General features: G+C 70.6%; 47 protein-coding genes and 2 pseudogenes (2 of these 49 running past the window's edge). 40 read left to right on the top strand and 9 right to left on the bottom strand.

The window, feature by feature from the left end; genetic code table 11:
* From DAI20_RS15305 to csrA, 4 genes are all read left to right on the top strand, one after another.
* On the top strand, positions 1-860 hold the 3' portion of the coding sequence (locus tag DAI20_RS15305) for an EscU/YscU/HrcU family type III secretion system export apparatus switch protein (protein ID WP_108252356.1). It extends 241 nt beyond the left edge of the window; 860 of the gene's 1,101 nt are visible here — the last part of the coding sequence; its start codon lies beyond the left edge, outside the window; it ends in the stop codon at positions 858-860.
* Between the two features lies 1 nt (position 861).
* Entirely contained in the window at positions 862-2,913 is a 2,052-nt protein-coding gene (locus DAI20_RS15300; protein ID WP_108252354.1) for a flagellar biosynthesis protein FlhA, read from the top strand.
* Positions 2,888-3,913 (top strand): serine/threonine-protein kinase, encoded by a 1,026-nt coding sequence (locus DAI20_RS15295; protein ID WP_159085083.1) that lies wholly within the window; start codon positions 2,888-2,890, stop codon positions 3,911-3,913. The genes DAI20_RS15300 and DAI20_RS15295 overlap by 26 nt, the downstream gene beginning before the upstream one ends.
* A gap of 146 nt (positions 3,914-4,059) precedes the next feature.
* Positions 4,060-4,323 (top strand): carbon storage regulator CsrA, encoded by a 264-nt coding sequence (gene csrA / locus DAI20_RS15290; protein WP_108252351.1) that lies wholly within the window; start codon positions 4,060-4,062, stop codon positions 4,321-4,323.
* Positions 4,324-4,709: 386 nt separating this feature from the next.
* Here the strand turns inward: csrA and DAI20_RS15285 are convergent.
* Positions 4,710-5,523, bottom strand: a pseudogene (locus tag DAI20_RS15285) (ParA family protein).
* A gap of 74 nt (positions 5,524-5,597) precedes the next feature.
* On the opposite strand from DAI20_RS15285, the gene DAI20_RS15280 reads away from it, so the two are divergent.
* The 3 genes from DAI20_RS15280 (at position 5,598) to DAI20_RS15270 (ending at position 10,229) form a co-directional block, all read left to right on the top strand.
* Positions 5,598-8,999 carry a pyruvate carboxylase gene (locus DAI20_RS15280; protein WP_108252349.1) on the top strand — a complete coding sequence of 1,134 codons (3,402 nt, stop codon included), beginning with the start codon at positions 5,598-5,600 and terminating at the stop codon, positions 8,997-8,999.
* A 147-nt stretch (positions 9,000-9,146) separates the two neighbouring features.
* The gene (def, locus tag DAI20_RS15275) at positions 9,147-9,638 is read left to right on the top strand and encodes a peptide deformylase (protein WP_108252346.1); all 492 of its coding nucleotides are present in this window, start codon (positions 9,147-9,149) and stop codon (positions 9,636-9,638) included.
* Positions 9,639-9,641: 3 nt separating this feature from the next.
* Positions 9,642-10,229, top strand: coding sequence for a GNAT family N-acetyltransferase (locus tag DAI20_RS15270; RefSeq protein ID WP_108252344.1), 588 nt, complete (start codon positions 9,642-9,644; stop codon positions 10,227-10,229).
* 114 nt (positions 10,230-10,343) lie between these two features.
* Here the strand turns inward: DAI20_RS15270 and DAI20_RS15265 are convergent.
* Together DAI20_RS15265 and DAI20_RS15260 are read right to left on the bottom strand one after the other, a co-directional pair.
* Positions 10,344-11,171: pseudogene (locus DAI20_RS15265) on the bottom strand (alpha/beta fold hydrolase).
* 118 nt (positions 11,172-11,289) lie between these two features.
* Positions 11,290-13,116: an AMP-dependent synthetase/ligase gene (locus DAI20_RS15260; RefSeq protein ID WP_108252342.1), complete on the bottom strand. Its 1,827-nt coding sequence runs from the start codon at positions 13,114-13,116 to the stop codon at positions 11,290-11,292.
* Positions 13,117-13,259: 143 nt separating this feature from the next.
* Between DAI20_RS15260 and DAI20_RS15255 the strand changes: the two genes are divergently transcribed.
* The 3 genes from DAI20_RS15255 (at position 13,260) to DAI20_RS15245 (ending at position 16,396) form a co-directional block, all read left to right on the top strand.
* Entirely contained in the window at positions 13,260-14,225 is a 966-nt protein-coding gene (locus DAI20_RS15255; protein ID WP_108252340.1) for an ROK family glucokinase, read from the top strand.
* Positions 14,226-14,258: 33 nt separating this feature from the next.
* Positions 14,259-14,948, top strand: a complete 690-nt coding sequence (locus tag DAI20_RS15250) for a lysophospholipid acyltransferase family protein (protein WP_108252338.1) — start codon at positions 14,259-14,261, stop codon at positions 14,946-14,948.
* A gap of 83 nt (positions 14,949-15,031) precedes the next feature.
* On the top strand, positions 15,032-16,396 hold the full coding sequence (locus DAI20_RS15245; protein ID WP_205781474.1) for a class II 3-deoxy-7-phosphoheptulonate synthase: 1,365 nt from the start codon (positions 15,032-15,034) through the stop codon (positions 16,394-16,396).
* Positions 16,397-16,696: 300 nt separating this feature from the next.
* On the opposite strand, the gene DAI20_RS15240 is transcribed toward DAI20_RS15245, so the two are convergent.
* The 3 genes from DAI20_RS15240 to DAI20_RS15230 all read right to left on the bottom strand — a co-directional run bounded on the left by DAI20_RS15240 (position 16,697) and on the right by DAI20_RS15230 (position 20,534).
* Complete coding sequence (locus tag DAI20_RS15240) at positions 16,697-16,876, bottom strand: hypothetical protein (RefSeq protein ID WP_108252334.1); 180 nt, start codon at positions 16,874-16,876, stop codon at positions 16,697-16,699.
* A gap of 271 nt (positions 16,877-17,147) precedes the next feature.
* Entirely contained in the window at positions 17,148-19,274 is a 2,127-nt protein-coding gene (pknB, locus tag DAI20_RS15235; protein WP_108252332.1) for a Stk1 family PASTA domain-containing Ser/Thr kinase, read from the bottom strand.
* Between the two features lie 84 nt (positions 19,275-19,358).
* Positions 19,359-20,534 (bottom strand): LysM peptidoglycan-binding domain-containing protein, encoded by a 1,176-nt coding sequence (locus DAI20_RS15230; protein ID WP_108252644.1) that lies wholly within the window; start codon positions 20,532-20,534, stop codon positions 19,359-19,361.
* Between the two features lie 309 nt (positions 20,535-20,843).
* Here DAI20_RS15230 and DAI20_RS15225 point away from each other — a divergent pair, with 309 nt between their 5' ends.
* The gene (locus DAI20_RS15225; RefSeq protein WP_108252330.1) at positions 20,844-21,188 is read left to right on the top strand and encodes an Rv2175c family DNA-binding protein; all 345 of its coding nucleotides are present in this window, start codon (positions 20,844-20,846) and stop codon (positions 21,186-21,188) included.
* Positions 21,189-21,221: 33 nt separating this feature from the next.
* Here the strand turns inward: DAI20_RS15225 and DAI20_RS15220 are convergent, their stop codons facing one another.
* Positions 21,222-22,322, bottom strand: a complete 1,101-nt coding sequence (locus DAI20_RS15220; protein ID WP_108252328.1) for a polyprenyl synthetase family protein — start codon at positions 22,320-22,322, stop codon at positions 21,222-21,224.
* A gap of 84 nt (positions 22,323-22,406) precedes the next feature.
* Here DAI20_RS15220 and DAI20_RS15215 point away from each other — a divergent pair, with 84 nt between their 5' ends.
* The 22 genes from DAI20_RS15215 to DAI20_RS15110 all read left to right on the top strand — a co-directional run bounded on the left by DAI20_RS15215 (position 22,407) and on the right by DAI20_RS15110 (position 48,831).
* A complete protein-coding gene (locus DAI20_RS15215; protein ID WP_108252326.1) occupies positions 22,407-22,802 on the top strand; it encodes an SCO2097 family morphological protein in 396 nt (131 codons plus the stop codon).
* A gap of 580 nt (positions 22,803-23,382) precedes the next feature.
* A complete protein-coding gene (gene mraZ, locus DAI20_RS15210) occupies positions 23,383-23,814 on the top strand; it encodes a division/cell wall cluster transcriptional repressor MraZ (protein WP_108252324.1) in 432 nt (143 codons plus the stop codon).
* Positions 23,815-23,915: 101 nt separating this feature from the next.
* Positions 23,916-24,872: a 16S rRNA (cytosine(1402)-N(4))-methyltransferase RsmH gene (rsmH, locus tag DAI20_RS15205; RefSeq protein WP_108252322.1), complete on the top strand. Its 957-nt coding sequence runs from the start codon at positions 23,916-23,918 to the stop codon at positions 24,870-24,872.
* Positions 24,869-25,513 (top strand): cell division protein FtsL, encoded by a 645-nt coding sequence (ftsL, locus tag DAI20_RS18600; RefSeq protein WP_159085081.1) that lies wholly within the window; start codon positions 24,869-24,871, stop codon positions 25,511-25,513. The genes rsmH and ftsL overlap by 4 nt, the downstream gene beginning before the upstream one ends.
* A gap of 94 nt (positions 25,514-25,607) precedes the next feature.
* On the top strand, positions 25,608-27,389 hold the full coding sequence (locus tag DAI20_RS15195) for a peptidoglycan D,D-transpeptidase FtsI family protein (RefSeq protein ID WP_108252320.1): 1,782 nt from the start codon (positions 25,608-25,610) through the stop codon (positions 27,387-27,389).
* Positions 27,390-27,409: 20 nt separating this feature from the next.
* Complete coding sequence (locus tag DAI20_RS15190) at positions 27,410-28,954, top strand: Mur ligase family protein (protein WP_108252318.1); 1,545 nt, start codon at positions 27,410-27,412, stop codon at positions 28,952-28,954.
* 4 nt (positions 28,955-28,958) lie between these two features.
* On the top strand, positions 28,959-30,368 hold the full coding sequence (locus DAI20_RS15185) for a UDP-N-acetylmuramoyl-tripeptide--D-alanyl-D-alanine ligase (RefSeq protein ID WP_108252316.1): 1,410 nt from the start codon (positions 28,959-28,961) through the stop codon (positions 30,366-30,368).
* Positions 30,362-31,462 (top strand): phospho-N-acetylmuramoyl-pentapeptide-transferase, encoded by a 1,101-nt coding sequence (gene mraY, locus DAI20_RS15180; protein WP_108252314.1) that lies wholly within the window; start codon positions 30,362-30,364, stop codon positions 31,460-31,462. Before DAI20_RS15185 ends, mraY begins: the two co-directional genes overlap by 7 nt.
* Positions 31,447-32,943 (top strand): UDP-N-acetylmuramoyl-L-alanine--D-glutamate ligase, encoded by a 1,497-nt coding sequence (gene murD / locus DAI20_RS15175; protein WP_108252312.1) that lies wholly within the window; start codon positions 31,447-31,449, stop codon positions 32,941-32,943. The genes mraY and murD overlap by 16 nt, the downstream gene beginning before the upstream one ends.
* A gap of 5 nt (positions 32,944-32,948) precedes the next feature.
* Positions 32,949-34,322, top strand: coding sequence for a putative lipid II flippase FtsW (gene ftsW / locus DAI20_RS15170; protein ID WP_108252310.1), 1,374 nt, complete (start codon positions 32,949-32,951; stop codon positions 34,320-34,322).
* Positions 34,319-35,422 carry an undecaprenyldiphospho-muramoylpentapeptide beta-N-acetylglucosaminyltransferase gene (murG, locus tag DAI20_RS15165; protein WP_108252308.1) on the top strand — a complete coding sequence of 368 codons (1,104 nt, stop codon included), beginning with the start codon at positions 34,319-34,321 and terminating at the stop codon, positions 35,420-35,422. Before ftsW ends, murG begins: the two co-directional genes overlap by 4 nt.
* An 83-nt stretch (positions 35,423-35,505) precedes the next feature.
* Positions 35,506-36,909, top strand: coding sequence for a UDP-N-acetylmuramate--L-alanine ligase (murC, locus tag DAI20_RS15160; RefSeq protein WP_108252641.1), 1,404 nt, complete (start codon positions 35,506-35,508; stop codon positions 36,907-36,909).
* Positions 36,910-37,046: 137 nt separating this feature from the next.
* On the top strand, positions 37,047-37,979 hold the full coding sequence (locus DAI20_RS15155; RefSeq protein ID WP_240606104.1) for a cell division protein FtsQ/DivIB: 933 nt from the start codon (positions 37,047-37,049) through the stop codon (positions 37,977-37,979).
* A 412-nt stretch (positions 37,980-38,391) separates the two neighbouring features.
* Positions 38,392-39,555 carry a cell division protein FtsZ gene (ftsZ, locus tag DAI20_RS15150; RefSeq protein ID WP_108252304.1) on the top strand — a complete coding sequence of 388 codons (1,164 nt, stop codon included), beginning with the start codon at positions 38,392-38,394 and terminating at the stop codon, positions 39,553-39,555.
* Complete coding sequence (locus DAI20_RS15145) at positions 39,552-40,256, top strand: YggS family pyridoxal phosphate-dependent enzyme (protein ID WP_240606103.1); 705 nt, start codon at positions 39,552-39,554, stop codon at positions 40,254-40,256. The genes ftsZ and DAI20_RS15145 overlap by 4 nt, the downstream gene beginning before the upstream one ends.
* Before the next feature lie 34 nt (positions 40,257-40,290).
* On the top strand, positions 40,291-40,791 hold the full coding sequence (locus tag DAI20_RS15140) for a cell division protein SepF (RefSeq protein WP_108252302.1): 501 nt from the start codon (positions 40,291-40,293) through the stop codon (positions 40,789-40,791).
* A 40-nt stretch (positions 40,792-40,831) separates the two neighbouring features.
* Positions 40,832-41,128 (top strand): YggT family protein, encoded by a 297-nt coding sequence (locus DAI20_RS15135; protein ID WP_108252300.1) that lies wholly within the window; start codon positions 40,832-40,834, stop codon positions 41,126-41,128.
* A 145-nt stretch (positions 41,129-41,273) separates the two neighbouring features.
* Positions 41,274-42,014, top strand: coding sequence for a DivIVA domain-containing protein (locus tag DAI20_RS15130; RefSeq protein WP_108252298.1), 741 nt, complete (start codon positions 41,274-41,276; stop codon positions 42,012-42,014).
* Complete coding sequence (lspA, locus tag DAI20_RS15125) at positions 42,001-42,681, top strand: signal peptidase II (RefSeq protein WP_240606102.1); 681 nt, start codon at positions 42,001-42,003, stop codon at positions 42,679-42,681. Before DAI20_RS15130 ends, lspA begins: the two co-directional genes overlap by 14 nt.
* Positions 42,682-42,687: 6 nt before the next feature.
* Positions 42,688-43,608, top strand: coding sequence for an RluA family pseudouridine synthase (locus DAI20_RS15120; RefSeq protein WP_108252296.1), 921 nt, complete (start codon positions 42,688-42,690; stop codon positions 43,606-43,608).
* Positions 43,609-43,724: 116 nt separating this feature from the next.
* Entirely contained in the window at positions 43,725-47,186 is a 3,462-nt protein-coding gene (gene dnaE / locus DAI20_RS15115) for a DNA polymerase III subunit alpha (RefSeq protein WP_108252634.1), read from the top strand.
* Between the two features lie 265 nt (positions 47,187-47,451).
* Entirely contained in the window at positions 47,452-48,831 is a 1,380-nt protein-coding gene (locus DAI20_RS15110) for an HNH endonuclease signature motif containing protein (RefSeq protein ID WP_159085080.1), read from the top strand.
* A gap of 216 nt (positions 48,832-49,047) precedes the next feature.
* Here the strand turns inward: DAI20_RS15110 and DAI20_RS15105 are convergent, their stop codons facing one another.
* A complete protein-coding gene (locus DAI20_RS15105; RefSeq protein WP_168927700.1) occupies positions 49,048-49,545 on the bottom strand; it encodes a flavin reductase family protein in 498 nt (165 codons plus the stop codon).
* Positions 49,546-49,831: 286 nt separating this feature from the next.
* On the opposite strand from DAI20_RS15105, the gene hisD reads away from it, so the two are divergent.
* The 3 genes from hisD (at position 49,832) to DAI20_RS15090 (ending at position 52,756) form a co-directional block, all read left to right on the top strand.
* Positions 49,832-51,142, top strand: coding sequence for a histidinol dehydrogenase (hisD, locus tag DAI20_RS15100; RefSeq protein WP_108252290.1), 1,311 nt, complete (start codon positions 49,832-49,834; stop codon positions 51,140-51,142).
* Positions 51,143-51,219: 77 nt separating this feature from the next.
* On the top strand, positions 51,220-51,690 hold the full coding sequence (nrdR, locus tag DAI20_RS15095) for a transcriptional regulator NrdR (protein ID WP_108252288.1): 471 nt from the start codon (positions 51,220-51,222) through the stop codon (positions 51,688-51,690).
* A 34-nt stretch (positions 51,691-51,724) separates the two neighbouring features.
* The gene (locus DAI20_RS15090) at positions 51,725-52,756 is read left to right on the top strand and encodes a quinone-dependent dihydroorotate dehydrogenase (RefSeq protein WP_108252286.1); all 1,032 of its coding nucleotides are present in this window, start codon (positions 51,725-51,727) and stop codon (positions 52,754-52,756) included.
* Between the two features lie 15 nt (positions 52,757-52,771).
* Here the strand turns inward: DAI20_RS15090 and DAI20_RS15085 are convergent, their stop codons facing one another.
* Complete coding sequence (locus DAI20_RS15085; RefSeq protein ID WP_108252284.1) at positions 52,772-53,350, bottom strand: DUF3043 domain-containing protein; 579 nt, start codon at positions 53,348-53,350, stop codon at positions 52,772-52,774.
* Between the two features lie 41 nt (positions 53,351-53,391).
* Here DAI20_RS15085 and DAI20_RS15080 point away from each other — a divergent pair, with 41 nt between their 5' ends.
* From DAI20_RS15080 to ctaD, 4 genes are all read left to right on the top strand, one after another.
* Entirely contained in the window at positions 53,392-54,825 is a 1,434-nt protein-coding gene (locus DAI20_RS15080; protein ID WP_108252282.1) for a dipeptidase, read from the top strand.
* Positions 54,826-55,014: 189 nt separating this feature from the next.
* On the top strand, positions 55,015-55,377 hold the full coding sequence (erpA, locus tag DAI20_RS15075; protein WP_108252280.1) for an iron-sulfur cluster insertion protein ErpA: 363 nt from the start codon (positions 55,015-55,017) through the stop codon (positions 55,375-55,377).
* A gap of 99 nt (positions 55,378-55,476) precedes the next feature.
* Positions 55,477-56,421, top strand: coding sequence for an aa3-type cytochrome oxidase subunit II (gene ctaC / locus DAI20_RS15070; RefSeq protein WP_205781462.1), 945 nt, complete (start codon positions 55,477-55,479; stop codon positions 56,419-56,421).
* A gap of 15 nt (positions 56,422-56,436) precedes the next feature.
* Positions 56,437-57,671: the 5' portion of an aa3-type cytochrome oxidase subunit I gene (gene ctaD / locus DAI20_RS15065; protein WP_108252276.1), read on the top strand. The gene runs 508 nt beyond the window's last position; 1,235 of the gene's 1,743 nt are visible here — the first part of the coding sequence; it begins with the start codon at positions 56,437-56,439; the stop codon falls past the right edge of the window.

The following is a 57,671-nucleotide window of genomic DNA, read 5'->3' as shown; positions in this document are numbered from 1 at the left end:
GCCTCGGCTCGCTCGCCGCGACCGTGATGCCGATGCTCGGCACCGTCGCCGTCGCCGTGCTCGCCACCGCGGCGGCTCAGGGCGGGGTGCACATGAAGCGCTTCACCGGCAACTACGAGCAGTTCAACGTGCTGACCGGCATGAAGCGCGTCTTCGGCACGCAGGCGCTCTGGCAGGGCGCGAAGTCCCTCGTCAAGACCGGCGTCGTCGCCCTCGTGCTCGTGACGGTCGTGCAGGGGCTGACCCCGGTGCTCATGTCCGCGGGCGGGCTCTCGGTCGCATCGCTGCTCGCCGCGGGCGGGGACGGTGTCGCCGCGCTGCTGCGCGCCGCCGTGGCCATGGGCCTCCTGCTCGCCGCCGTCGACGTCTTCGTGGTCATGCGCCGCAACCGCAAGCGCACCCGCATGACGAAGAAGGAGGTGCGGGACGAGAACAAGAACAGCGACGGTGACCCGCAGGTCAAGGCGCAGCGCAGGTCGCGCCAGATCGCCATGAGCCGCAACCGCATGATGGCCGCCGTGGCCACGGCGGACGTCGTGCTCGTGAACCCCACCCACTTCGCGGTCGCCCTGAAGTACGAGCCGGGGCTGTCCGCCCCGCGGGTCGTGGCGAAGGGCGCCGGCGTCATCGCCGCCCGCATCCGCGAGCAGGCCGAGACGGACCGGGTGCCGATGGTGCGCGACATCCCGCTCACCCGAGCCCTGCACGCCGCCTGCGACCTCGGCGAGGAGATCCCCGTCGACTACTACACGCCCGTCGCCCGAGTGCTGTCCTTCGTGATGTCGCTCAAGGCACGCGGTGCCACCTCGGGCGGCGTCCACACCATGAGTCAGCCCACCAAGAGCTCCGGAGCGAACTGACGTGAACCGCAACCTCTCGAAGATCGCCGTGCCCGTCGGCGTCGTCGGCATCGTCCTGCTGCTCGTCGTGCCCGTGCCGGCGTGGCTGCTCGACATCCTCATCATCCTGAACGTGCTGCTCGCGCTCACGATCCTGCTCACCACGATGTTCGTGCGGAAGCCGCTCGACTTCTCGGTGTTCCCGTCCCTGCTGCTCGTCGCGACGCTGTTCCGGCTCGGCCTGAACGTCGCCTCCACCCGGCTCGTGCTGGGCGACGGCTTCGCCGGGGCGGTCATCGAGGCCTTCGGGCACGTCGCCGTCGACGGATCCATCGTCATCGGCTCGGTGATCTTCCTGATCCTGGTCGTCATCCAGTTCGTCGTCGTCACCAAGGGCGCGGAGCGCGTCGCCGAGGTGGGCGCCCGCTTCACCCTCGACGCGATGCCGGGCAAGCAGATGGCGATCGACGCCGACCTCAACGCCGGCCTCATCACCGACACCCAGGCGCGCGAGCGCCGCGCCGAGGTCTCGGCCGAGGCGGACTTCTACGGCGCCATGGACGGCGCGTCGAAGTTCGTGAAGGGTGACGCGATCGCGGGCATCCTGATCATCATCATCAACCTGATCGGCGGCATCGCGATCGGCATGCTGCAGCGCGGCATGGAGATCGGCGACGCGCTCAACCACTACGGCATCCTCACCATCGGCGACGGCCTGGTCACCCAGATCCCCGCCCTGCTGATGGCCGTGTCCACGGGCATGATCGTCACCCGCGCCAACGCGGAGTCCGACATGGGCTCGACCGCGGCGACGCAGCTCACCCAGTCGCGCACCGCCCTCCTCATCGCGGGCGTCGCCGCCATCGCCATGGCGTTCATCCCCGGGATGCCGATCCTGCCGTTCGTCGCCGTCGGCGTCCTGCTGATCGTCATCGCGCAGCGCGTGAAGGCCAAGGAGAAGGCGGAGGCCGAGGCCGCCCGCGCCGCGGCGGAGGCCGAGGCGGTCGTCGCCCCGAGCGAGACCACCGAGGACCTGATCGAGCAGATGCGGGTGCACGCGCTCGAGATCCTGCTCGCGCCCGACCTGGTCGACATGGTGTCCGGCGCCTCCGACGACCTCCTCGGCCGCGTGCGCGCGCTGCGCCGCAAGGTCGCCATGGAGCTCGGCGTGGTCGTGCCGCCGGTGCGCACCCGGGACAGCGTCGAACTGCCGCCCTCGACCTACGCCATCCGCATCGCCGGGGTCGAGGCCGGCCGCGGCACCGCCCCGGGCGGACGGGTGCTCGCACTGGGCGACGCGCTCGATGCCCTGCCCGGCACCCCGACGGTCGAGCCCGTGTTCGGCCTCGCCGGCAAGTGGGTTCCCGCCGAGCTGCGGCACAGCGCCGAGCTCACCGGCGCCACGGTCATCGACCGCGTCTCGGTGCTCGTCACCCACCTCTCGTCCGTCATCGGCAACAACGCCGCGCGCCTGCTCAGCCGTGAGGACGTGCGCGTGCTCGCCGAGGGCGTGAAGCAGGTCAACCCGTCCGCCATCGAGGACCTCGTGCCCGGCATGCTCTCCCTCGCCGAGCTGCAGCGCGTGCTGCAGGGGCTCCTGGCGGAGCAGATCCCCATCAACGACCTCGGGCGCATCTGCGAGGCGCTCACGCTGCGGGCCAAGGTGTCGACCGACCCCGAGGGACTCATCGAGTCGGCACGCCAGGCGCTCGGGCCGGTGCTCGCCGCCCAGCACCTCGACGGCGACATCCTGCGCGTGATCATGATCGATCCCGCGCTCGAGCAGTCGATGCTGGAGGGCCTGCGGCCGAGCGAGCAGGGCACCCAGATCCTGCTCGACGCAACGCGGATCGAGGCCATCCTCGGCTCGCTGCGCACCGCCGTCGGCACCGTCGAGGCGAGCGGGCTCAGCGCGGTCCTGGTGTGCGCGCCCGCGCTGCGCCCGGCCATCCGCCGCCTCGTGTCGGCGCAGACCGGCGGCCTCCCCGTGCTGTCCTACCAGGAGGCCACGGCGTCCAACGTGAAGATCGAGACCGTGGGGGTGGTCCGTGCCCACGACACGATTGCGGCTTGAGGGTAAGTCGATCGAGGAGCTGAAGACGCGCGTGCTCGAGGAGCACGGGCCCGCCGCGCGGATCGTTGCCGCCGAGCGCATCACGGTCGGCGGGCTGGCCGGGTTCTTCGCCAAGCGGCACTTCGAGGTCAGCGTCGAGGTCGGCGCGCCGAGCACCACGGGATCCCGCGTCGTCATCGACGCCCCGGCCAGGGCGGGGATCGCCGCGCTGCTCGCGGACGCCGAGGAGCAGGAGGCGGCGCTGCAGCTGGGCTCTCCCCGCGGTGCTGCTGCGGGCGCGGGCGCGGGTGCTGCCGGCGCGAGGTCCGGTGCTGGCGCTGGCGGAGCCGCCTCGGTTCCCGGCGACGTCGGCCGGCCGGTCGCCCCGCCACTGCTCGGCGTGGACGACTCCGTGCCGTCGACGCGCACCCCGGCCTTTGCCGAGCTCCTGCAGGACCTCTCCTACAACGCGCCGTCGCCGGTCGCCCCCGAACCCCTCGTGTCGCCGTCCGCGCGGGTGCCCGCCGCCGACACCACGACCCTGCTGCCCGTGCCCGTGCCCGCCCCGCTCCGGCGCCCGGGCGACCTCGTGCTCGTGGTCGGGCTCTCAGCGGACGCCGTTGCGGTGGCGGGCGCGATGGCCGCGTCGGTGGGCTCCGCGTCCGTGTGCGCATCCGGGTCCGCGCCGGGAGCGACCCGGGTCGACGACCGCCGCGGCGCCCTCGCCGCCCGCGCCGGCGGTGTGGAGCGCGGCGAGACCGCCTTCGTGGCGTGCGGCTGGGGCGCAGACGCGCCGGCCATCCTCTCCGCGGTCCGCCCGGACCAGGTCTGGGTCGCGGTGGATGCCGGCCGCAAGCCGGAGGACACGGCCCGCTGGGTCGCCGCGGTCGCGTCAGCCGTGCCGATCGACGCCCTCGCCGCGGTCGGTTGGGAGGACACGGCCACACCGGAGACCGTCGAGGAGCTCGGTCTGCCGATCGGCTGGATCGACGACCGCCCGGCGACGAGCCGCGCCGCCTGAGCGCCTACGCCGCGCTGGGTGCCTGGTGAGCGGGACACACCGGCCGGTGTGCGTGCCAACCCTGTTGAGGCGCCGAGGAACCGGCGCCGCCTGTTCCGCGACGGGGTGCAGACCCGCGCCCGGTCCGGCTGCGATAGGCTGACCCGGTGCTGGTGCTGACACGCAAGGCGGGGGAGCGGGTGCTCATCGGTGACGACATCGTCATCACCGTGCTCGACGCGCGCGGAGACGGAATCCGGATCGGCATCGACGCGCCGCGCGGGGTCACCATCCAGCGGGAAGAGGTGGTCAAGGCCGTGACTGAGGCGAACGTCGAGGCGGCGTCCGCTTCCGCCGACGCCGAGGACCGCATCCGCGCCGCCCTCCTGGGCCGCCCGCAGGCGCCCCGGCCCGCCACCGACGCCTCCTGAGCGCCCCCCGGCTCCACCGGGCACCGTTCGTCATTCAGGAAGTTCGCGCGCTCTGTTCCTGGACGAGGAGATCGGTCGCCGGTCCCGTTCCTCATTCAAGAGGTCCACGCGCCCCGTTCCTGATTCAGGAGATCCACGCGGTCCCGTTCGCGATTCAGGAGATCCGTCGCGCTGTCCCGTTCGCAATTCAGGAGATCCGCCACGACACGCCGTTCGGGATGCCCGACACGCCGAGGAGCCCGCCGATTCTCCTGAATTGCGCACGGGGCGCCGAACGGATCTCCTGAATCGCGCACGCATGCAAAAACCGGCCCCGGAACACAGCCCCGGCACGCGGCACGCACCCCAGAACCGGCACCCCCGGCACCGCGGCCCGGGCACCTCCGCTACACGCGGGGAGCGGCGGCGTAGTCCCCGATCTTCGCGGCGCGCGTGATGCGCTCCAGCAGCGCGTCGAAGTGACCCGCCATCTCCTCGGCGCTCTCGCCGGGCCAGGCGTGCAGCGGCTTCGCGGCGCCCTGCGCCTGCTGCAGCGACGTGCGCTCCGGCAGCTGGGGGGGCGAGCACGAGCGAGCCGAACATGTCGCGCAACTCCTTGATCCGGAACTGGTGCTCGATCGACTGCTCCCGCACCCGGTTCACGACGATCCCGAACGGCTGCAGGCGCGGAGAGAGCCGGGTGCGGATCTCCTCGATCGCACGGAGCGCGCGGTCGGCCGCGGCGACGGAGAACAGGCCGGGCTCGGTGACCACGGCGACGCGGTCGCTCGCGGCCCACGCCGTGCGGGTGAGCGCGTTGAGCGACGGAGCGCAGTCGATGAGCACGAGGTCGTAGTCGCCCTCGACGTGGGCGAGGGCGGTCTCGAGCTTCCAGAGGTCCCGCGCGCTGGGGCGCGGGCCGTCGAAGTTGATCGCGGACGCGCTGCCGATGAGCACGTCGACGGTGCCGGGGCTGTCCCGGGTCCAGCCGCTCTGCGCGATGGCCTGGCGCACGATCTTCGCCTTGGGCGAGTTGAGCACGTCGGCGACGGTGAGCCGGCCGGTCACGTCGATGTCCATGCCGGTCGAGAGGTCGGACTGGGGGTCGAGGTCGACGACCAGCGTGCGCAGTCCCTTCGCGAACGCCGCGGACGCGAGCCCCAGGGTCACCGTTGTCTTGCCGACGCCGCCCTTGAGCGAGCTGACGCTGAGTACATGCACAGCCATACGTTACCTTCAGTAATCTAGGCACACCTAAACGCCCTGTTGACGGCGGTTCCGGTCGAAAGGCATGAATGTTCTCGAAAATCCTGGTCGCCAACCGCGGCGAAATCGCCATCCGGGCCTTCCGCGCCGCAGTAGAACTGGGGGCGAGGACGGTCGCCGTCTTCCCCTACGAGGACCGCAACTCCCTGCACCGCCTGAAGGCGGACGAGGCCTACCAGATCGGCGAGGAGGGGCACCCGGTCCGGGCGTACCTCGACGTGAACGAGATCATTCGCGTCGCCCTCGAGAGCGGCGCGGACGCGATCTACCCCGGCTACGGCTTCCTCTCGGAGAACCCTGAGCTCGCCGAGGCCGCAGCCCGGGCAGGTATCACCTTCATCGGCCCCGGCGCCGACGTGCTGCGCATGGCGGGCAACAAGGTCACCGCGAAGGAGCGCGCCATCGCGGCGGGCGTCCCGGTGCTCAAGTCCACGGAGCCCTCCCGCGACGTCGAGAAGCTGCTGGCCGAGGCCGAGGAGATCGGCTTCCCCATCTTCGCCAAGGCGGTCGCCGGCGGCGGCGGGCGCGGCATGCGCCGGGTCGAGAAGCCCGAGGACCTGCGCGACGCCCTCGTCGCGGCGATGCGCGAGGCGGACAGCGCCTTCGGCGACCCCACCATGTTCCTCGAGCAGGCCGTGCTGCGGCCCCGCCACATCGAGGTGCAGATCCTCGCGGACGCGACCGGCGAGACCGTGCACCTGTTCGAGCGCGACTGCTCGGTGCAGCGCCGCCACCAGAAGGTCGTGGAGATCGCCCCGGCCCCGAACCTCGACGAGAGCGTCCGCCAGGCGATGTACCGGGATGCGGTCGCCTTCGCCAAGAGCATCGGCTACGTGAATGCCGGCACCGTCGAGTTCCTGCTCGACACGGCGGGCGAGCGCGCCGGGCAGCACGTGTTCATCGAGATGAACCCGCGCATCCAGGTCGAGCACACCGTGACCGAGGAGGTCACCGACGTCGACCTCGTGCAGTCCCAGATGCGGATCGCGTCGGGGGAGACGCTCGAGCGTCTCGGCCTGCAGCAGGCCGACCTGCACCTGCGCGGCGCCGCCCTGCAGACCCGCATCACGACCGAGGACCCGGCGGCCAACTTCCGCCCGGACACCGGCAAGATCACGACCTACCGCTCGCCCGGCGGCGCCGGCATCCGCATCGACGGCGGAACCGTCGCGACGGGCGCGCAGATCAGCCCCCACTTCGACTCGATGCTCGCGAAGCTCACCTGCCGCGGGCGCGACTTCCCGGCCGCGGTCACCCGCGCCAAGCGCGCCCTGGCCGAGTTCCGCATCCGCGGCGTCTCCACGAACATCCCGTTCCTGCAGGCCGTGCTCGACGACCCCTCGTTCGCCAAGGGAGACCTCAGCACGTCCTTCATCGAGGAGCGGCCGAACCTGGTCCGCAGCAACATCTCGAAGGACCGCGGCACGAAGATCGTGAACTGGCTCGCCGACGTCACGGTGAACCAGCCGAACGGCGCCCGCCCCACGTCGTCCGTGCCGAAGGACAAGCTCCCCGCGCTCGACCTCGCTCAGCCCGCACCGGCCGGATCCCGCCAGCGGCTGCTCGAGCTCGGCCCGGCCGGCTTCGCGAAGGCCCTTCGCGAGCAGACGGCCCTCGCCGTCACGGAGACGACATTCCGCGACGCGCACCAGTCGCTGCTCGCGACCCGTGTCCGCACCAAGGACCTGCTCGCCGTCGCGCCCTACGTCGCGCGCAGCACGCCCGAGCTCCTGTCCGTCGAGGCCTGGGGCGGCGCCACCTACGACGTCGCCCTGCGCTTCCTCGGCGAGGACCCCTGGGAGCGCCTCGCGTCGCTGCGCGAGGCCCTGCCGAACATCGCGATCCAGATGCTGCTGCGCGGCCGCAACACGGTCGGCTACACGCCGTACCCAACAGAGGTCACGGACGCGTTCGTGCGCGAGGCCGCCTCGACCGGGGTGGACATCTTCCGCATCTTCGACGCTCTGAACGACGTCTCTCAGATGCGGCCGGCCATCGACTCCGTGCTCGCCACGGGAACCGCCGTGGCCGAGGTCGCCGTCTGCTACACCGGCGACCTGCTCAACCCGGCCGAGGACCTGTACACGCTGGACTACTACCTGCGGCTGGCGGACACCATCGTCGAGGCGGGTGCTCATGTGCTCGCCATCAAGGACATGGCCGGCCTGCTGCGGCCCGGCGCCGCGGAGAAGCTGGTCTCGGCGTTCCGCGAGCGCTTCGACGTGCCCGTGCACGTGCACACCCACGACACCGCGGGCGGCCAGCTCGCCACGCTGCTCGCGGCGAGCCGCGCCGGAGCGGATGCGGTGGACGTCGCGAGCGCGCCCATGGCCGGCACCACCAGCCAGCCCTCCTTCTCCGCCCTCGTCGCCGCGCTGGCCCACACCGAGCGCGACACCGGCATCTCCTTGCAGGCGGTGAGCGACCTCGAGCCGTACTGGGAGTCCGTGCGGCACGTGTACAAGCCGTTCGAGTCCGGCCTGCCCGGCCCCACCGGTCGCGTGTACAAGCACGAGATCCCGGGCGGCCAGCTCTCCAACCTCCGCCAGCAGGCGATCGCGCTCGGCCTCGCCGACGACTTCGAGCTGATCGAGGACATGTACGCCGCGGCGAACGAGATCCTCGGCCGCATCCCCAAGGTCACGCCGTCGTCGAAGGTCGTCGGCGACCTCGCCCTGCAGCTCGCGGCGGCCCGCGCCGACCCGAAGGACTTCGCGGAGAACCCGCAGAACTACGACATCCCGGACTCCGTGGTCGGCTTCATGGCCGGCGAGCTGGGCGACCTCCCCGGCGGCTGGCCGGAGCCGTTCCGCACGCGCGTGCTCGAGGGCCGCAACGTGCGCATCGCGGTGCAGGACATCACGGAGGAGGACCGCGAGGCCCTCGATGGTCCGAGCGCCGACGTGCGCCGCGGCACCCTCAACCGCCTGCTCTTCCCCCAGCCCACGAAGCAGTTCCAGGAGGTCCGCGAGCTGTTCGGCGACCTCTCGGTCGTGGACACGGTGGATTACCTCTACGGGCTGCAAGCCGGCCAGGAGCACGTCGTGCGCATGGCCAAGGGCGTCGAGATGTTCATCGCGCTCGAGGCCGTGGGTGAGGCGGACGAGCGCGGCATGCGCACCGTCATGACGAACGTGAACGGCCAGATCCGGCCCGTCTTCGTGCGCGACCGCGGCATCACGGTCGAGTCGAAGAGCGCCGAGAAGGCTGACCTCGGCAACCAGCGCCAGATCGCCGCCCCGTTCTCGGGAGTCGTCACCCTGAAGGTCGAGGTCGGGGACACCGTGACCGCGGGTCAGCCCGTCGCGTCGATCGAGGCGATGAAGATGGAGGCCGCGATCACGACCGCGGTCGCCGGACGCGTCGCCCGCCTCGCCGTGCCCACGACCCAGCAGGTGGACGCGGGCGACCTGCTCGTCGTCATCGAGTAGACCCGCGGCGCGACCGCGTCCCATTCGCCGAAAGGGCGGACGGGACCGGCATGGGCCGCTGCTCGCCCGAGCGAGTCCGCGAGATCGACCCGCGCGCCAGCGCTTCCATGCACCACGTACCGAGCACCGCACGAAGGAGCCACCGAAGTGACCGAACGGCAGATCCGACTTTTCGGGGACCCCGTGCTGAAGACCGTGTCCGCCCCGATCGAGAAGATCGACGACGGCATCCGCGGCCTCGTCGAGGACCTTCTCGACAGCGTGCGGCCTGAGGGCCGCGCCGGGGTCGCGGCGGCGCAGATCGGCGTGAACCTCCGCGCCTTCAGCTACAACGTCGGGGACGCCTTCGGCTACCTGCTCAACCCGGAGCTCGTCGAGCTGCGCGGGGAGCCCGAGCTCGTGGACGAGGGCTGCCTGTCCGTTCCCGGGCTGTGGTTCCCGACCCTGCGCCATCCCGAGGCGACCATCCGGGGCATCGACCTCGACGGCAACACGGTCGAGCTCACCGGCACCGGCGTGCTCGCCCAGGCCTTCCAGCACGAGACCGACCACCTGAACGGGATGCTCTACCTGGACCGCCTCGACCGGGAGCGCCGCCGCGAGGCGATGAAGCAGGTCCGCGAGAGCACCTGGTTCTGATCCGTGACCCCGGTCGACCTGGTGACGCCGCGACTGCTGCTCCGCGCACCGGGCGAGGCGCTCATCGACGCCATCGCCGAGGCCTGCACGGACCCGGCGATCGCCCGTTACACCACCGTCCCGTCCCCGTACCGGCGATCGGACGCGGAGGGATTCGTCCGCGACCACGTGCCGACGGTCTGGGATCGGGGCAGCGGCTGCGTGTGGGCCATCCGGGCCGCGTCGGAGCCGGATGCGCTGCTCGGCATGATCGGGCTCGAGAGCATCGCGGACGGCTCGGCCGAGCTCGGCTTCTGGCTCGCGGCCGCCGCCCGCGGGCGGGGCTACATCGATGAGGCGGTCGCCGCGGTGCTCGACTTCGGTTTCTCCGCAGACGGGCTGCAGCTGCAGCGCGTGCAGTGGCGGGCCGTCCCCGGCAACGTGCCGTCGGCCAGGGTCGCCCGGCGTGCGGGCTTCTCCTACGAGGGGCTGTCACGGCTGGGCGGCGTGCACCGTGGCACGCGCGTCGACCTCTGGGTCGCCGGCCTCCTCGCGACCGACCCCCGGGGACCGCGCGACGGGGGCTGGCCCTCGGACTCCTTCGACCCGTGACCCACCCCGGTCTGCCGAAGGGACGCAGTCCATGCACCCTCGACCCCGGTGGTGCCTAAGCCCGTCGAGGGACGCGCCCGGATCCTCCGACCCGGGCGCGTCCCACCGCTTCCGCTAGGAGCTCTGCAGCCACTCCAGCAGGTCGGCGTTGATGGTCTCCGCCTGCGTCGTCGGCATGCCGTGCGGGAAGCCCGGATACGTCTTCAAGGTCCCGTTCTGCAGGAGCTCCGCAGAGAGCGGGCCGGAGTCGGCGTAGGGCACGACCTGGTCGTCGTCGCCGTGCATCACCAGCGTGGGGACCGTGATCTTCTTGAGGTCCTCCGTGAAGTCGGTCTGCGAGAACGCCACCACGCCGTCGTAGTGGGCCTAGGCGCCGCCCATCATCCCCTGACGCCACCAGTTCTCGATGATCGCCTCGGACGACTCGACGCCCGGCCGGTTGAAACCGTAGAACGGGCCGGACGGCAGCGCGCGGTAGAACTCGGACCGGTTCGCGGCGAGCTGCGCCTGGATGTCGTCGAACACGCTCTTGGGCAGGCCACCGGGATTGCTCTCGGTCTGCACCATGATCGGCGGCACCGCGCTGATGAGCACCGCCCTCGCGACGCGCTCCTCACCGTGCTGCGCGAGGTAGTGCACGACCTCGCCGCCGCCCGTCGAGTGCCCGACGTGGATCGCGTCGTGGAGATCGAGGTGCTCGGTCAGCGCCGCGAGGTCCGCGGCGTAGTGGTCCATGTCGTGCCCGTCGCTCGTCTGGCTGGAGCGCCCGTGCCCGCGTCGGTCGTGCGCGATGACGCGGTATCCCTTGCTCAGGAAGAACAGCATCTGCGCGTCCCAGTCGTCCGCCGAGAGCGGCCACCCATGGCTGAAGACGATCGGCTGTCCCGAGCCCCAGTCCTTGAAGAAGATCTCCGTGCCGTCCTGCGTCGTAATGGTGCCCATAGTCCCTCACTGTTCGTCGTCGTGGGTGGTGCGATCGCCTGATTCTCCACCTGGAGAAGGAACGAGCGCACGCCTTTTTCGGCGAACCGTGGGCGAACGGGGCTAGAGAACCTCGGGGTTAGACAACCATCGAGGAGCCGGACGTCGCGGGCGCCGAGTCGTACAGGGCGTCGATGACGGGCGAGAAGTCCTTCAGGATGACGTTGCGCTTGATGGTGAGCTTGGGCGTCAGGTGCCCGCTCGCCTCGGTGAGCTCCGTCGGCAGGATCGTGAAGCGGCGGATCGACTCCGCGCGCGACACGAGCGCGTTCGCCGCGTCGATCGACCGCTGCACCTCGCCGCGCACCACCTCGTTCTCCGCGGCGGCGGCGAGCGTCATGTGCTCGTCGAGCCCGTTGTTCTTCAGCCAGACCGGCAGCATCTCGGGATCGAGCGTGACGAGGGCCGCGATGTACGGGCGACGGTCGCCGACGACGACCACCTGGCCGACGATCGGGTTCGCCCTGATGGGGTCCTCGAGCGGCGCGGGGGCGACGTTCTTGCCGCCCGCCGTGACGATGATCTCCTTCTTCCGCCCGGTGATGGCGAGGTAGCCGTCCTCGTCCATGGTTCCGATGTCGCCGGTGAGGAACCACTCGCCGTCCATGACCTCGGCGGTCGCGGACTCGTTGTTCCAGTAGCCGGCGAACACGTTGTTGCCCCGCACCTGGATCTCGCCGTCCTCAGCGATTCGCACCGAGACGCCGGGGAGCGCCGGGCCGGTTGTGCCGATCTTGAACTTCGACGGGCGGCCGACCGACACGGGCGCCGTCGTCTCCGTGAGCCCGTAGCCCTCGAGGATGGTGATGCCGAGGCTGCGGAAGAAGTGGCCCAGGCGGAGGCCGAGGGGAGCGGATCCGGATACCGCGAAGGAGACGTTGCCGCCCATCGCGGCGCGGAGCTTGCTGTAGACGAGCCGGTCGAACAGCGCGAACTGCAGCTTCAGCGCCAGCGGCACGGAACCGGCGTCGACCGCCTTGGAGTGCGCGATCGCGACGTCGGCCGCCCGGCGGAAGATCTTGCCCCTGCCCGCGGCCTCCGCCTTCTGCTCGGCCGAGTTGTAGACCTTCTCGAAGACGCGGGGCACGGCGAGCAGGAAGCTGGGCTTGAACGACCCGAGCGACGGCAGCAGCTGCTTCGTGTCCGGCTGGTGACCCACGCGCACGCCGCCGTGCACGCAGAGCACGGCGATGAAGCGGGCGAAGATGTGCGCCATCGGGATGAACAGCAGCGTCGACCCGCCGGGGCGCACGACCTCGTTGATGGCGACGGCGGCGTTCCTGCTCAGCTCGACAAAGTTCGAGTGGGTGAGGATGCAGCCCTTCGGCCGACCGGTCGTGCCCGAGGTGTAGATGAGGGTCGCGAGGTCAGAACCCTTCGCGATCGCCCGCCGGCGCTCGACCTCCTCGTCCGGCACGTCGACGCCCGCCGCGGCGAGCTTGTCGAGGTCGCCGAGGTCGATCTGCCAGACCTGGTTCACGAGCGGCAGGTCGGCCCGCACCTCGTCGAAGCGCAGGAAGTGGTCCGGGGTCTCGACGATGATCGCCACGGCGCCGGAGTCGGTGAGGTTCCACTGCACCTGGGTCGGCGACGACGTCTCGTAGATCGGCACGAGCACGGCCCCCGCGAACCAGGTGGCGAAGTCAATGAGGGTCCACTCGAAGCGGGTCTTGCACATGAGCCCGATCTTGTCGCCCGGCTCGATGCCGGAGGCGATGAGGCCCTTGGCGAGCGCGCGCACGCGGGTGAGGAAGTCGGCCGCCGTCACCTCCTGCCAGCCGCCGCCGGCGGTGGGCAGGGAGAACAGGGCGAGGTCGGGCGTCGTGGCCACTCGATCGATCAGGAGGTCCGTCGCGTTCGCGTCCGGATCCGGAGCGACAACGGGCGCGGCATCGTACTGCTTCACGGCAACTCCTTCGGTACCGATGGGGGTCTGATCCATACTCTAGCCTGTAGGGGCGGCGCCTCCCGAGGGGGCGCAGTGCCGGTGGAAGCCCCAATCCATGGTGGCGACGCCCCCTATTCCCCAGGACGAAAGAAGTGCCCGCAGTGCAGTCAGTAGGTATCGATATCGGCGGCACGAAGATCGCGGGCGCGGTCGTCGACGAGCTCGGCACGATCATCGCGGAGGACCGCCGGCCCACCCCGGCCGGTCGGCCGGACGACATCGTCGACGCCGTCGTCGCGATGGTCGAGGGCCTCACGGCGGGCCGGGAGGTGAACGGCGTCGGCGTCGCCGCGGCCGGCTTCATCGACGCCGCCCAGTCCACCGTCTACTACGCGCCCAACATCAACTGGCGGAACGAGCCCTTCCGGGAGAAGCTCGAGGCCCGCATCCCGCTGCCGATCATCGTCGAGAACGATGCGAACGCCGCAGGCTGGGCCGAGTTCCGCTACGGGGCGGGGCGCCTTGTCAGTGACATGGTCATGCTCACCATCGGCACGGGCGTCGGCGGCGCGATCGTGGCGAACGACCGCCTGTTCCGCGGCGGATTCGGCGCGGGCGCGGAGCTCGGCCACATGCGCGTCGTGCCCGACGGCCTGCCCTGCGGCTGCGGCGCGCGCGGCTGCATCGAGCAGTACGGATCCGGCCGCGCCCTGCTGCGCATGGCCAACGAGCTCGCGGACGCCGGGGGCCCGCACGGCGGCGCCCTCGCCGAGGTGCGGGATCGTAACGGCACGCTCACCGGCGTCGACGTCAGCGAGCTCATCAGCGCCGGGGACCCCGGCGCCCTGGGGGCGCTGCGCACCCTCGGCACCTGGCTGGGCGCCGCGAGCGCGAGCCTCGGCGCCGTGCTCGACCCGCAGATGTTCGTCTTCGGCGGGGGAGTGGCGCAGGCCGGGGACCTGCTGCTCGATCCGATCCGCGAGGCGTACCTCGCCCACCTGCCGGCGCGGGGCTTCCACCCGGAGCCCGAGTTCCGCATCGCGGAGCTCGTGAACGACGCGGGCGTGGTCGGCGCGGCCGACCTCGCGCGCCTCCGCGCCGACGTGCTGACGGACGACCGCCGGTAAGCTGGTCCGAACCCCGAGGAAGGCCCGTACGCCATGTTCTACTGGTTCATGAAGAACCTCATCGCCGGGCCGCTGCTGAAGAGCACCTTCCGGCCATGGGTGACGGGGTCGCACAACATCCCCAAGACCGGCGCCGTCATCCTCGCGAGCAATCACCTCTCCTTCATCGACTCGGTGTTCCTGCCGCTCGTGATCGACCGCAACGTCGCGTTCCTCGCCAAGAGCGAGTACTTCACCGGCAAGGGGCTCAAGGGCTGGGCGACCAAGATGTTCTTCAAGGCGACGGGCATGCTGCCGATCGACCGGTCCGGCGGCAAGGCCTCCGAGGCGTCGCTGAACACCGGCCTCAAGCGGCTCGCCACGGGCAACGTGCTCGGCATCTATCCCGAGGGCACGCGCAGCCCCGACGGCAAGATGTACCGCGGGCGCACCGGCGTCGCCCGCATGATCCTCGAGGGCCACGTGCCCGTCGTGCCCGTTGCGATGATCGACACGGAGAAGGTCATGCCGATCGGCACGCGCATCCCCAAGGTGCGCCGGATTGGTGTCATCATCGGCGAGCCGTTAGATTTCAGTAGGTTCGAGGGCCTCGAGGGTGACCGCTTCATCCTGCGGTCCATCACGGATGAGATCATGTACGAGCTCCAGAAGCTCAGCGGCCAGGAATACGTGGACGTGTATGCGACTTCGGTCAAGGAGAAGCGCGCCAGCGTGACGCGCTGATCCAGCCCTCAGTCTCGAACCGGGGCCGAACGGCCCTTCGCATCCGTCGCACGAACTCAGAAACGCAGGACACCAGCGTGACAATCACCTCCGAACCCGTCGTTCTCGCCGAGCCCTCGGTCCTCACGGGCCTGGACAACTGGCGCACGCTCGAGGTCAAGCAGCAGCCGGTGTGGCCCGACCCCGAGGCCGTCAGCGCCGCGTCGGCCGAGATCGCGACCCTGCCGCCCCTCGTGTTCGCCGGTGAGGTCGACATGCTGCGCCAGCGCCTCGCGCGCGCGGCCGCGGGCAACGCCTTCCTCCTGCAGGGCGGTGACTGCGCCGAGACCTTCGCCGGGGCGACGGCCGACGCCATCCGCAACCGGGTGAAGACCATCCTGCAGATGGCCGTCGTCCTCACCTACGGCGCGTCCATGCCCGTCATCAAGATGGGCCGCATGGCCGGTCAGTTCGCCAAGCCGCGGTCGAGCGAGACCGAGACCCGCGGCGAGCTCACGCTGCCCGCCTACCGCGGCGACATCGTGAACGGCTACGACTTCACGCCCCAGTCCCGCACCGCGGACCCCTCCCGCCTGGTGAAGGGGTACCACACGGCCGCATCGACGCTGAACCTCATCCGCGCGTTCACGCAGGGCGGCTTCGCCGACCTGCGCCAGGTGCACGACTGGAACAAGGGCTTCACCGCGAACCCGGCGAACCAGCGCTACGAGCAGCTCGCCCGCGAGATCGACCGCGCCATCAAGTTCATGGAGGCGGCGGGCGCCGACTTCGACGAGCTGAAGCGCGTCGAGTTCTACGTCGCGCACGAGGGCCTGCTCATGGACTACGAGCGCCCCATGACGCGCATCGACTCCCGCACCGGCACGCCGTACAACACCTCGGCGCACTTCATCTGGATCGGCGAGCGGACGCGCGACCTCGACGGCGCGCACGTCGACTTCCTCTCCCGCGTGCGAAACCCGATCGGCGTGAAGCTCGGCCCCAGCACGACGCCGGACGACATGCTCGCCCTCATCGACAAGCTCGACCCGGACCGCGAGCCGGGCCGCCTCACATTCATCACGCGCATGGGCGCGGGGAAGGTGCGCGACGCGCTGCCCCCGCTGCTCGAGGCGGTCAAGGCGAGCGACGCCCTCCCGCTGTGGGTCACCGACCCGATGCACGGCAACGGCCTCACGACGCCCACGGGCTACAAGACCCGCCGGTTCGATGACGTCGTCGACGAGGTCAAGGGCTTCTTCGAGGCGCACCGCGCCGTCGGCACCTTCCCGGGCGGCATCCACATCGAGCTGACCGGCGACGACGTGACCGAGTGCCTCGGCGGCTCGGAGCACATCGACGAGGCCGCGCTCGCGACGCGCTACGAGTCCCTCTGCGACCCGCGCCTGAACCACACGCAGTCCCTGGAGCTCGCGTTCCTCGTGGCCGAGGAGCTCGGCGCCCGCTAGCACCCCCGAAGGCCGGCCCACCCAGCACCGCTGGACGGGCCGGCCTTCGCTCTGCCATCCGCGACGTCGGGCGGTCTGCTCACGTCCCTTCGACAGGCGCAGGGACCGTGACGCGCGAGACCGGCGCATCCGTACGGTCGCTGAGCTCGTCGAAGCGACGCCCGTGGCCTCGCCGCGTTGGCCGGCGTCCCTTCGACAGGCTCAGGGACGTGACGTGCGAGCAGGTCCACCCGTACGGTCGCTGAGCTCGTCGAAGCGACGTTCCGGACCTCAGCGGGTCGGCCGGTCCCTGCGGGACGGTCACCCACGGCGGAAAGCGAGCCGACCGTTCCAGACGGCGATGCCGACCGCGAAGGCGGTGAAGAGAAGCCCGAAGGTCGTGTCCGGCTTGATGACGATCCAGAGAACCGCGATGATGACGACGGTCATCACGAGGCTCAGGGCGTACATGACTCGTCCGAACGGCGTGTTGAGCTTCATGCGGTATTTCTACTGGAATCGAAACACCCTCGCTGAGCGAGTCCCTTCACGTTCCGGGCCGCGTCCCTCCAACAGGCTCAGGGACCGTGACGTGCGAGCGGGCGCCGCCCTACGGTCGCTGAGCTCGTCGAAGCGACGTTTCCCGGCCTCACCGGGCGGGCCCATGTCCCTTCGACAGGCTCAGGGACCGTGACGTGCGAGCAGGCTCACCCGTACGGTCGCTGAGCTTGTCGAAGCGACGCATTCCGAACTCGCGGGTCCGCCCGCGCGTTCAGCCCGAGGCGGTGATGCCGAGGGAGATCGTCGAGCCGCGCCGCTGCATCGTGCCCGCCTCGGGCGTCGTCGCGGCGACCCCGGTGATCTCATTGGGCACCGCATCCCAGAAGGGGGAGTAGGTGTACCGGAAGCCCGCATTCGCGATCGCGGTCTTGGCCTCGTCGCGGGTCAGCCCCACAACGCTCGGCACCTCGACGAGGTCCGGTCCCTTCGAGACGGTGACGGTCACCGCGTCACCGACGCGCACCGGATCTGTGGTCGGCTCGACCTTCGTCACGGAGCCGGCCGGGACGGTGTCGCTGAAGGCGTCATCGCCGCGCTCGGCGGTAAGCCCGGCTTCCTTGAGGTCCCCGGCGGCGTCGTCGTAGTCCTGTCCCACGACGTCGGGGATGGACCCGACCGAGACGACGAGCTGCACAGCCCCCTCTGCCGGGAAGGCAGTGGTGAGCTCCTTGCCGGCCATGTCGAGCACGCCGAACACCAGGCCCTCGTCGAGGTCCCCGAACTGCTCGATCCTCTGCTTCACGGTGAGACCGAGCTCCTCGAGGTCGTCGACCGCGGAGTCGTAGTCCTGCCCGGCGACCTCGGGGATCGGACCGGCGGAGACCACGAGCTGTACCGGCCGCCGCTCGGGATAGGTAGCGCCGAGCTCCTCGCCGTCGGGGTCGAGCGCGAGGAGGACACGCCCTCGCTCCACGTCGCTGAACTGCTGGACGTTCTGCTCGGCCACCCGGAAGTCGGCGAATGCCGCGCGGACCTCGTCCTCGGGCTTCTCCTTGTAGTCGCCGATGGGGATCAGCTTCGGCCCGGTCGACACGACGATCTCGATGCTGCTGCCACGGATCACCGTGTCCCCGGCGGCGGGTTCGGTTCTGATGACGCGGCCGGGCTCCACCTCCGGATCTGTGGCGTCGGTGCGGTCCACCTGGAACTCGGCCGCGGTGAGAGTCTCGGTCGCTTCGGCGACGGTGCTCCCCGCGACGTCCGGCAGGGGCATGGTCGAGCTCAGGAACCAGCCCGTGCCGCCCGCGAACGCCGCGAGCAGCAGCACGAACGTGAGCCAGACGAAGCCGCGTCGCCGTCGCCGGTCCGCCTTCCGGGCGAGAGTCTGCGCGGAGGCGGGAGCGTCAAGGACCCCGACAGCCCCGACGGCTCCGGCGGCACCGACGGGCACCGCCCGGCCGTGGTCGTACCCTGGGCCGGCACCGATGACCTGGGTCTCCGCCGTGGCGGGAAGCTCGGCGCCGACGGCGGCGGGCATCACCACGGTGCGATGGGCGCCCGTTCCCACGACACCGCGCTGCTCCATGAGGTTCTGCGCCTCGAAGAGCTGGTCGAGCATGGCCGCGGCGTCGCGCGGGCGCTGCTCGGGATCCTTGGCCGTCGCCCACAGCACGAGCTCGTCGAGCTCCACCGGCACGGCCGGGTTCGCCTCACTGGGCGGCGGCACCGTGTCGTTCGCGTGCTGGTACGCGATCTGCATGGGCTGGTCGCCCGTGAAGGGCTGGGCGCCCGCCAGCATCTCGTACATCATGATGCCGACGGCGTAGATGTCGCTGCGGGTGTCCGCGATGCCGCGGGTCACGAGCTCGGGGGAGAGGTAGGCGATGGTGCCGAGCAGCGCCTGGCCGGTCGCGGTGTTGGCGCTCACGGCGCGGGCGAGCCCGAAGTCGCCGATCTTGATGCGGCCGTCGTCCGCCAGGAGCACGTTCTCCGGCTTGAGGTCCCGGTGCACGATGCCCGCGCGGTGCGCCGCGGCGAGGCCGGACAGCACGGCCTCCATGATGTCCATGGTCTGCTCGGGCGTAAGGGTCTTGTACTCCTGCAGGAGATCCCGCAGCGTCATGCCCGGCAGGTACTCCATGACGAGGTACGCGCTCTCGCCGTCCTGACCCTGGTCGAAGACGTTGACGACGTTGGGATGCGCGAGCCTCGCGGCCGAGCGGGCCTCCTGGATGAACCGGTCCGTGAAGACCGTGTCGTCGGACAGGTGGCTGTGCATGACCTTGATGGCGACGCGGCGGTCCAGCCGCAGGTCCGTCGCGACGTAGACGGTGGCCATTCCGCCCCGGGCGATGCGCGAACGCACCTCGTACCGCCCGTCCATGAGACGGCCGATCATGGGGTCAGAGGATGCGGCTGTCACGCCTCAAGTCTAAGGAAGGGGTGCGCCGGCACCGGTTCGAAACACCGCACCGCCGCGTTCCTAGGTGAGCTGGTCGAGCCAGGCCCAGGCCGACGTCTCCCACTTCGCGTACGCGTCGGGGTAGGCCGAGATCTGCACCGCCTGCGCCGCCTGGGTGACGGTCATCGACTTCCAGTTGGGGATGTCGAGGAGTCCGCGGGTCAGGCCCGCGTTCGGGTTGCGGGGACCGCCGAAGAAGGTGCGGACCGCCCAGGCGGGGTCGAGGAGGCGCTCGCGCGAGCCCCAGCCCATGCTCGGGCGCTGCTGGAAGAGCCCGAGCGAGTCGCGGTCGCCGAAGTCGATGTTGCGGAGCGTGGACTCCTGGGCCGCCGCTGCAAGCGCGATGACGATGCCGTAGTCGCTCACGCCGAGCTCGCGTCCGATGGAGACGATCGTCGACGCGTTGCGGCGCATCTCGTTCGTCATCGGCACGACGCCGCTCGTGGTGGGCGTGGCGACGGCGGTGGGGCCGGGGATGGTCAGGGTGCGGCCTGCGTAGATGATGCTCGACCAGTTGAGGCCGTTGGCGTTCAGGATGTCCTGCACGGTGACGCCGAAGCGGGTCGCGACGCTGGTCAGCGTGTCCCCGCTCTGAATCGTGTACGCGCCGCCCGGGGCCGCGGCGGGCGCGGCCTTCGGGGCGCTGGAGATGGGCTGCACGAAGGATGCCGTGGCGAACCCGGGGACCACCAGGGACTGGCCCGGGTAGATGACGCTCGCGGAGCGGAGGTTGTTGGCGGCCAGCATCGACGAGACGCCGACGCCGTACTTGGCGGCGATCGAGGTCACGGTCTCGCCGGCCGCGACGGTGTGCCGGTTGCCGCCGCTCGAGGCGGGTGCGGCGCTGGCGGGCGCGGCCGAGGCGGCGGGGGTGGCGGCGCCGGGACCGAGGGTCAGCACCTGGCCCGGGAAGATCACGGAGCGCCAGCCGAGCCCGTTCTGGGCGAGCACGGACGCGGTGGAGAGGCCGAAGCGGCCGGCGATGCTGCTGACGGTGTCGCCGGCGGCGACGCGGTACTCCTGCGGCGCGGCGGCGGCGGTCACGGCCGACGGGGCGACGGTCGGCCGCGGGGCGGCCTTCGGCTTGGCGTTCACGGGACCGACGCGGGGCTTGCTCGGCTTCTTCATCGTGTCGGCCTCGGCGGGCGCCGTCGCGCCGACGCTGAGGGCCAGCGAGCCGGCGAGGATCACGGGCATGGTCGCGAAGATCTTGGCGCGCCTGCTCTTCGCCTTGCCGTCCGCATTCCTGCGTCCGACCTGCTCCCCGCGATGCTGGTCGTCCCCGTTGGATGAAGTGCTGTCCGTCATGGCTTCCTCGTCTACTCCCCGGCCAGTGAATACGGCTGGTCCACGTTAACACGATTGTTGTAAAGAGTGACGGCTGTTTCTGTTGTGACGAAAGAGAATAGAGGGCCCATTTCGGGGGCTCGCCCCCAGGCGTGCGGAGTTCGCCGCGGGCTTCGGACGGTATTGGGTGACGGCGGGGAGGCGTGGCACTCTTGAGGGGTGACCGATCTCTATCCCGAGCGTGAGTGGCTTACCGTCCCCGATCTCGTCGACATCCTCGGCGTCAGCGTCGGCCGTGTCCGTCGCCTCCTCGAGGACAGGCACCTGCTCGGCGTCCGCATCGGCGGCGTCCTCAAGGTGCCCGCGGACTTCCTCCGCGACGGGCTTCCGCTCAGCGAGCTTCGCGGCACTCTCGTGCTGCTGGCGGACAACGGCTTCACCGACGACGAGGCGATGCGCTGGATGCTCCAGCCGGACGACATGCTGGGCATCGCGCCCATCGACGCCCTCCGCGCCGGCCGCAAGGCCGAGGTGCGCCGCGTCGCGCAGGCGCTCGCCTTCTAGTCCGTTCCCACCCGCGCCATCGCGGACGGCGGGTCAGGCCGAGCGACGGGTGACGGTGTCCGCGAGCTCGGCAAGTCGCTGGGCGGCCGCCGCCTCGAGCGGGGCCGTCGTCAGCGCGGAGAGCGCGGCGGCGACGTTCTCCTCGATGAGCTGCTCGGTGGCGTCGACCGCACCGCTGCCGCGAACCGTGTCCTGGAGGCACCGGATCTGGTCGTCGGTGAGCCCGGGGTCGCCGAGCATGGCGTCGATGCGGTCTCTTTCGTGCGCGTCGACGTTCGTCCGGGTGAGGGCGACGAGCACCGTGCGCTTGCCCTCCCGGAGGTCGTCGCCGCTCGGCTTCCCCGTCACCGCGGCGTCGCCGAAGACTCCGAGGAGGTCGTCCCGCAACTGGTAGGCGATGCCGAGAGGCAGGCCGAAGTCGCGCAGCGCCTGCACCTGCGCCGCGGAGGCGCCGGCCATCGAGGCGCCGATCGCGAGTGGGGCCTCGATGCTGTACTTCGCGGACTTGTAGGTGATGACCCGGTGAGCGCGCTCGAGGGCATCGGTCTCGGGCACCGTCGGCCACGCCAGCTCCTCGAGCACGTCGAGGTATTGGCCCGCCGTCACCTCCGTCCGCATGTGGTCGAACTCGCGCTTCGCCGCGCGGGCCGCGCCCAGCGCGGGCAGGGAGAGCAGCGAGTCGAGGATCAGCTCGTCGCTCCAGCCGAGAAGGAGATCCCCGAACAGCACCGCGGACGCCTCGCCGAAGGAGCCGGGGTCTCCCCGCCAGCGGCCGGAGCGGTGCAGGTGCTCGAAGCGGCGGTGAGCGGCCGGTCCGCCCCGGCGCGTGTCGGAGTGGTCGATGATGTCGTCGTGCACGAGGGCCGCCGCGTGGAACAGTTCGAGCCCGCTGGCGACGCCGACCACGGCGTCGAGATCCGCCTGCCCACCGGTGTCGGAAGCGCCGCGCGCCGCCCGCCAGCCCCAGTAGCAGAACTGCGCCCGGAAGCGTTTGCCGCCTCTCAGGAAGTCGGCAGAGAACTCAAGGAAAGGGGCGAGATCGGGGCTGATCCTGCGCAGTGTCGCGTCGCGCTCTGTGAGGAAAGCACCGAGTCGGGTCTGGACGAGCTCGATCAGTCGTCCGCTTTCATCCACCCGCCTAGCCTAGCCACAGGCGGAAGAACTAGAATCGGTAGTCCACCGAACATAGCGTCGGATCCCGAGCCTGAGGGGAAGAAGATGCCGCTTTCCGAGCAAGAACAGCGCCTTCTCGAAGAGATGGAACGCAGTCTCTATCACAATGATGCAGACTTCGTCGCAACCGTGAGCGCGCGACGCGGCAAACCGAATTACACATCGCTCGTCGTCGGCGTGCTGGTGTTCGTGATCGGTATTGCCGCCCTCGCGACCGGAGTGATCGTGAAGGTACCCATTGTCGGGGTACTCGGTTTCGTGATCATGCTGGCCGGGGTGCTCCTGGCCGTGACCCCGGGATTCGGCCGGAAGGGCGCGTCGACGACGACGAGCGTCCCCAGCGGCTCGAGTTCCCGGTCGAAGGCGCGACCCGTCGGCGGCGCCGACTTCATGGGTCGTCTCAACGACCGCTGGGAGAAGCGGCAGGGCGGACAGGACTAGTCCTCCACTTCCCACCACAGCACCGCGAAAAGGGCTGACCCCTCAGGGTCGGCCCTTTTTTCGTGCGCCGACAGCGCGGTCAGGCGCCGAGCCGATCCCTCCGGTGCCGATCCCTCCGGTGCTGATCTCTCCGGTGCCGATCCTGCTGTGAGCTGCTTCACGATGGCCCATCCGGGGGCCCTTTCCCTGCGCGCCGCGTGTCCCGCCCCTCGCTGCCCCCGCGATACCCGACTCTGTGCGGTAGGGGGAGGGGAATCGGCGTCGGCGGGATGACGCGGCAGCGGGGGCAGGAAGGTGCGCGAGCGCACGACGACAGGTCTGGCGGCGACCGCGGGCCCGGCGGTGCCGGCTACAGCGGCACCGGCGCGGGGTGCATCCGGAGAGGGCCGGCCCCGGGGGTCGTCTCCGCGCGGTCCTCCACGGTCCTCCACTTCGGGGACACCCGCGGAAATCCGGCGCTGTTCACGGGAAATCCACACCCCCGAAAGGGTGCGAAACGGCCGGATCGCCTTGGTCGGTGGTGCATAGTGGAGTAAAGTGGAGGAACCACCCACCCAGGACCGGAGAGTGAGGGGGAGCCATGTTTCTTGGCACGTACGCCCCCAAGCTCGACGAGAAAGGGCGCATCATCCTTCCGGCGAAGTTCCGCGACGAGCTGGAGGGCGGTGTGGTCCTGACCCGTGGTCAGGATCGGTGCATCTACGTATTCAGCACGCGGGAGTTCGAGGAGCTGCACGAGCGCATGCGTCAGGCACCGGTCACGAGCAAGCAGGCCCGTGACTACATGCGCGTGTTCCTCTCCGGCGCCCACGCGGAGACGCCGGACAAGCAGCACCGCGTCACCATCCCCGCCGCTCTCCGCACGTACGCCGGCCTCGGCCGTGACCTCGCCGTCATCGGCGCGGGCAGTCGCGCGGAGATCTGGGACGCCGAGGCGTGGGACGAGTACCTGGCCGCGAACGAGAGCGCATTCGCCGACACCGCGGAGGAGGTGATCCCCGGACTGTTCTAGTTCCTCGGGCCTGACTCCCAGCCGTTCGCCCTGACACACTTCCCCGGTGCCAGGTCGGAATGGATGGGGATCAGACCCTAGGACCTCGGGTCCCTCCTCCTATGGAATTCGATCGCATCCACACCCCGGTCCTCCTCGAGCGCTGCCTCGAGCTCCTGACGCCCGCGCTGCAGAAGCCGGGCGCCGTGCTCGTCGACGCCACCCTCGGCATGGCCGGCCACGCCGAGGCGTTCCTCACCCGGCTGCCCGACCTCGTGCTCGTCGGCCTCGACCGCGACCCCGAGGCTCTGGCCATCGCGGGGGAGCGGCTCGAGCGCTTCGGCGACCGGGTCCACCTCGTGAAGGCCGTGTACGACGAGCTACCGGACGCCCTCGACTCGCTCGGCCTCGCCGAGGCGTCGGGGATCCTGTTCGACCTCGGTGTGTCCTCGCTCCAGCTCGACCGCGTCGAGCGCGGCTTCTCGTACTCGAAGGACGCGCCGCTCGACATGCGCATGGACTCGACGAGCGAGCTCACGGCCGAGGTCGTGATCGCAACGTACGCGGAGGGCAACCTCCGCCGCATCTTCGAGCAGTACGGCGAGGAGAAGCTGGCCGCCCGCTACGCCAGGCGCATCGTCGAGGCGCGCCAGTCGGCGCCCATCACGACCTCCGCGCAGCTCGTCGAGATCCTGCAGGCGGCGACCCCCGCCGCGGTGCAGCGCGCCGGCCACCCCGCGAAGCGGGTGTTCCAGGCCCTGCGCATCGAGGTCAACGGCGAGCTCAGCGTGCTGGAGGCGGCGATCCCGGCAGCCCTCGACAGCCTCGCCGTCGGCGGGCGCATCGTCGTGCTCGCCTACCAGTCCCTCGAGGACCGCATCGTCAAGCGCGAGTTCGCCGCCCGCGCCCGCTCCTCCGCGCCCGTCGGCCTGCCGATCGAGCTGCCGGAGCACGCCCCCGAGATCCGCCTCCTCGTCCGCGGCGCGGAACTCGCGAGCGACGACGAGAAATCCATCAACCCCCGCGCGACGCCCGTCCGGCTCCGCGCTGCAGAACGACTGAGGAGACGCGCCGCATGAGCACGAACGTCGCATACGCCGCCCCGCGCACACGCTCGACCGCCTCCCGCCCGGGCGTGGCCCGGCCGCACATCGAGATCGTCTCGACGCGCGACCAGCGCCGTGCCCGCCCGAGGACCGTGTACGCCACGCTCGTGATCGGCGGGCTCTTCGCGGTGCTCCTGTCGCAGCTGCTGCTCAGCATCGGCCTGTCGGACGGCGCGTACGCGATCCAGTCGCTGCAGCAGAAGCAGCGCGACCTCGGCCGCACGCAGCAGGTGCTCTCCGAGGACCTCGAGCGGCTGTCCTCGCCGCAGAACCTCGCCGCGAACGCCGGCGCGATGGGCATGGTGAGCAACGCGACCCCCGTCTACCTGCGCCTGTCCGACGCCGCCGTCCTCGGCGCCCCCGTGGCCGCCTCCGCCGACGAGTCCGCCGCGCCCCTCGTGGGCAACGTGCTCCTCGACGACGTGAAGCCCGCGGCGGACCAGATCGCCAAGGCCAACGTCGCCGCAGCGGCGGCAGCGGGTGCCGATGCGGACGAGATCGCCGCCGTGCAGTCCGGGAACGCCGATTCCGGTGTGCTGAGCGTGCCCTCCACGAATCCGTCGACCACCGCGCTAGCGTCGGGGTCGAGCATTCCGGCGCCCATCACGCGCTGAGGCCGGATCGATCGCCACGCGCGATCGGCTCGCCGTGCGACACGCGCGGCACGGAACAGGCACGCGGAATCAGTAGGAGAACGGTGGAGGAAGAGTGACAGCGAAATCCTCCCGCCGGCGGATCGCGTTCGCGCTGCTCGTGATCGTCGCCGTGCTCGGGGTGTTCGTGGCCAAGCTCATCGACATCCAGGTCGTACAGGCCGCGGAGATCAACGCGGAGGCCGTCGACAAGCGGTCCATCCCCAACACCACGTTCGGGGTGCGGGGGAACATCGTGGACTCCGACGGCGTCCCGCTGGCCAACAGCGTCCTCCGCTACGACGTGACCGCGTCCCCAAAGGACATCGGCGACTTCACCCGCACCTCCGAGAAGGAGGACGGCTCGCTGGTCGAGACCGAGGTCACCTGGCCGAAGGCCGCGGCGGAGATCGCCAAGCAGACCGGTCAGACCGCGGCCCAGGTCCGCTCGATCATCGCGAAGGCCCTCAAGGAGGACCCCGAGTCCAACTTCGCCTACATCGCGCGCGGCGTCGACACGGACGCCTACCAGGCGCTGGTCGACCTGCACATCCCCGGCATCTACTTCCAGGCGGTGCAGAGCCGCACCTACCCGAACGGCCAGGTCGCGGGCAACCTCGTCGGCTTCGTCGGCGCGAGCGGGGAGGCGCAGGCCGGCCTCGAGTTCACGGAGAACGACTGCCTGAAGGCGAGCAACGGCTTCGAGACCTTCGAGCGGGGCGCGGACGGCGTGCGCATCCCCGGCAGCACGGTCACGACGAAGAAGGCGACCGACGGCAACGAGCTCGTGCTGACGATCGACCGCGACCTGCAGTGGTTCGTGCAGCAGGCCGTCGCCGAGCAGGCACAGGCCGTGGGGGCGCCCTGGGGCCTCGCCACCGTCATGGAGGCCAAGACGGGCAAGCTGCTCGCCGTGGCCGACTACCCCTCTGTCGATCCGAACAACGTGAACCTCACCGACCCCGAGTACCGGGGGTCGCGCGTGTTCAACTCGCCCTACGAGCCCGGCTCGACGTTCAAGTCGGTGACCGCCGCGGCCCTGGTCGACGCGGGCCTCGCCGACGGCGGCACCCGCGTGCTCGCGCCCTACCGCTTCATCAAGAACGGCGCGAACCTCCGCGACAGCTTCGGGCACGAGGACCTGCCGCTCACCCTCGCCGGCGTGCTCGCCGAGTCGTCGAACACGGGCATCTCGATCCTGGGCGAGCGCCTCGACGACGAGAAGCGGTTCGACTACATCCGCGCCTTCGGCGTCGGCCAGCCCACCGAGGTGGACTTCGCGGGCGAGGAGGCGGGCATCCTGCCCGACCCGGCCAGCATGGACGTGCAGACGAAGTACGCGACGACGTTCGGTCAGGGCCTCGCCACGACGGCGGCCCAGATCACGAGTATCTACCAGACCCTCGGGAACGGCGGCGTGCGGATGCCGGTGCGCCTCGTCGAGGGCTGCCGCGCCCCCGACGGCACCTGGGTGAGCCAGCCCTCGGGTGAGCCGCGTCAGGTCATCTCCAAGCACGCCGCCGACGAGACGGTGCACATGATGGAGACCGTGGTGACCGACGGCCACTTCGGCGACACCCTGAAGATCCCGGGCTATCGGGTCGCCGCGAAGTCCGGCACGGCGCAGGTCTCGGACGGCAGCGGGGCGTACGGATCGAACTACCTCGTGTCCATGGCGGGCGTCGCGCCGGCCGACGACCCCCAGTACGTCGTGACGATCAGCCTCGCCAACCCGGCTACGATGAAGTCGTCCGCCGCCGCGGCCCCGGTCTTCCAGAAGATCATGTCTCAGGTCCTGAAGACCTATCGAGTGCCCCCGTCGAGCGTGCCGTCTCCCAACCTGCCTACCACCTATTGATTTCTACCGAGAGAGAGGCGATGAGCGCCCAGGCCCCCCGAAGTCTCCGGCCCGAGCACCCCATCGCGCGGTCGCTTTCCGGACTCGCGTCCGACTTCGAACTCGAGTCCCTCGGCTCACTCGACAACATCGAGGTGAGCGGCGTCACGATCTCCTCGGAAGACGTCCAGCCCGGGGACCTCTACGTCGGCGTCAAGGGGCGCTTCGCGCACGGCGCGCGCTTCGCGACCGCGGCGCGCGACTCCGGGGCCGTCGCCGTGCTCACCGACTGTGAGGGAGCCGAGCTCGCCGCGGAGTCCGGGCTTCCCGTGCTCATCACCGACGACCCGCGCGCCGCCCTCGGTGACGTCGCGGCCTGGGTGTACCGCACGACCGAGCACCCGCCCGTGCTGTTCGCGGTGACCGGCACGAACGGCAAGACCTCCGTCGTCTACCTCCTCGACGGCATCCTCCGCCAGCTCGGCGTCGTGACCGGCCTGACGTCGACGGCCGAGCGTCGCATCGGCGACGTGAGCATCCCCTCCCGCCTCACGACCCCGGAGGCGAGCGAGATGCACGGCATGCTCGCCCGGATGCGCGAGGCCGAGGTGAGGGCGGTGTCGATCGAGGTCTCCGCGCAGGCGCTCAGCCGCCACCGCGTCGACGGGCTCGTCTTCGACGTCGCGGGCTTCATCAACCTGAGCCACGACCACCTCGACGACTACGCCGACATGGAGGAGTACTTCCGGGCGAAGGCCGCGCTGTTCGACCCGGACCGCGCCAGGCGGGGCGTCGTGTCGCTCGACTCCGAGTGGGGCGTCCGCGTCGTCGAGGAGTCCCGCATCCCCGTCGTCACGATCTCCTCCACTCCCGGCGTCGACGCCGACTGGACCGTTCGCGTCCTGGCCGAGGAGGCGGACTACACCGAGTTCGAGCTGCGTGGCCCCGACGGCCGCGGCCTGGTGACGCGCGTGCCGGTCCTCGGCTGGTTCATGGCGGCCAACTCCGCCCTCGCCATCGTCATGCTCGTCGAGTCCGGCTACGACCTCGGCGCGATCGAGCACGTGCTGGAGCGGGACGGCGGCATCGACGCGTTCATCCCCGGCCGGGCCGAGCGGGTGTCCGGCGCCACCGGGCCGGCGTTCTACGTCGACTACGGTCACACCCCGGACGCCTTCGAGCAGACCCTGCTCGCGGTGCGCAAGATCACGACCGGCCGCGTGTTCATGGTCTTCGGCGCGGACGGCGACCGCGACACGACGAAGCGAGCGGACATGGGGCGCATCGCCGCCGTGAACTCGGACGTCGTGGTCGTGACGGACTACCACCCGCGCTACGAGGACCCGGCGGAGATCCGCCGCACGCTCATCGAGGCCGCGACCGCGGCGGTGCCGGACCGCGAGATCTACGAGATCCCGGACCCGCGCACGGCCGTGCGCAAGGCGGTGTCCCTCGCGCGCGAGGGCGACGCCATCCTCGTCGCGGGACCGGGGCACGAGGACTACCACGAGGTCGCGGGAGTGAAGATCCCGTATTCGGCCCGGAACGACGCACGAGAGGCCCTGCGCGAAGCGGGCTGGGAGTAGGAACATGCTGTCCCTCACACTGACCGAGATCGCAACGACGGTCGGCGGCACGCTCGTCACCCGCGGAGTCGCCGAGCCGGGCACCACCGTGTCGGGCGCCGTCGAGACGGACTCCCGGGAGATCGCCCCCGGTGGCATCTTCGTCGCCAAGCCGGGCGAGGTGACCGACGGGCACCTGTTCGCCCCCGCGGCGGTCGAGAACGGCGCCGCGCTGCTCCTCGTCGAGCGCGAGCTCGACCTCGACGTGCCGCAGATCGTCGTCCCGGACGTCGTGCTCGCCCTCGGCGCGCTGGCGACCGAGGTCGTGGCGCGCGTGCGCGCCCTGGGGCGGCTGAAGATCCTCGCCGTCACCGGATCCAACGGCAAGACCACGACCAAGAACCTGCTCCGGGCGATCTTCTCCGCGGTCGGCGAGACCGTCGCGCCCATCGCCTCGTTCAACAACGAGGTCGGCGCCCCGCTCACCATGCTCAAGCTCACCGAGAGCACGCGATTCCTCATCGCCGAGATGGGGGCGAGCGCGCCCGGCGAGATCCGCCGGCTGGTGGGCATGGCGAAGCCGGACGTCGGCATCGTGCTCACGGTCGGCCTCGCGCACGCGGGCGAGTTCGGCGGCATCGAGACCACGCTCGCGACGAAGACCGAGATGGTCGCCGACCTCCTGCCCGAGGACACGGCCGTGCTGAACCGGGACGACGCGCGCGTCGCGTCGATGGCCGACAAGACGGCAGCCCGCGTCCTGTTCTTCGGCCGCGACGACAGCGCGGACGTGCGCGCGACCGACGTCGAGGCGACCGCCTCCGGCACGACGTTCACGCTGCACCTGCCGAGCGGCGAGTCGAGCCCGGTGACGTTCCGCGTGCTCGGCGAGCACCACGTGACGAACGCCCTGGCCGCGACGGCGGCCGCGACGACCCTCGGCGTGCCCCTCGACACGATCGTGACGGCCCTCGAGTCCGTGCAACGCGCCGAGCGCTGGCGGATGGAGATCCTGGGCCACGGCGGCGTCACCGTCATCAACGACGCGTACAACGCGAGCCCCGACTCCATGGCGGCCGCGCTCAAGACCCTCGCCCAGATCGCCGCGCCCGGGCAGCGCACCGTCGCCGTGCTCGGCGAGATGAGCGAGCTCGGCGAGTTCGCCGAGGAGGAGCACGACCGCGTCGGCCTGCTCGCCGTGCGGCTCAACATCTCGCAGATCGTCGTCGTCGGCCAGGGCGCGCGCCGGCTGCACCTGCAGGCCATCGCCCAGGGCTCCTGGGACGGCGAGTCCGTGTTCGTCGAGGACCAGGACGAGGCCTTCGACCTGCTGCGCCAGCGCCTCCGGCCCGGCGACCTCGTGCTCGTGAAGTCGTCGAACTCGGCGGGCCTCCGCTTCCTCGGCGACCGCCTCGGCGAGGTGGACTCGTGGTAGCGCTGCTCCTCGCGGGCGCGATCTCGCTGATCTTCACCCTGCTCACCACGCCGCTCTTCATCCGGCTGTTCCGCAGGCTCGAGTGGGGACAGTTCATCCGCGACGACGGGCCGAAGGCGCACCACACCAAGCGCGGCACGCCGACCATGGGCGGCGTCGTCATCATCCTCGGCGCGGTGCTGGGCTACTTCGCGGGCCACCTGCTGAACGCGCCGGAGGAGATGACCCCCTCCGGCCTGCTCGTGATCTTCATGATGGTGGGCCTCGGGCTCGTCGGGTTCCTCGACGACTTCGCGAAGACCCGCAAGCAGCAGAGCCTCGGCCTCGGCGGCTGGCAGAAGATCGCCGGCCAGGTGATCGTCGCCGTGGTCTTCGCGCTGCTCGCCATCTCGATCACCGACCCGGAGACCGGCCTCACGCCGGCCTCGACCGCGATCTCGGTGATCCGCGACACTCCGCTCGACTTCGCCGTGCTCGGCCCGGTGCTGGGCATCGGCCTCTTCGTGATCTGGATCGCGCTCATCGTCGCGAGCGCGTCGAACGGCGTGAACGTGGCCGACGGCCTCGACGGCCTCGCCGCGGGCTCCAGCATCCTGGCCATCGGCTCGTACGTCATCATCGGCTTCTGGCAGTTCAACCAGTCCTGCGCCTCGAACCAGCTCGCGGCCGACGTCGCCTACAAGTGCTACGAGGTGAGCAACCCGCTCGACCTCGCCGTGATCTCCGCGGCGATCGTCGGCTCGCTCATCGGCTTCCTCTGGTGGAACACGTCGCCGGCGCACCTCTTCATGGGCGACACCGGCTCCCTCGGCCTCGGCGGCGCCCTCGCCGCCCTCGCTGTGCTCAGCCGCACCGAGCTGCTGCTCGTCTTCATCGGCGGCATCTTCGTGATCGTCGCCGGCTCCGTGATCGTGCAGCGCATCTACTTCAAGCTGACGCACGGCAAGCGGATCTTCCTCATGAGTCCGCTGCACCACCACTTCGAGCTCAAGGGCTGGGCCGAGACGACCGTGGTCGTGCGCTTCTGGATCATCGCCGGGCTGCTCGTCGCCGCCGGCGTCGGCACCTTCTACCTCGAATGGATCACGCTCTGACCTCGCCGCTCGCTCACGACCCCATCGACGCACTCACCAGCTGGCACTCCCGCTGGGCGGGCCTGCGCGTCGCGGTGCTCGGTCTCGGCAAGACCGGCTTCGCGGTCGCCGACACCCTCGTCGACCTCGGCGCATCCGTGCTCGCCGTCACCGAGCGGGCGCCCGAGGCGCAGGCCCGGCTGCTCGCCGTGCTCGGCGTCCCCCTCCTGGAGCGCGCGGACCTGTCGACAGCCCCCGAGGAGCTCCGGGCCTTCGACGCCGAGCTCCTCATCGTCTCGCCCGGCTTCCCGCCGCACCACCCGCTGCTCGCCTGGGCCGCGGAGGCGGGCATCCCGGTGTGGGGGGACATCGAGCTGGCCTGGCGGCTGCGCGACCGGCTGGGCACCCCTGCGGAGTGGATCACGGTCACGGGCACGAACGGCAAGACCACGACCGTGCAGCTGACCGAGCACCTCCTGCGCTCGGCCGGCGTCCGGGCCGTGGCCTGCGGCAACATCGGCGTGCCCGTGCTGGACGCCATCGTCGCGCCCGAGCAGTTCGACGTCCTCGTCGTCGAGCTCTCCAGCCACCAGCTGCACTACCTCGCGCACGCCATCTCGCCCTTCGCGAGCGCCTGCCTGAACATCGCCGAGGACCACCTCGAGTGGCACGGCTCCGCCGACGCGTACGTCGCCGCCAAGGGCAACGTGTACGCGAACACCCGCGTCGCCTGCGTCTACAACCGAGCCGATCCCGTGACCGAGCGCCTCGTGGAGGAGGCCGACGTGCAGGAGGGCGCCAGGGCCATCGGCTTCGGGCTCGGCGTGCCGGGACAGAGCGACGTCGGCATCGTCGAGGGCATCCTGGTCGACCGCGCCTTCCTCGACGACCGGCGCAACAGCGCCCTCGAGATCACCACGGTCGCCGAGCTGGACGCGGCGGGCCTTGCCGCGCCGCACATCGTCGCCAACGTGCTCGCCGCGACGGCGCTCGCCCGGTCCTACGGGGTGGAGCCGGCCGCCATCCGCTCGGCCCTCACCACCTTCTCGCTCGACCACCACCGCATCGAGCGGGTGGCGCGGCACGCGGACGTCGACTGGGTGGACGACTCGAAGGCCACCAACCCGCACGCCGCGGACGCGTCGCTGCGCGCCTTCCCGTCCGTCGTCTGGGTCGTCGGCGGCCTGCTCAAGGGGGTCGACATCGACGACCTGGTGCGCGCCCACGTTCCGCGCCTGCGCGCCGCGGTCGTGATCGGAGCCGACCGCAGCGCCCTGCGCGAGGCATTCGCGCGACACGCGCCCGCACTGCCCGTCTTCGAGGTCGAGGCGGGCGACACTGAAGAGGTAATGCCAGCCGTTGTGCACGTTGCGGCGGAAGCCGCGCGAGCGGGGGACACGGTTCTGCTAGCGCCCGCCGCGGCGTCGATGGATCAGTTCTCCGACTACTCCGATCGGGGTAGGCGATTTCAGGCTGCGGTGCACGAGTTCTACGGGAGGTGACGCGGATGGCGATGTCCACCCGATCCTCCGGCGTACCGCGCTCTCCCTCGCGCCCCATCCCCGGCGCGCGCGGCCTCTCGGCGAGGGCGGCGGCAACGGCCGCGGGCGGCAGGGCTGCCACGATCTCGCTCGGCCGCTCGTTCGCCGTCGAGTCCGGCAACTACTTCCTGCTGCTCGGTACGACGCTCTTCCTCGTGATCTTCGGGCTCGTGATGGTGCTGTCGTCGTCGACCATCGACTCCTTCAACGGCAACCAGGGCTTCTTCGGCGGCTTCCTCCGTCAGGGCATGTACGCCGTCATCGGCGTGCCGCTCATGCTCGTCGTCGCGAGCGTGCCCAGCGAGTTCTGGAAGCGGCGCGCGTGGCTCGTCATGGGCGTCGCGGCGGCGCTCCAGCTGCTCGTCGTGGCGACCCCGCTCGGCGTCGAGGTCTACGGCAACCGCAACTGGATCCAGCTCGGGCCCGTCACCGCGCAGCCGTCGGAGCTCGTCAAGGTGGGCCTCGTCATCTGGCTCGCGCTCATCCTGGCCCGCAAGCGCCACCTGCTGACGTCCTGGCCCCACGTGCTGATCCCCATCGGCCCCGTCGCCGGCGGGGCCATCGGCCTCGTGCTGCTCGGCTCCGACCTCGGCACCGTGATCATCCTCACGTCCATCGTCATCGGCGCCCTGTTCTTCGCCGGCGTGCGGATGCGCATGCTCGCGATCATCGTCGCCGCGGTCTCCCTCGGCGCCATCGTGATGACCGTGATCAGCCCCAACCGCATGGTCCGCGTCCTCGGCTTCCTGAACGGCACGACGGACTACGAGGGGTCCGGCTGGCAGTCGACTCACGGCCTGTACGCCCTCGCCGCGGGCGGCGTGTTCGGCGTCGGCCTCGGCAACTCGAAGGCCAAGTGGTCCTGGCTCCCGGCGGCGGACAACGACTACATCTTCGCGATCATCGGTGAGGAGCTCGGCCTCATCGGCGCGGTCGTGCTGCTCCTGCTGTTCGTCGTCATGGCGATCGCGTTCATCCGCATCATTCGCTCGACGAACGACCCGTTCTCGCGGGTGCTCGTCGGGTCGGTGATGGTGTGGGTCGTCGGCCAGGCATTCGTGAACATCGCGGTCGTCCTGCAGCTGCTGCCCGTGCTCGGCGTGCCGCTGCCGCTCATGTCCTCCGGCGGCTCGGCGCTGATCACGACGCTCGTGGGCATCGGCCTCGTGCTCGGCATCGCCAAGCATCCGCCGATCATCGAGGACCAGTCCTCGCCGCCGCCCGGAGCCCCGGGTGGGCCGGGTGCGCAGAGCGTCCCGACCGCCCGGACCACCCCGAACGTACGGACTCCGCACGGCGCTCCCCGCCCGCGGGGAACCGCGAGGAGCTACCGCCCGTGACCGTCTACCTGCTCGCCGGGGGTGGCACCGCGGGCCACGTGAATCCGCTGCTGGCCGTGGCGGATGCCCTCCGCGCCCGTGAGCCCGAGTCGACCGTGCTCGTGCTCGGCACGCGTGAGGGCCTCGAGGCGCGCCTCGTGCCCGAGCGCGGGTACGAGCTCCTCACCATCCCTCGGCTGCCGTTCCCGCGCCGGGTGAGCCGCGACGCCGCCCTCTTCGCGCCGCGCTTCGCCGGAGCCGTGTCGTCGATCCGCCGCATGATCCGGGACCGGAACGTCGACGCGGTCGTCGGCTTCGGCGGCTACGCGGCCGCGCCGGCCTACCTCGCCGCCCGGGCGTCGGGCACGCCGCTCATGCTGCACGAGGCGAACGCGAAGCCCGGCCTCGCGAACCGGCTCGGCGCGCGCTTCACGCCGCACGTCGGCGTCGCGTTCCCCAACACCCCGCTGCCGGGGGCGACGCACGTCGGCATGCCGCTGCGCCGCGAGATCACCCGCCTCGACCGGCACGCTGCCCGGGCTGAGGCGCTCGAGTTCTTCGGGCTCACCCGCGAGCGTCGAACGCTCCTCGTGACGGGCGGCTCCACCGGGGCGCGGCGCCTCAACACGACGGTCGCCGAGAGCGCGGCCGCCATCGTCGAGGCGGGGCATCAGGTGCTGCACCTCGTCGGCGGCACGCAGGTGTTCGACGAGCCGGAGCTGCCGCACTACACGATGCTGCGCTACTGCGACCGCATGGATCTCGCCTTCGCCGCGGCCGACGTCGCGGTCTCCCGCGCGGGCGCCGCAACGCTCAGCGAGCTCACGGCGCTCGGGGTGCCCGCCGTCTACATCCCGTACCCGGTGGGCAACGGCGAGCAGCGCTTCAACGCCGAGACCGTGCTCGCGGCCGGGGGAGGCGTCCTCGTGGAGGACGCATCGTTCACGCCCGGCTGGGTCGCGGCCGAGTTGCTCCCGCTCCTCGCCGACCAGGCGCGCCTCCGCTCGATGGGCGAGGCCGCCGCCTCCGTCGGCCGCACCGACGGCGACGAGCGCATGGCGGACCTCATCCAGGGCGGGCTGGGCACGCCCGCTGCACGATCGCGCAGGACACGCGCGTAAGGTATTCCCCCGGACGACGGACCGAGGCAGCCAAGCAGACCCGCTGTCGCCCCAGCGGCAGCAGCCAGAAAGTGAGCACCACCGTGATCAAGCCCGACCTCTCCGCCCCCATCCCCGAGACCCTCGGCAAGCTGCACTTCGTGGGCATCGGGGGATCCGGCATGAGCGGCATCGCGCGCATGTTCCTCGCCGCCGGGCACACCGTCACCGGCTCCGACCTCCGCGAGACGGCCGCCGTCGAGGCCCTCCGCGAGGCCGGCGCCATCGTGCACATCGGTCACGACGCCGCGCACGTCGGCGACGCCGACACGCTCGTCGTGACGGGTGCGCTGTGGCAGGAGAACCCGGAGTACCAGTACGCGCTCGCCAACGGCCTCCCCGTGCTGCACCGCTCGCAGGCCCTCGCCTGGCTGATCTCGGACCGCCGGCTCGTCGCGGTCGCCGGCGCACACGGCAAGACGACGTCGACGGGCATGATCGTGACCGCCCTGCTCGCGCTCGGCGAGTCGCCGAGCTTCGTGAACGGCGGCGTCATCGCGGGACTCGGCGTCAGCTCCTCCGCGGGCGACGACGCCCTGTTCGTGGTCGAGGCCGACGAGTCCGACGGCTCGTTCCTGCTCTACGACACCGCCGTCGCCCTGATCACTAACGTCGACGCCGACCACCTGGACCACTACGGCACCCACGAGGCGTTCGACGAGGCGTTCGTGCGATTCGCGGACAACGCGAGCGAGCTCGTCGTCATCTCGAGCGACGACGCGGGCGCGCGGCGCGTGACGGCCGCCCTGAAGCACCCGAACGTCGTGACGTTCGGCGAGGACCCGGACGCGACGGTGCGGCTCACCTCCGTCGACACGGCAGGCCCGGTCTCCTTCACGCTGGCCTACCGCGGGTCCGAGTACACGGCGCGCCTCCGCGTGCCCGGAAAGCACAACGCCCTCAACGCGGCGGGAGCGTTCGCCGTGCTCGTGGGCATGGGCTTCGACCCCCAGCGCACGATCGACGCCATCGCGACGTTCGGCGGCACGGAGCGCCGGTTCGAGCTGCACGGCACCGTGCGCGGGGTGAGCGTGTACGACGACTACGCCCACCACCCCACCGAGGTCGCCGCCGCGCTCAGCGCCGCGCGCACCGTCGTGGGGGAGGGACGCATCATCGCCGTGCACCAGCCGCACCTCTACAGCCGCACCCGGATGATGGCGGGCGACTTCGCCGCGACCTACGAGGCCCTCGCCGACGAGACGATCGTCCTCGACGTCTACGGCGCGCGCGAGGACCCCGAGCCCGGGGTCACCGGCGCGCTCGTTGCCGACCGGTTCCAGGACAAGGACCGGGTCGCCTACCTCCCGGACTGGCAGCAGGCCGCCGACTACGCCGCATCCATCGCCCGCGAGGGCGACTTCGTCATCACCCTCAGCTGCGGCGACGTGTACCGCATCATCCCCCAGATCCTCGAGGCGCTCGACACCTCGGACACGGCGGTATGAAGCGGCCCCAGGGCTTCGATCCGGGTCCTCGAGAGGAGAACCCGGAACCCGCGAGGGATCGGGGAGCCGCGTCCGCGGGACGCGCCGGCGGCGGAGGGGCGCCCGGTCGGCGCCGGCCCGCCGCCCCGGCCTCAGCGGTGAACCGGCCCGCCGGGGCACCACCAACGCCGCCTCCGGTCGCGCCGTTCCCGGGCTCCAAGGCCGCGGCCGACGGTGACGCGGGCAGTGCGCTGAAGGCGTTCGCGCAGCGCGCGCGGGCGAAGCGATCGGACTCGGAGAGCGCGCGTGCCGCCGGTGCCGAGGCCGAAGCGCGCCGCGAGCTGCGCCGCGCCAGTCGCGAGCGCAAGCGGTTCGAGCGCGACGAGGTCAAGCGGTTCACCCGCCGCACTAGGCGCCGCAAGGCCGGCTGGATCACCGCCGCGGCCGTGATCGCGGCGATGGGCGGCCTGCTCGCGTTCGCCGTGTACTCGCCCCTCCTCGCCCTGCGGACCGTGCAGATCGAGGGCGCGTCGCGCATTCCGCCGGAGACGCTCGTCCAGGCCCTGGACGACCAGGTGGGCACGCCCCTGCCGCTCCTCGACCTCGGCGAGGTCAAGGACAAGCTCGCCGCCTTCCCGCTCATCCAGAGCTACTCGACCGAAAGCCGGCCGCCGGACACGCTCGTCGTGCGCGTGGTCGAGCGCACCCCCATCGCGTCCGTCCGCGCCTCGGGGGGCGGCTACCAGCTCGTCGACCCGGCGGGCGTCGTCGTGGAGCGCGCCGACGCCCGGCCCGAGGGCTTCCCCGTGATCGACGTCGGCGAGGTCGGCATCGCCAATGCGCGGTTCGAGGCGGCCGCGCAGGTGCTTGTCGCGCTGCCCGCGGACTTCCTCGCGCAGGTCGACGTGGTGAACGCGACCACGAAGGACGACGTGAGCCTCGTGCTCACCGACGGCAAGTGGGTCGTCTGGGGCAGCGCCGACGAGTCGGACCTGAAGGCCGCGCGCCTCCCGGCCCTGATCAAGGCCACGGCCGACCGGGACGTCGCCGAGTACGACGTCTCCTCCCCGGACAACCTCGTCGTCCGCTGAGCCCCCGGACACCCCCGACCCTCCCCGGATCTCCGCCGCGCGCCGCTCCGCCGACCCCCGGCTCCTGCCCACCGTTCCGGATTCAGGATGGAAACGCGACACGCCGCATCCGGGCACCTCGAAACGCGGCGTGTCGCAACTGAACCTGAATCCGGAACAGGACCGCCGGTGTGACACGGGCGCGGATGCCGGACGCGGCGCGGAAGGCGGGGGGGATCCAGGACGCACGCAGCCGTCGGCCGACCCCTGCCACCGGCGCGCGACACGCCCGGGACCTTTTTCTCTCGCGACACGCGGTCGCGCTTCCCGGTGTGTCCCGTCCCGCCGCTTACCTTCGGAGTCAGGAAATGCATACTGAGTAAAACTTTAGACCTCAACTACAGGTTTAGAGTTCCAGCGGAGGCCGGTCATCATGTCAAGTAACAACAACTATCTCGCCGTGATCAAGGTGGTCGGTATCGGCGGCGGCGGCGTCAACGCCGTCAACCGCATGATCGAGCTCGGTCTTCGCGGAGTCGAGTTCATCGCCATCAACACGGACGCCCAGGCGCTGCTGATGAGCGACGCGGACGTCAAGCTCGACGTCGGTCGCGAGATCACCCGCGGCCTCGGAGCCGGCGCCGACCCCGAGGTGGGTCGTCGCGCCGCGGAGGACCACGCGGAGGAGATCGAGGAGGCGCTCGCCGGCGCCGACATGGTCTTCGTCACCGCCGGTGAGGGCGGCGGCACCGGAACCGGTGGCGCTCCCGTCGTCGCGCGCATCGCGAAGTCCATCGGCGCCCTCACCATCGGTGTCGTCACGAAGCCCTTCAGCTTCGAGGGCAAGCGCCGCCAGGCCCAGGCCGACATCGGCGTCGCGACGCTCAAGAACGAGGTCGACACCCTCATCGTCGTGCCGAACGACCGCCTGCTCGAGATCAGCGACCGCGGCATCAGCATGCTCGAGGCGTTCGCGACCGCGGACCAGGTGCTCCTCGCCGGTGTCCAGGGCATCACGGACCTGATCACGACCCCGGGTCTCATCAACCTCGACTTCGCCGACGTGAAGTCGGTCATGCAGGGCGCTGGCTCGGCCCTCATGGGGATCGGGTCCTCGCGCGGCGCTGACCGGTCCATCAAGGCCGCCGAGCTCGCCGTCGCGTCGCCCCTGCTCGAGGCGAGCATCGAGGGCGCCCACGGCGTGCTGCTGTCCATCCAGGGCGGCTCGAACCTCGGCATCTTCGAGATCAACGACGCGGCCAAGCTCGTGCAGGAAGCCGTGCACCCCGAGGCCAACATCATCTTCGGTGCCGTCATCGACGACACCCTGGGTGACGAGGTCCGCGTGACGGTCATCGCCGCCGGCTTCGACGGTGGCGAGCCCAGCGTCAAGGTCGCGGAGGGCCGTCGCTCCAATTTCGCCCCCGCCGCACCCGCGCCCGCTCCGGTCCCCGTCGCGGTGGCGGCGAGCGGCGCCCGCGAGTCCGTGCCGACCTGGTCCACCAGCGAGGCGCCCACGATCCCCGCGCGCTCCACCATCGCGCCGGCGTTCGAGGACAAGGACGACGACCTGGACATCCCCGACTTCCTCAAGTGAGTCCGGATCCCGGCCTCGCGCACCGCGTCACGGCGGTGCGCGAGGCGGTCCAGGCCGCGGCTCGCGAGGCCGGGCGCGACCCGGCCGAGCTGACCACGGTCGTCGTCACCAAGTTCCAGCCCGTCTCCCTCGTGCGCGAGCTCGCGGAACTCGGGATGCGCGACGTGGGCGAGAGCAGGCACCAGGAGGCCCGTGAGAAGGCCGCCGAACTGGCGGACCTCTCGCTCTCCTGGCACTTCGTGGGGCAGCTGCAGGGCAAGAAGGCCCGGCAGGTGCAGCGCTACGCCCGGGTCCTGCACTCGGTCGACCGGGAGTCCCTGCTCGACGCGCTCGCCCTACCGGCGGGCGCGGAGGCGGAACCCGGCCGACCGGAGACGGACGTCTTCCTGCAGGTCAACCTCACGGACGATCCCGCCCGCGGCGGGGTCGCGCCCGCCGCGCTCGAGTCGCTCGCCGAGCGCGCCGAGGCCGCGCCGGGCCTCCGCCTGGTCGGCGTGATGGCCGTCGCCCCGCGCGAGGGCGAACCCCGTCAGGCGTTCGCCACGCTGCGCGGGCTCTCCGAGCGCGTGCAGCGGATCGCGCCCGACGCCACCGCGATTTCCGCGGGCATGTCGGGCGACTTCCGCGAGGCGATCCTCGAGGGGGCGACACACCTACGCATCGGCACCGCAATCACGGGTATTCGACCCGACCCCCGTTAATCTTTGACACAGCGATCCACTCCCGGAGGTAAGAATGGCCAACCCGCTCCGCAAGACCATGGTGTACCTCGGTCTCGCAGATGAAGAGCTCGAGTACGAGACCCCGCAGAACCAGCCGCAGCCGCAGAGCCAGCCGCAGCAGGCCCCTGTGGCCGCCGTTCCCCACCCCGCTCCGACGCAGCCCAAGCGCGCGTCGGTCGTGACCCCCCTGCACAAGCCCTCGACCACGAACAGGAATGCGGCGCCGGCTGACATGAACGAGATCCTCACCGTCCACCCCAAGGCCTACAAGGACGCCCAGGTCATCGCCGAGCACTTCCGCGATGGCGTTCCGGTGATCATCAACCTCACCCAGATGACGGAGCAGGACGCCCGCCGCCTCATCGACTTCGCCAGCGGCCTCTCGCAGGGCCTCTACGGCAAGATCGAGCGCGTCACGAACAAGGTGTTCCTCCTGTCGCCCGCCCACGTGGTCGTCTCCGGCGACCAGTCGGCGGCCGAGGCGGACATCGAAGCCTCGTTCTTCGCGTCCTGAGTGGCGGAGGCGCCCAGGGGCGCCTTGCCATAATTGACCAGTGACCATCATCTCCCTCATCGGCCTCGTCCTGAGGATCGCGCTGTTCCTGTTCATCCTCGCGATGTGGGGACGCTTCGTGCTCGACCTCGTGCAGGCGTTCTCGCGTGAGTGGCGCCCGCGGGGCCTCGTGCTGCTGCTCGCCGAGGCCTCGTACACGGTCACCGATCCGCCCATCAAATTCGTCCGGCGCATCCTTCCTCCGCTGCGTCTCGGGCCGGTCGCGCTCGACTTCGGCTGGATGATCGTGATGCTCGGCGCGATCATCGTCTACAACATCGCCGGAAGCCTCCGCTGAGGGGAGCCACCCGACCGCGGCTGTATCCTGGGACGCGCATCGCGGTGCCGTCCCGGATCACGGGCGGGCGTCTCCGCTGAGACCTCCGCGGCTCCGGCGTACGCGCCGCATCCGTTCCATTTCAAGCTTTCGAAGGTGGCAGGCCATGGCACTCACCCCTGAAGACGTCGTCAACAAGCGTTTCCAGCCGACCAAGTTCCGCGAGGGCTACGACCAGGACGAGGTCGACGACTTCCTCGACGAGGTGGTCGTGGAGCTGCGCCGCCTGCACAAGGAGAACGACGAGCTGCGTGCGCGCCTCGGCGCCGGCGCACCCGTGGCTGACGAGCAGGGATCCGCCGCTGCCGGCGTCGCGCCGACGACCGTGATCGCGGAGCCGTCCACCGTCACCGCCTCGACCGGCACCGGGACAACCGGCACCGACACGACCGGCACCGCGACGACCGGTGCGGACGAGGTCGCTCCCGTCGAGACCGCCGCCGCCCCCGCCGCCCCCGCCTCGGCCGGATACGACGACGAGACCACCAGCACCGCCAGCCTGCTGCAGTTGGCCCGCCGCCTCCACGACGAGCACGTCCGCGAGGGCATCGAGAAGCGCGACGCCCTCATCGCCGAGGGCCAGGCCGCGGCTACCCGCCTGCTTGCCGAGGCCGAGGAGAAACAGCGCAGCGAGATCGGCGCCCTCGAGGAGGAGCGCCGGGGACTCGAGGACCAGATCGACGGCCTGCGGGTCTTCGAGCGCGAGTACCGCGAGCAGCTGCGGAACTACATCGAGGGCCAGCTGCGCGACCTCGACACGTCCGCCGTCGTCTCCGCCGCCGATTCCGGCGACTCGGAGCACGCCGGCGTCGGAGCCCCGGGCTCCTCCGGTCTTGCCGGCAACTAGCCCGGTTCCGCGCGACCGTACCCCCGCGACGCTGAGCATCCGGGCCCTCGTGGTCCTCGCCGGCGTCGCGGTGGTCGTGTACGCGCTCGACCAGATCACCAAGGCGCTCGTCGTCGCCAACCTGCCGGAGTCCCGGCCGATCGAGGTGCTCGGGAACCTCCTCACCTTCCAGTTCGTGCGGAACTCCGGCGCGGCGTTCTCGCTGGCCAGCGGCAGCACCTGGATCTTCACGATCGTCGCCACGGCCGTCACGGTCTTCATCGTGATCTTCGCGCGCCGCATCCGCTCGACGGGGTGGGCCGTGCTGTTCGGCATGCTGCTCGGCGGCACGCTGGGGAACCTGACCGACCGCTATTTCCGCGAGCCCGGCTTCCCCAACGGGCACGTGATCGACTTCCTGCAGATCCCGCTGCTGCCGGCGATCTTCAACATCGCCGACGTCGCGATCGTCTCGAGCATGGGCGTGTTCCTCCTCCTCACGCTGCGCGGCGTCGGCCTCGACGGCCAGCGGCACGTCGACCAGCCGGCGGGAATCGCCGCGGAGGACGGCGACGCGGCCGGCGAGACGCGTCGCGCCGGCGCGACGGGCGAAGCATCCGCCTCGCCCGGGACCGGTACCTCTCCTTCTCCCGCTCCCGCCTCCGACCTCGACCCCGACCGGACCTGACCCACGATGGAATCCCGTAGCCTCCCCGTTCCCGACGGGCTCGACGGCGTGCGCGTCGACGCCGGCATCGCCAAGCTGCTGGGCTTCTCGCGCAGCTTCGCCGCCGAGGTCGCCGAGGCGGACGGCGTGACGCTCGACGGCAAGACGGCCGACAAGTCCGACCGGCTGAACGCCGGTGCCTGGCTCGAGGTGAGCTGGCAGCCGCGCTCCGAGGTCTCCGTCGTGCCGGTCGCGGTGCCCGACCTCGGCATCGTGCACGACGACGATGACATCGTCGTGGTGGACAAGCCGGTGGGCGTCGCGGCCCACCCCTCGGTCGGCTGGGAGGGCCCGACGGTGCTCGGCGCCCTGGCGGCGGCCGGCTTCCGGGTCAGCACGTCCGGCGCCGCGGAACGGGCCGGGATCGTGCACCGGCTCGACGCCGGCACCAGCGGACTCATGGTCGTCGCCAAGAGCGAGCACGCCTACACCGACCTGAAGCGCCAGTTCCACGACCGCGAGGTGAACAAGATCTACCACGCCGTGGTGCAGGGACATCCGGACCCCCTGAACGGCACGATCGACGCGCCCATCGGACGGCACCCGTCATCGTCGTGGAAGTTCGCCGTCACGGCGGGCGGCAAGCCCTCGGTCACGCACTACGAGACGATCGAGGCGTTCCGCGGCGCGTCGCTGCTCGAGATCCACCTGGAGACGGGGCGCACGCACCAGATCCGCGTGCACATGGCCGCGCAGCGCCACCCGTGCGTGGGCGACGCCATGTACGGCGCCGACCCCACCATGTCCGCGCGCCTGGGGCTCGGCCGGCAGTGGCTGCACGCCATGCGCCTCGGCTTCGCGCACCCGGCGACGGGCCAGCAGGTCGAGTTCACCAGCCGCTATCCCGACGATCTCGCGCACGCGCTGGACGTGCTTCGCGGGGAATGACCCCGGCGCCATTTAAGCTAGATCCCGCAATCCCCACACCCTCAGGCTCCTGAAGGGAACCCGTGCCTACCAGCAACGATTCTTTCGTTCATCTCCACGTGCACAGCGAGTACTCCATGCTCGACGGTGCCGCCCGCGTCAAGCCGCTCATCGAGGCGGCCGTCGAGCAGGGGATGCCCGCGGTCGCCGTCACCGACCACGGCAACGTCTTCGGCGCGTTCGACTTCTGGCGCACCGCGAAGGGCGCGGGGATCAAGCCGATCATCGGCACCGAGGCGTACATCACGCCGGGCACCCACCGCAGTGACCGCACCCGCGTGCGCTGGGGCAACGGCGGCGGGGACGACGTGTCCGGCTCCGGTGCGTACACGCACATGACGCTGCTCTCCGAGACCACCGAGGGCATGCACAACCTCTTCCGGCTGTCGTCGAAGGCGTCGATCGAGGGCTACTACTTCAAGCCGCGCATGGACCGCGAGCTGCTGTCGACGTACGCGACCGGGCTCATCGCCACGACGGGCTGCCCGAGCGGCGAGGTGCAGACGCGCCTGCGCCTCGGGCAGTACGAGGAGGCGAAGCGCGCCGCATCGGACTTCCGGGACATCTTCGGCAGGGAGAACTACTTCGCCGAGATCATGGATCACGGGCTCGGCATCGAGCGCCGGATCATGAGCGACCTGCTGCGGCTCGCCAAGGAGCTCGACCTGCCGCTCGTCGCCACCAACGACCTGCACTACACGCACGCCCACGACGCCACCAGCCACGCGGCGCTCCTCTGCGTGCAGTCCGGCACGACCCTCGACGACCCGAACCGGTTCAAGTTCGACGCGGACGAGTTCTACCTGAAGTCCGCGCAGCAGATGCGGTCGCTGTTCCGCGACCACCCGGACGCCTGCGACAACACGCTGCTCATCGCGGAGCGGTGCAACGTCGAGTTCAACGAGAGCGCGAACTACATGCCGCGCTTCCCGGTGCCGGAGGGCGAGACGGAGCAGTCGTGGTTCGTCAAGGAGGTCGAGGCCGGCCTGAAGGAGCGCTACCCCGGTGGCGTCACCCCCGAGGTGCGCGCGCGGGCCGACTACGAGATCGGCGTGATCTCGCAGATGGGCTTCCCCGGCTACTTCCTCGTCGTCGCCGACTTCATCAACTGGTCGAAGCGCCACGGCATCCGAGTCGGCCCCGGCCGGGGATCCGGCGCCGGCTCCATGGCCGCGTACGCCATGCGGATCACCGACCTCGACCCGATCCGGCACGGCCTGTTCTTCGAGCGCTTCCTGAACCCCGACCGCGTGTCCATGCCCGACTTCGACGTCGACTTCGACGAGCGCAGGCGCGGCGAGGTCATCCGGTACGTCACCGAGAAGTACGGCGACGAGCGCGTCGCGCAGATCGTGACCTACGGCACCATCAAGGCGAAGCAGGCGCTCAAGGACTCGTCCCGCGTGCTCGGCTACCCGTTCTCGATGGGGGAGAAGCTCACCAAGGCGATGCCGCCCGCGATCATGGGCAAGGACATCCCGCTGTCCGGCATCCTCGACCCGGACCACCCCCGCTACAAGGAGGCGTCCGACATCCGCGAGGTGCTCGCGAGCGACCCGGACGCCCAGAAGGTGTTCGAGACCGCCCGCGGCATCGAGAACCTGAAGCGTCAGTGGGGCGTTCACGCGGCCGGCGTCATCATGTCGAGCGAGCCGCTCATCGACATCATCCCGATCATGAAGCGGGAGCAGGACGGCCAGATCGTCACGCAGTTCGACTACCCCGCCGCGGAGTCGCTCGGCCTCATCAAGATGGACTTCCTGGGGCTGCGCAACCTCACGATCATCGACGACGCGCTCGACAACATCGAGGCGAACCTGGGCGAGCGTCCCGTGCTCGAGGAGCTCGCGCTCGAGGACACGGAGACCTACGAGCTGCTCGCCCGCGGCGACACGCTCGGCGTCTTCCAGTTCGACGGCGGACCCATGCGCGCGCTGCTGCGCCTCATGAAGCCTGACAACTTCGAGGACATCTCCGCCGTCAGCGCTCTGTACCGGCCCGGCCCGATGGGCGCGAACTCGCACACGAACTACGCGCTGCGCAAGAACGGCGTGCAGGAGATCGTGCCGATCCATCCGGAGCTCGAGGAGCCCCTGAAGGATGTGCTCGGCGTCACCTACGGCCTCATCGTGTACCAGGAGCAGGTGATGTCGATCGCGCAGAAGCTGGCCGGGTACTCGCTCGGTCAGGCCGACCTGCTGCGCCGCGCGATGGGAAAGAAGAAGAAGTCCGAGCTGGACAAGCAGTTCGAGGGCTTCTCCGCCGGCATGCAGGCCAACGGCTACTCGATGGCCGCGGTCAAGACGCTGTGGGACATCCTGCTGCCGTTCTCGGACTACGCCTTCAACAAGGCGCACTCCGCGGCCTACGGGGTGCTCAGCTACTGGACGGCCTATCTCAAGGCGCACTACCCCGCGGAGTACATGGCGGCGCTGCTCACCAGCGTCGGTGACTCCAAGGACAAGATGGCGATCTACCTCAACGAGTGCCGCCGCATGGGCATCAAGGTGCTGCCGCCGGACGTCAACGAGTCGGTCGGCGGCTTCGCGGCCGTGGGCAAGGACATCCGCTTCGGCCTGAGCGCGGTGCGGAACGTCGGCACGAACGTCGTCGACGCCATCCGCGAGGCACGCGACTCGAAGGGGCGCTTCGACAGCTTCTCCGACTACCTGAAGAAGGTGTCGCTCGTCGCCACCAACAAGCGCGCGATCGAGTCCCTCATCAAGGCGGGCGCGTTCGACTCGCTCGGCTCGACCCGGCGCGCGCTGCTCGAGGTGCACGAGTCCCTCGTGGACGCGGCCGTCACCGACAAGCGCGCAGAGGCCGCCGGCCAGGTGGGCTTCGACTTCGACGGCCTGTGGGACGAGCCGCAGCAGGCGAACCCGGTGCCGGTGCGGCCCGAGTGGTCGAAGCGCGACAAGCTCGCGTTCGAGCGGGAGATGCTCGGCCTCTACGTGTCGGACCACCCGCTCGCCGGGCTCGAGCTGCCGCTCGCGAAGCTGGCTTCGGTGAGCATCGCGGACCTGCTCGCGAACGAGTCGCCGCAGGACGGCGAGACCGTGACCATCGCGGGGCTGCTCACGAGCGTCCAGCACCGCACGGCGCGGAACTCGGGCAACCAGTACGGCATGGTGCAGATCGAGGACTTCGGCGGCGAGATCACCGCGATGTTCATGGGCAAGGCGTACCAGGAGTTCGCGCCCGCGCTCATCGGCGACTCGATCGTGGTCATCAAGGGCCGCGTGAGCGTGCGCGACGACGGCCTGAACATCCACGCGTTCAGCCTCTTCGCGCCCGACCTCGGTCAGGCGCAGGGCTCGGGACCGCTCGTCATCAGCCTCGCGGAGCACCGGGCGACGACCGACACGGTGCAGTCGCTCAACGACGTGCTGATCCGGCACTCCGGCGACACCGAGGTGCGGCTGCAGCTGGTGAAGGGCGACAACGGGCGCATGTTCGAGATCCCGTTCCCGGTGAACCTGAGCCCGGACCTCTACGGCGAGCTGAAGAGCCTCCTGGGCCCGAACTGCCTGAGCTGACCCGGCCGTGTGCAGCGTGTGCGTACCGAGTGCGCTCGGTCGCATACGGTCCCTGAGCCTGTCAAGGGACGTAGGCGACGCGGCCTGGTTGCGGCTCACACGGTCCCTGAACCTGTCGAAGGGACGCGAGGGGACGCGCCCTCCGAGCGGGCCATACGGTCCCTGAGCCTGTCGAAGGGACGCGCATCCCTCACCCGCCGGAGTTCTCCACATGCTCCACATCCACCGGAAAGTCGATGTCGGTGGTGCCTGGTTCGATATGGGCATGGAAACACCGACGTTCCCACAAGACCCCATCCCACCCGACACACCACCCGAGGGCGACCGGACTCAGGCGGAGACCTTCGCCGCGATGATCGACGCGGTGAAAATGTTCGAAGGCTTCTCCCGCTGGGCCACAGCCTGCCGCGCGGAGGCCATCGACCGCGCGCGGCTGTGGACGGAAGCAACCGACCTCTCCGTCCCCACCACCGGCGGGCCGCGCTGGTCGCCGAGGGTCGCGGGACACCGGGTCCTGGTCACGGAACTCGCCTGCGCCCTCCGCATCTCCGAACGGGCGGCGGAGAACCTCGTCGCCGAGAGTCACGCGCTCGTCCACGACCTCCCCGCCACCTGTGACGCGCTCCGCGGTGGCCGGATCGGCTACCGCCACGCCCAGGTGCTCATCGACCAGACGAACACCCTTCCGCCCGCGGGAGTGGCGGCGGTGGAGGAGGCGGTGCTGCCCAGGGCGGAATCGCTGACCGTGCCCAAGCTTGACCGCGCCACCCGCGACCTGCGCGAGCGTCTGCACCCGGAGTCGATCCAGGAGCGCCACACGAAGTCGGTCGCGGACCGGCACGTGGAGACCTGCCCGGCACAGGACGGGATGGCGTGGCTGAACGCCTTCCTCCCCGCCCCCGAAGTCAAGGGTATTGCGAACCGGCTGCGGGACATCACCGAGCAACTGAAGGGCGAGCCGGGGGAGGAGAGGACGCGGACACAGCTCATGGCCGACGCATTCACCGACCTCCTCCTCGACGGCACCACCACGGCAGCACCCGCGTCCGGCGTTGCGGAGGAGAAGAAGCCGCGTCACATCGGCGCACCGGTCGGGGTGGGCATCCGCCCCCGGGTGCTGGTGACCGTCCCGGTGCTCACCCTGCTAGGCCGCTCGGCGGAGCCGGGCACGCTCGAGGGATATGGGCCGATTGACGCGGATACGGCGAGACGGATCGCGGCGAGGGCGCCGAGCTTCACGCGCATCCTCACTCACCCAGAGACGGGAGCCGTGCTCTCGGTCGGTCGGGATCGGTACGCGGTGCCGAAGGACCTGCGGACCTGGCTACGGGTGCGCGATGAGACCTGCCGCTTCCCCGGCTGCAATCGGAGTGCCGGTCAGGCCGATGTCGATCACGTGACGGACTGGCAGTACGGCGGAGGGACCGACTACGGGAACCTCGTGCACCTGTGCCGGTCGCATCACCGGGTGAAGCACCACACCGCCTGGTCGTCGAGGTCAGCCGGCGGCGGGAGGGTGCGCTGGCTCTCCCCGAGCGGACACGAGTACGAGACCGAACCGGCGACACACGTCCAGCCGCCGAAGCGGAAGCGGCTGCAGACGCAGGGGAGTGCGTCACCGATTCCGGACGACCCGCCGTTCTAGCAGCGCGACCTCAGTCTGCGAGGAACGTCACGTCGCTTCGACAGGCTCAGCGACCGTGGGGTCGGCTCCTGCGCGCCCGGCACCACCACACGGTCCCTGAGCCTGTCGAAGGGACGCAACCGAACGCGCATCAGGAACGCTCCACACGGTCCCTGAGCTCGTCGAAGGGACGCGATTCGACGCGTGCCAGCGACGCGACGCCGCAGGAGAACCGCGCTACGCGAACTCGCCCGGCTGGAAGTACTGGCGCTCGTGGTACAGGAGCGGGCGGTCGTCCTCGCCGAGGTCGCCCTCCTCGATCTGCACCACGATCACCGCGTTGTTGTGCACCGGGAAGCGCTCGACGATGTGTCCCACCATCCAGGAGGTCACGTCCTTGATCACGGGGAGGCCGTGGGGCCCGGGCGACCAGTGGTCGCCCTCGAAGCGCTCCACCTGGGCGCCGCTCAGCTTCTGGGCGACGCCGCGGTTCCGCACGCCGAGCATGTGGATGACGACGCGGTCGGTCTCCGCGATCGCGGGCCAGGAGCTCGCCGAGCGGGCCATGTTGAACGTGGCGAGCGGCGGCACAGCCGAGAGGGACGCGAGCGAGGTTGCGGTGAACCCCACCGGGTTGCCCGAGGCGTCGAGCGCCGTGATGATCGCCACGCCGGCCGCGTGGCGGCGGAAGGCCTGCTTGAACGCCGCCAGGTCGACCGGGGTGACGGGCTCGATCGGCCCCTGGGCGGGGTCGACCGCGACGCGCTCAACCGCGGCGGCCGGATCGGTCGCGGCGAGCGCCGCGACGGACTCGTCCGTCGGCGCCGTGCCGGCAACGACCTCGGATTCACCGGGTTCCCGCGCTGCGTCGATCACGTCCGCACCTGCCGCTGCTGTGCTCATCAATCTGCCTCTTCCTCGTCGGCGACCAGTGCGAGGACGGCCACCGTGTTCGGTCCGTGGATGGCATCAGGCTAACCCCGAGGGTGGCTCCTCCCCAGTTCGTTAGACTTTCGGCGTCATGATGCGAACCGTAGATCTCCGGGGCACGAGCCTCTCCCGCTCCGAGCTCGAAGGCATCGTGCCGCGGGCCACCTACGACGTCGCCGTCGCCGCTGAGGCGGCAGGCGCCCTGATCCAGGAGGTCCGCGACCGCGGGGAGGCCGCCCTCCTCGAGCAGGCCGAGCGGTTCGACCGCGTCCGCCCCGCCGCGCTCCGCGTGCCGGCCGCCGACATCGCCGCCGCCGTCGCGACCCTCGACCCCGCCGTGCGGGATGCCCTGGACGAGATGATCGCCCGCGTGCGCTCCGCGAGCGCGGCCCAACTGCCGCAGCCGCGCAGCACCCGCATCGGGGACGGCGCCCAGGTCGATCAGCGCTGGCTGCCGGTGGCGCGCGCCGGCCTCTACGTGCCCGGCGGCAAGGCCGTCTACCCCTCGAGCGTCGTGATGAGCGTCGTCCCCGCGCAGGTCGCGGGCGTCGCCTCCGTCGCCCTTGTCTCGCCGCCGCAGCGCGAGTTCGGCGGGGGAGTGCACCCGACGATCCTCGCGGCCGCGGGTCTTCTCGGCGTCGACGAGGTCTACGCCATGGGCGGCGCCGGCGCGGTCGGCGCGCTCGCCTACGGCGTGCCGTCGATCGGGCTCGAGCCCGTGCAGGTCATCACCGGCCCCGGCAACGTCTTCGTCGCCGCGGCCAAGCGGCTCGTCCGCGGGCAGGTCGGCATCGACTCCGAGGCCGGCCCCACCGAGATCCTGGTTATTGCGGACGACTCCGCCATCCCCGCCTACGTCGCGGCCGACCTGGTGAGCCAGGCCGAGCACGACGAACTCGCCGCCGCCGTGCTCGTCACCGACTCCGAGTCGCTGGCCGAGATGGTTGCCGCCGAGGTCGAGCGCATGGCGGGCATCACCTCGCACGCCGACCGCATCGCCGTGTCGCTGGCCGGTGCCCAGTCGGGCATCGTTCTCGTCGACGACCTCAGCACCGCCGCGGCGGTCAGCAACGCCTACGGACCGGAGCACCTCTCCATCCAGACCACCGACCCGGATGCGGTGCTCGCGAGCATCGACAACGCCGGCGCCGTGTTCCTCGGCGGGCACTCCCCGGTGAGCCTCGGCGACTACCTGGCCGGTTCGAACCACGTGCTTCCCACCGGCGGCCAGTCGCGCTTCTCCTCCGGGCTCGGGGCGCACACCTTCCTGCGCCCGCAGCAGGTCATCCGGTACACGGAGTCGGCGCTCGCCGAGGTGGCCGACCGCATCGTCGCCGTGGCGAATGCGGAGGACCTGCCCGCGCACGGCGAGGCCATCACCGAGCGCTTCCGCTCCGCCTGACCCGCGCTCTGACCCGCGCTGGTCGCGGCCGTGCTCGGCGGCCCGCGTGCAGCGCCGTCGCCTATCCTGGAGCCACCATGTACTGCCCCTTCTGCCGCCACCCGGATTCCCGCGTCGTCGACTCCCGCACGAGCGACGACGGGCTGTCCATCCGCCGCCGTCGGCAGTGCCCCGAGTGCGGCAGGCGCTTCAGCACGACCGAGACGGCCAGCCTCAACGTGATCAAGCGCAGCGGCGTCGTCGAGCCGTTCAGCAGGGAGAAGATCGTCTCCGGCGTGCGCAAGGCGTGCCAGGGGCGGCCCGTGACCGACACCGACCTCGCCGTGCTCGCGCAGCGCGTCGAGGAGGCGGTGCGCGCCACCGGTGCGTCGCAGATCGACGCCAATGACATCGGGCTCGCCATCCTCCCACCGCTGCGCGACCTCGACGAGGTCGCCTACCTTCGCTTTGCCAGCGTCTACCAGGGCTTCAACTCCCTCAGCGACTTCGAGGCGGCCATCGCGCAGCTCCGCGTGGAGCACGCCGAGCCGGCCCGCTCGGCCGACTGATCCTCTCTCTTCCACTCCGACTTCCGAAGGACGCATGTACCGGCTCCTCTTCACCCATGTCCTGTCCCGCATGGACCCGGAGGATGCCCACCACCTGGCCTTCGAGGTGATCCGGCGGCTCCCGACGCTCGGCGTCGGCCGCGCGGTGCGGGTGCTGACCCGGCCCGCTCCGTCCCTGCGCACCCGCGCGCTCGGGCTCGAGTTCGACTCGCCGTTCGGGGTGGCCGCGGGGTTCGACAAGGACGGCAAGGCCGTTCTGGGGCTCGGGCAGCTGGGCTTCGGCCACGTCGAGGTCGGCACCCTGACCGCGGTCGCTCAGCCGGGCAACGAGCGACCCCGCCTGTTCCGCCTGATACCCGACCGCGCGGTCATCAACCGCATGGGCTTCAACAACGGGGGAGCGGCGGCCGCCGCCGAGCGCCTGGCGCCCCTCGCCCGGCGGACCCGCCGGCCCGTGCTCGGCGTCAACATCGGTAAGAGCCGCGTCGTCGACGTGGAGAACGCGGTCGAGGACTACCGGGTCAGCGCCCGCGCGCTCGCGCCCGTCGCCGACTACCTCGTGGTGAACGTGAGCTCCCCGAACACGCCCGGGCTGCGGGGGCTGCAGGAGCTCGATCGTCTCGCCCCTCTCCTCGCGGCCGTGCAGGAGGAGAGCGGGTCCACCCCGCTGCTCGTGAAGATCGCGCCCGACCTGTCCGACGAGGAGATCGCGCGCATCGCCGAGCTCGCCGTCGACCTGCGGCTCGCCGGCATCATCGCGACGAACACGACCATCGACCGGTCCGGGCTTGCCACCGACCCCGCCGTCATCGAGGCCGCGGGCGCGGGCGGGCTCTCCGGCGCGCCCCTGCGCCGCCGCTCGCTCGAGGTCCTCCGGCTGCTGCGGACCCTCGTGCCCGAGGAGATGTGCATCATCTCCGTCGGCGGCGTCGACACCGCGGCGGACGTCGCCGAGCGCCTGGAGAACGGCGCGACCCTCGTGCAGGGTTACACGGCGTTCCTCTACCGCGGCCCGTTCTGGGCGCGGCAGATCAACCGCGGGCTCGCCAAGCGGCACCGCGGCTGACGGGAGCGCCGTCCCCTAGAAGCTGACCTTCTCGCCGCGCTTGACCTGCGGCTTCGGCAGGCGCATGCGGCGGAACTGGAAGGCGCGCATGGCGGCGTACCACTTGATGCCGCGCTCCACGTTCGAGGCGCCGACGCGCTCGGCGATGCGCTTCTGCAGGATCCGCCCGAAGATGAAGGCGTCGATGATCGCGGCGAAGAAGAACACGTAGATCACGAGGAAGATGTAGGTCGCGAGCACCGGGGGCAGCGCGAACGTGCCGAGGATCACGATGATCATCACCGGCATGAGCATCTCGCCCATGCTGAACCGCGCGTCGATCGCGTTGCGGATGTAGCGCTTCTGCGGGCCGCGGTCGCGCATCGGCAGGTAGCGCTCGTCGCCCGCGGCCATGCCGGCCTGCGCCTTCAGCCGGGCCTCGCGGGCCTTCTCCTTCTGCACCCGGACCGCTTCCTTGCGATCGTTCGGCACGAGGGGTCGCTTGTTCGCGGCCTCGCGCTCCTTGCGGGTGGGGGTCGGCCGACCCTTGCCCAGTCGCCGCTCGGTCTCTTCTGCGGTCTCGGGCTTGGGGGTCGGTACTTCAGGCTTGGCCACGTCAACGGTCCTTCGAAAGGGTTCGCCTTAAGATTACCGTCATGAGTCTTGGCGAAACCCCACCGAAGGACCCGACGGCTGCGGCCGGGCAGGCCGTGGCCGCACGACCGACGGTGGAGGAGGCCGTGCTCGCGGGCATCCCCGCGGCCGTGTCGGATCTCTCCCGGCTGGTGCGCATCCCCTCCGTGTCCTGGGGCGCCTTCGACCCGGCGCACGTCGCCGCGAGCGCGGAGGCCGTCGCCGAGCTGTTCCGCTCCACCGGCGTATTCGACTCGGTCGACATCCGCCGCTCCGCCATGGCCGGCACCGACGAGCTCGGCCACCCGGCGGTGCTCGCCAGCCGTGCGGCCAGGAACGGAAAGCCCACCGTGCTGCTGTACGCGCACCACGACGTGCAGCCTCCCGGGGACGACGCGGGCTGGGACTCGCCGCCCTACGAGCCCACCGTGCGGGGCGACCGCCTCTACGGTCGCGGCGCCTCGGACGACAAGGCCGGGGTCATGACGCACGTCGCGGCCGTCCGCGCGCTCGCCGAGGCCACCGGCGGCGACTTCGACCTCGGCCTCGCCGTGTTCATCGAGGGCGAGGAGGAGTACGGCTCGAAGTCCTTCGCCGCCTTCCTCGAGGACAACCGCGAGGCTCTGTCGGCCGACGTCATCATCGTGGCGGACTCCGACAACTGGGACGTGGACACCCCGGCCGTCACCGTGGCGCTCCGCGGCAACGTCGCGTTCCGGCTCACCGTCCGCACGCTCGAGCACGCCTCGCACTCCGGCATGTACGGGGGAGCGGCCCCCGACGCCATGCTCGCCGCGATCCGCCTCCTCGACTCCTTCTGGGACGCCGACGGGGCCGTTGCGGTCGACGGGCTCGAGTCCGCCGGCCTCGACGTGCCGGAGTTCTCCGAGGACGACCTCCGCCGCGACGCGGGCTTCGTCGCCGGGGTGCTGCCGCTCGGCCGCGGACCCGTGCTCTCCCGACTGTGGGCCCAGCCGGCCATCACCATCACCGGCATCGACGCCCCCACGGTCGAGAACGCCTCGAACACCCTCGTGCCCGAGGTGACCGTCAAGGTGAGCGCGCGGATCGCGCCCGGCCAGACCGCGGCCGACGCCTTCGCGGCGCTCCAGGCGCATGTCGACGCGCACCGCCCCTTCGGCGCGGAGACCCGCATCTGGGACGTCGACCTCGGCAACCCGTTCCTCGTCGACACGAGCGGCTGGGCCATCGACGAGCTCAAGGCTGCCATGCGCGACGGGTGGGGCCGGGACGCGGTCGAGACCGGCATCGGCGGCTCCATCCCGTTCATCGCCGACCTGGTGCGCGTCTTCCCGGCCGCGCAGATCCTGGTGACCGGCGTCGAGGACCCGGACACCCGCGCGCACAGCCCGAACGAGTCGCAGCACCTCGGCGTGCTCAAGCGGTCCATCCTCACCGAGGCCCTGTTCCTGCAGCGACTCGACGGCCGCGGCTAGCGCTCGCATCGCGCCGGCTCGGATCCCGCAGGCTCGGATCCCGCTCCCTCGGATCCCGTCCGCGCCATCCCGACTCGCCGCATCCCACGTCAGGGAATACCCGGGGCCGTTCCGGGGTTGCCGACGTAGACTGTGCACAGTTTTCTCACGGCACCCCCGGGCGCCGAGACCTCGAACAGGAGTCCCGTCATGACTGACACCACGATCACCACGCCCGAGACCCGCGCTCACGGCGTCGGCCTCACCGACGCGGCGGCCACCAAGGTCAAGGGCCTGCTCGACCAGGAGGGCCGCGACGACCTGCGCCTCCGCATCGCCGTGCAGCCGGGCGGCTGCTCCGGTCTGATCTACCAGCTGTACTTCGACGAGCGCCTCCTCGACGGCGACGCCGCGGTCGACTTCGAGGGCGTCGAGGTCGTCGTGGACAAGATGAGCGTGCCCTACCTCGACGGCGCGACCATCGACTTCGAGGACACGATTCAGAAGCAGGGATTCACCATCGACAACCCCAACGCGGCCGGCTCCTGCGCCTGTGGAGATTCCTTCCACTGACCTGCGTATTCGTTGTTACCGAGAGGGAGTCGTCCATGGGGCGGCTCCCTTTCGCATTAGACTGGCGGAGTCACACTGGAACTTCCGAAGGGTCATTAGGTGCGCTCAAAACGCCGTATCCGTTGGGCAGCAATCCCGATGGCAGCGACTCTCGTCGTTGTCCTCGCGGGGTGCACGCAGGCGCAGCTACAGGGATGGCTCCCGGGCAACGCTGACACCACGAACGAGACGGGCGACATCATGGCGCTCTGGTTCACGTCGTGGGTCATCCTCCTCGTCGTGGGGCTCGTCACCTGGATCCTCATCATCTGGGCCGCGGTCATGTACCGCCGCCGCAAGGGCCAGACCGGCCTGCCGATCCAGCTGCGCTACAACCTGCCGATCGAGATCTTCTACACGGTCGTTCCGCTGATCCTGGTGCTCGGCTTCTTCGCCTTCACCGCTCGCACGCAGAACGTGCTCGAGGCCCGCTTCGACGAGCCCGAGGTCAAGATCGAGGCCTACGGCAAGCGCTGGGCCTGGGACTTCAACTACCTCGGCGGTCAGACCGAGGACGGGCAGGTCGTCGAGGGCGACGCCTACACCGCCGGTGTCCAGGCCGTCGACGCGGCCCGCGGCCCGCAGGGCTCGGTGAACGAGGAGCTGCTCCCGACCCTGTACCTGCCGGTCGACACCAAGGTGGAGATCCACCTCAAGGCCCGTGACGTGATCCACTCGTTCTGGGTCGTGGACTTCCTCTACAAGAAGGACATGATCCCCGGCGTCGACACGAATTACTTCACCTTCATCCCGCAGGAGGAGGGCACCTTCATCGGCAAGTGCGCCGAGCTGTGCGGCGAGTACCACTCGCTCATGCTCTTCCAGGTGAAGGTCGTCTCGCTCGACGAGTACAACTCGCAGGTGCGTCAGCTCAAGGACGCGGGCTTCGAAGGCCGTCTCGGCGACGAGTACAACGCCAACAGCACGCTCCCGGGCACCGGTGCGCCCGAGATGCTCGAGCACGGCGAAGAGAACACCCCCGGCGAAGAGAACAACGAAGAGTAGGAACACGAGAACCGCATGACATCCACTCTCAGCCGCCCCACGGAGCTGCCCGCCGGCCAGGCATCGGTGCTCCGCGAATCCAGGGTCGAGCGCAAGGGCAACGTGCTCGTCCGCTGGGCGACCTCGACCGATCACAAGGTCATCGGGTACATGTACCTGATCTCGTCGTTCGTCTACTTCTGCATCGGCGGCGTCATGGCGCTGATCATCCGCGCCCAGCTCTTCCAGCCGGGCCTGGAGGTCGTGCAGACCTTCGAGCAGTACAACCAGCTCTTCACCATGCACGGCACGATCATGCTGCTCATGTTCGCGACGCCGCTCTTCGCCGGCTTCGCGAACGTCCTGATGCCGCTGCAGATCGGCGCCCCCGACGTCGCGTTCCCGCGGCTCAACGCGCTGGCCTACTGGTTCTACAGCATCGGCTCGGCCATCGCCGTGGCCGGCTTCCTCACTCCGCAGGGCGCCGCGTCCTTCGGCTGGTTCGCCTACACGCCGCTGTCGAGCACGACCTTCACCCCGGGCATCGGCGGCAACCTCTGGGTCTTCGGCCTCGCCCTCAGCGGCTTCGGCACGATCCTCGGTGGCGTGAACTTCATCACCACGATCATTACGATGCGCGCCCCCGGCATGACGATGTTCCGCATGCCGATCTTCACCTGGAACATCCTGGTGACGTCGATCCTCGTGATCCTGGCCTTCCCGGTGCTCGCCGCGGCCATGTTCGGCCTCGGCCTCGACCGCGTGTTCGACGCGCACATCTACGACCCCGCCAACGGCGGTCCGATCCTGTGGCAGCACCTGTTCTGGTTCTTCGGCCACCCCGAGGTGTACATCATCGCGCTGCCGTTCTTCGGCATCGTCTCCGAGGTCTTCCCGGTCTTCAGCCGCAAGCCGATCTTCGGGTACAAGACCCTCGTCTATGCGACGATCGCCATCGCGGCGCTGTCCGTCACCGTGTGGGCGCACCACATGTACGTGACCGGCTCGGTGCTCCTGCCGTTCTTCGCCCTCATGACGATGCTCATCGCGGTCCCGACCGGCGTGAAGATCTTTAACTGGGTGGGCACGATGTGGCGCGGCTCGGTCACCTTCGAGACCCCGCTCCTGTGGGCGATCGGCTTCCTGGTGACCTTCACGTTCGGTGGCCTCACCGGCGTCATCCTCGCCTCCCCGCCGCTCGACTTCCACGTCTCCGACACCTACTTCGTCGTGGCGCACTTCCACTACGTCGTGTTCGGCACCGTCGTGTT

The sequence above is a fragment of the Planctomonas deserti genome, assembly GCF_003067705.1.
In the GTDB taxonomy this organism is placed as follows: Bacteria; Actinomycetota; Actinomycetes; order Actinomycetales; family Microbacteriaceae; genus Planctomonas; species Planctomonas deserti.
This window is presented reverse-complemented; position numbering and strand designations above follow the sequence as displayed.

Excerpts from the sequence above, each read along its gene's own strand:
- hisD (WP_108252290.1), top strand. The coding sequence starts at position 49,832 with ATGATGCGAACCGTAGATCTCCGGGGCACGAGCCTCTCCCGCTCCGAG.
- dnaE (WP_108252634.1), top strand. The coding sequence starts at position 43,725 with ATGCTCGACGGTGCCGCCCGCGTCAAGCCGCTCATCGAGGCGGCCGTC.
- DAI20_RS15240 (WP_108252334.1), bottom strand. The coding sequence starts at position 16,876 with ATGAAGCTCAACACGCCGTTCGGACGAGTCATGTACGCCCTGAGCCTC.
- DAI20_RS15130 (WP_108252298.1), top strand. The coding sequence starts at position 41,274 with ATGGCACTCACCCCTGAAGACGTCGTCAACAAGCGTTTCCAGCCGACC.
- DAI20_RS15280 (WP_108252349.1), top strand. The coding sequence starts at position 5,598 with ATGTTCTCGAAAATCCTGGTCGCCAACCGCGGCGAAATCGCCATCCGG.
- DAI20_RS15110 (WP_159085080.1), top strand. The coding sequence starts at position 47,452 with ATGGAAACACCGACGTTCCCACAAGACCCCATCCCACCCGACACACCA.
- DAI20_RS15185 (WP_108252316.1), top strand. The coding sequence starts at position 28,959 with ATGCTGTCCCTCACACTGACCGAGATCGCAACGACGGTCGGCGGCACG.
- ftsZ (WP_108252304.1), top strand. The coding sequence starts at position 38,392 with ATGTCAAGTAACAACAACTATCTCGCCGTGATCAAGGTGGTCGGTATC.
- murD (WP_108252312.1), top strand. The coding sequence starts at position 31,447 with ATGGATCACGCTCTGACCTCGCCGCTCGCTCACGACCCCATCGACGCA.
- DAI20_RS15190 (WP_108252318.1), top strand. The coding sequence starts at position 27,410 with ATGAGCGCCCAGGCCCCCCGAAGTCTCCGGCCCGAGCACCCCATCGCG.
- DAI20_RS15140 (WP_108252302.1), top strand. The coding sequence starts at position 40,291 with ATGGCCAACCCGCTCCGCAAGACCATGGTGTACCTCGGTCTCGCAGAT.
- DAI20_RS15090 (WP_108252286.1), top strand. The coding sequence starts at position 51,725 with ATGTACCGGCTCCTCTTCACCCATGTCCTGTCCCGCATGGACCCGGAG.
- pknB (WP_108252332.1), bottom strand. The coding sequence starts at position 19,274 with ATGATCGGCCGTCTCATGGACGGGCGGTACGAGGTGCGTTCGCGCATC.
- nrdR (WP_108252288.1), top strand. The coding sequence starts at position 51,220 with ATGTACTGCCCCTTCTGCCGCCACCCGGATTCCCGCGTCGTCGACTCC.
- DAI20_RS15215 (WP_108252326.1), top strand. The coding sequence starts at position 22,407 with ATGCCGCTTTCCGAGCAAGAACAGCGCCTTCTCGAAGAGATGGAACGC.
- erpA (WP_108252280.1), top strand. The coding sequence starts at position 55,015 with ATGACTGACACCACGATCACCACGCCCGAGACCCGCGCTCACGGCGTC.
- ftsW (WP_108252310.1), top strand. The coding sequence starts at position 32,949 with ATGGCGATGTCCACCCGATCCTCCGGCGTACCGCGCTCTCCCTCGCGC.
- mraZ (WP_108252324.1), top strand. The coding sequence starts at position 23,383 with ATGTTTCTTGGCACGTACGCCCCCAAGCTCGACGAGAAAGGGCGCATC.
- rsmH (WP_108252322.1), top strand. The coding sequence starts at position 23,916 with ATGGAATTCGATCGCATCCACACCCCGGTCCTCCTCGAGCGCTGCCTC.
- ftsL (WP_159085081.1), top strand. The coding sequence starts at position 24,869 with ATGAGCACGAACGTCGCATACGCCGCCCCGCGCACACGCTCGACCGCC.
- DAI20_RS15250 (WP_108252338.1), top strand. The coding sequence starts at position 14,259 with ATGTTCTACTGGTTCATGAAGAACCTCATCGCCGGGCCGCTGCTGAAG.
- DAI20_RS15230 (WP_108252644.1), bottom strand. The coding sequence starts at position 20,534 with ATGCCCGTGATCCTCGCCGGCTCGCTGGCCCTCAGCGTCGGCGCGACG.
- DAI20_RS15120 (WP_108252296.1), top strand. The coding sequence starts at position 42,688 with ATGGAATCCCGTAGCCTCCCCGTTCCCGACGGGCTCGACGGCGTGCGC.
- DAI20_RS15080 (WP_108252282.1), top strand. The coding sequence starts at position 53,392 with ATGAGTCTTGGCGAAACCCCACCGAAGGACCCGACGGCTGCGGCCGGG.